This window comes from Microcoleus vaginatus FACHB-2002, from assembly GCF_040004035.1.
Lineage (GTDB): Bacteria > Cyanobacteriota > Cyanobacteriia > Cyanobacteriales > Microcoleaceae > Microcoleus > Microcoleus vaginatus_C.
Window position 1 is genome coordinate 172,434 of the sequence record NZ_JAMPLN010000004.1, and the last position, 56,208, is coordinate 228,641.

At 45.1% G+C, this 56,208-nt stretch carries 60 protein-coding genes, 1 tRNA gene and 1 pseudogene (2 of these 62 running past the window's edge); 43 read left to right on the top strand and 19 right to left on the bottom strand.

What is annotated here, in order from left to right; genetic code table 11:
- The 4 genes from NDI35_RS05135 to serS form a co-directional block, all read left to right on the top strand.
- On the top strand, positions 1-524 hold the final stretch of the coding sequence (locus tag NDI35_RS05135) for a sugar ABC transporter ATP-binding protein (protein ID WP_445311771.1). The gene continues 1,021 nt to the left of window position 1, outside the view; the window shows 524 of its 1,545 coding nt (coding positions 1,022-1,545); the start codon falls outside the window, past its left edge; it ends in the stop codon at positions 522-524.
- Positions 521-1,525: an ABC transporter permease subunit gene (locus NDI35_RS05140; RefSeq protein ID WP_445311772.1), complete on the top strand. Its 1,005-nt coding sequence runs from the start codon at positions 521-523 to the stop codon at positions 1,523-1,525. The genes NDI35_RS05135 and NDI35_RS05140 overlap by 4 nt, the downstream gene beginning before the upstream one ends.
- Positions 1,526-1,570: 45 nt before the next feature.
- Positions 1,571-3,202, top strand: coding sequence for an iron uptake porin (locus tag NDI35_RS05145; protein ID WP_445311773.1), 1,632 nt, complete (start codon positions 1,571-1,573; stop codon positions 3,200-3,202).
- Positions 3,203-3,570: 368 nt separating this feature from the next.
- Entirely contained in the window at positions 3,571-4,851 is a 1,281-nt protein-coding gene (gene serS, locus NDI35_RS05150) for a serine--tRNA ligase (RefSeq protein WP_445311774.1), read from the top strand.
- Positions 4,852-5,054: 203 nt separating this feature from the next.
- Here the strand turns inward: serS and NDI35_RS05155 are convergent, their stop codons facing one another.
- Positions 5,055-6,071, bottom strand: a complete 1,017-nt coding sequence (locus NDI35_RS05155; RefSeq protein WP_445311775.1) for a hypothetical protein — start codon at positions 6,069-6,071, stop codon at positions 5,055-5,057.
- Positions 6,072-6,139: 68 nt separating this feature from the next.
- A complete protein-coding gene (locus NDI35_RS05160) occupies positions 6,140-6,319 on the bottom strand; it encodes a hypothetical protein (protein WP_445311776.1) in 180 nt (59 codons plus the stop codon).
- Between NDI35_RS05160 and NDI35_RS05165 the strand changes: the two genes are divergently transcribed.
- Together NDI35_RS05165 and NDI35_RS05170 are read left to right on the top strand one after the other, a co-directional pair.
- Complete coding sequence (locus tag NDI35_RS05165; protein ID WP_445311777.1) at positions 6,318-8,186, top strand: 3-oxoacyl-[acyl-carrier-protein] synthase III C-terminal domain-containing protein; 1,869 nt, start codon at positions 6,318-6,320, stop codon at positions 8,184-8,186. The genes NDI35_RS05160 and NDI35_RS05165 overlap by 2 nt on opposite strands.
- A complete protein-coding gene (locus tag NDI35_RS05170) occupies positions 8,186-9,112 on the top strand; it encodes a DUF6999 family protein (RefSeq protein WP_445311778.1) in 927 nt (308 codons plus the stop codon). Before NDI35_RS05165 ends, NDI35_RS05170 begins: the two co-directional genes overlap by 1 nt.
- A gap of 123 nt (positions 9,113-9,235) precedes the next feature.
- On the opposite strand, the gene NDI35_RS05175 is transcribed toward NDI35_RS05170, so the two are convergent.
- Positions 9,236-9,373, bottom strand: coding sequence for a hypothetical protein (locus tag NDI35_RS05175; protein ID WP_445311779.1), 138 nt, complete (start codon positions 9,371-9,373; stop codon positions 9,236-9,238).
- Positions 9,374-9,690: 317 nt separating this feature from the next.
- Between NDI35_RS05175 and msrA the strand changes: the two genes are divergently transcribed.
- The 4 genes from msrA to NDI35_RS05195 all read left to right on the top strand — a co-directional run bounded on the left by msrA (position 9,691) and on the right by NDI35_RS05195 (position 11,908).
- Entirely contained in the window at positions 9,691-10,344 is a 654-nt protein-coding gene (gene msrA, locus NDI35_RS05180) for a peptide-methionine (S)-S-oxide reductase MsrA (RefSeq protein WP_190731749.1), read from the top strand.
- Between the two features lie 176 nt (positions 10,345-10,520).
- Entirely contained in the window at positions 10,521-10,826 is a 306-nt protein-coding gene (locus NDI35_RS05185) for a hypothetical protein (RefSeq protein ID WP_445311780.1), read from the top strand.
- 121 nt (positions 10,827-10,947) lie between these two features.
- Entirely contained in the window at positions 10,948-11,289 is a 342-nt protein-coding gene (locus tag NDI35_RS05190; protein WP_445311781.1) for a YtxH domain-containing protein, read from the top strand.
- Between the two features lie 37 nt (positions 11,290-11,326).
- Positions 11,327-11,908 (top strand): DUF948 domain-containing protein, encoded by a 582-nt coding sequence (locus NDI35_RS05195; RefSeq protein WP_445311782.1) that lies wholly within the window; start codon positions 11,327-11,329, stop codon positions 11,906-11,908.
- A 17-nt stretch (positions 11,909-11,925) separates the two neighbouring features.
- Here the strand turns inward: NDI35_RS05195 and NDI35_RS05200 are convergent, their stop codons facing one another.
- Entirely contained in the window at positions 11,926-13,713 is a 1,788-nt protein-coding gene (locus tag NDI35_RS05200; protein WP_445311783.1) for a cellulose-binding protein, read from the bottom strand.
- A 172-nt stretch (positions 13,714-13,885) separates the two neighbouring features.
- On the bottom strand, positions 13,886-14,389 hold the full coding sequence (locus tag NDI35_RS05205) for a helix-turn-helix transcriptional regulator (RefSeq protein WP_445311784.1): 504 nt from the start codon (positions 14,387-14,389) through the stop codon (positions 13,886-13,888).
- A gap of 227 nt (positions 14,390-14,616) precedes the next feature.
- On the opposite strand from NDI35_RS05205, the gene NDI35_RS05210 reads away from it, so the two are divergent.
- The 7 genes from NDI35_RS05210 to NDI35_RS05240 all read left to right on the top strand — a co-directional run bounded on the left by NDI35_RS05210 (position 14,617) and on the right by NDI35_RS05240 (position 19,594).
- Entirely contained in the window at positions 14,617-14,832 is a 216-nt protein-coding gene (locus NDI35_RS05210; RefSeq protein WP_445311785.1) for a hypothetical protein, read from the top strand.
- A gap of 265 nt (positions 14,833-15,097) precedes the next feature.
- Positions 15,098-17,452: a dynamin family protein gene (locus NDI35_RS05215; RefSeq protein ID WP_445311786.1), complete on the top strand. Its 2,355-nt coding sequence runs from the start codon at positions 15,098-15,100 to the stop codon at positions 17,450-17,452.
- Positions 17,453-17,632: 180 nt separating this feature from the next.
- On the top strand, positions 17,633-17,857 hold the full coding sequence (locus tag NDI35_RS05220; RefSeq protein ID WP_190742266.1) for a DUF433 domain-containing protein: 225 nt from the start codon (positions 17,633-17,635) through the stop codon (positions 17,855-17,857).
- A complete protein-coding gene (locus tag NDI35_RS05225; RefSeq protein WP_445311787.1) occupies positions 17,857-18,225 on the top strand; it encodes a DUF5615 family PIN-like protein in 369 nt (122 codons plus the stop codon). Before NDI35_RS05220 ends, NDI35_RS05225 begins: the two co-directional genes overlap by 1 nt.
- 188 nt (positions 18,226-18,413) lie before the next feature.
- Positions 18,414-18,752: a hypothetical protein gene (locus NDI35_RS05230; protein ID WP_445311788.1), complete on the top strand. Its 339-nt coding sequence runs from the start codon at positions 18,414-18,416 to the stop codon at positions 18,750-18,752.
- On the top strand, positions 18,749-19,138 hold the full coding sequence (locus NDI35_RS05235; RefSeq protein ID WP_445311789.1) for a type II toxin-antitoxin system VapC family toxin: 390 nt from the start codon (positions 18,749-18,751) through the stop codon (positions 19,136-19,138). Before NDI35_RS05230 ends, NDI35_RS05235 begins: the two co-directional genes overlap by 4 nt.
- 69 nt (positions 19,139-19,207) lie before the next feature.
- A complete protein-coding gene (locus NDI35_RS05240) occupies positions 19,208-19,594 on the top strand; it encodes a hypothetical protein (protein ID WP_445311790.1) in 387 nt (128 codons plus the stop codon).
- Between the two features lie 100 nt (positions 19,595-19,694).
- On the opposite strand, the gene NDI35_RS05245 is transcribed toward NDI35_RS05240, so the two are convergent.
- Together NDI35_RS05245 and argB are read right to left on the bottom strand one after the other, a co-directional pair.
- Positions 19,695-19,958: a DUF4926 domain-containing protein gene (locus NDI35_RS05245; RefSeq protein ID WP_445311791.1), complete on the bottom strand. Its 264-nt coding sequence runs from the start codon at positions 19,956-19,958 to the stop codon at positions 19,695-19,697.
- Between the two features lie 163 nt (positions 19,959-20,121).
- Positions 20,122-21,033 carry an acetylglutamate kinase gene (argB, locus tag NDI35_RS05250; protein ID WP_190663671.1) on the bottom strand — a complete coding sequence of 304 codons (912 nt, stop codon included), beginning with the start codon at positions 21,031-21,033 and terminating at the stop codon, positions 20,122-20,124.
- A gap of 246 nt (positions 21,034-21,279) precedes the next feature.
- Here argB and NDI35_RS05255 point away from each other — a divergent pair, with 246 nt between their 5' ends.
- Positions 21,280-22,071, top strand: coding sequence for an HAD family hydrolase (locus NDI35_RS05255; RefSeq protein WP_445311792.1), 792 nt, complete (start codon positions 21,280-21,282; stop codon positions 22,069-22,071).
- A 101-nt stretch (positions 22,072-22,172) separates the two neighbouring features.
- Here NDI35_RS05255 and mreD read toward each other — a convergent pair whose 3' ends face one another.
- From mreD to NDI35_RS05270, 3 genes are all read right to left on the bottom strand, one after another.
- A complete protein-coding gene (mreD, locus tag NDI35_RS05260; protein ID WP_445311793.1) occupies positions 22,173-22,742 on the bottom strand; it encodes a rod shape-determining protein MreD in 570 nt (189 codons plus the stop codon).
- Complete coding sequence (gene mreC / locus NDI35_RS05265; RefSeq protein ID WP_445311794.1) at positions 22,739-23,545, bottom strand: rod shape-determining protein MreC; 807 nt, start codon at positions 23,543-23,545, stop codon at positions 22,739-22,741. The genes mreD and mreC overlap by 4 nt, the downstream gene beginning before the upstream one ends.
- An 87-nt stretch (positions 23,546-23,632) precedes the next feature.
- Positions 23,633-24,640 carry a rod shape-determining protein gene (locus NDI35_RS05270; protein WP_006632285.1) on the bottom strand — a complete coding sequence of 336 codons (1,008 nt, stop codon included), beginning with the start codon at positions 24,638-24,640 and terminating at the stop codon, positions 23,633-23,635.
- Positions 24,641-24,970: 330 nt separating this feature from the next.
- Here NDI35_RS05270 and NDI35_RS05275 point away from each other — a divergent pair, with 330 nt between their 5' ends.
- The 9 genes from NDI35_RS05275 (at position 24,971) to NDI35_RS05315 (ending at position 34,436) form a co-directional block, all read left to right on the top strand.
- A complete protein-coding gene (locus tag NDI35_RS05275; protein ID WP_190663675.1) occupies positions 24,971-25,330 on the top strand; it encodes a single-stranded DNA-binding protein in 360 nt (119 codons plus the stop codon).
- A 47-nt stretch (positions 25,331-25,377) separates the two neighbouring features.
- The gene (locus tag NDI35_RS05280) at positions 25,378-25,899 is read left to right on the top strand and encodes a tetratricopeptide repeat protein (RefSeq protein ID WP_445311795.1); all 522 of its coding nucleotides are present in this window, start codon (positions 25,378-25,380) and stop codon (positions 25,897-25,899) included.
- A 180-nt stretch (positions 25,900-26,079) separates the two neighbouring features.
- On the top strand, positions 26,080-27,435 hold the full coding sequence (locus NDI35_RS05285) for a P-loop NTPase fold protein (protein ID WP_445311796.1): 1,356 nt from the start codon (positions 26,080-26,082) through the stop codon (positions 27,433-27,435).
- Positions 27,392-28,867, top strand: coding sequence for a tetratricopeptide repeat protein (locus tag NDI35_RS05290; protein WP_445311797.1), 1,476 nt, complete (start codon positions 27,392-27,394; stop codon positions 28,865-28,867). The genes NDI35_RS05285 and NDI35_RS05290 overlap by 44 nt, the downstream gene beginning before the upstream one ends.
- A gap of 223 nt (positions 28,868-29,090) precedes the next feature.
- On the top strand, positions 29,091-30,395 hold the full coding sequence (locus NDI35_RS05295) for a TldD/PmbA family protein (protein WP_445311798.1): 1,305 nt from the start codon (positions 29,091-29,093) through the stop codon (positions 30,393-30,395).
- A gap of 242 nt (positions 30,396-30,637) precedes the next feature.
- On the top strand, positions 30,638-31,462 hold the full coding sequence (locus tag NDI35_RS05300; protein ID WP_445311799.1) for a DUF3153 domain-containing protein: 825 nt from the start codon (positions 30,638-30,640) through the stop codon (positions 31,460-31,462).
- 200 nt (positions 31,463-31,662) lie between these two features.
- The gene (locus tag NDI35_RS05305; RefSeq protein ID WP_445311800.1) at positions 31,663-32,052 is read left to right on the top strand and encodes a LapA family protein; all 390 of its coding nucleotides are present in this window, start codon (positions 31,663-31,665) and stop codon (positions 32,050-32,052) included.
- 87 nt (positions 32,053-32,139) lie between these two features.
- Positions 32,140-32,955 (top strand): segregation/condensation protein A, encoded by an 816-nt coding sequence (locus NDI35_RS05310; protein ID WP_445311801.1) that lies wholly within the window; start codon positions 32,140-32,142, stop codon positions 32,953-32,955.
- Positions 32,956-33,272: 317 nt separating this feature from the next.
- Complete coding sequence (locus NDI35_RS05315) at positions 33,273-34,436, top strand: nucleotidyltransferase family protein (protein ID WP_445311802.1); 1,164 nt, start codon at positions 33,273-33,275, stop codon at positions 34,434-34,436.
- 246 nt (positions 34,437-34,682) lie between these two features.
- On the opposite strand, the gene speA is transcribed toward NDI35_RS05315, so the two are convergent.
- From speA to NDI35_RS05330, 3 genes are all read right to left on the bottom strand, one after another.
- Positions 34,683-36,692, bottom strand: a complete 2,010-nt coding sequence (gene speA, locus NDI35_RS05320) for a biosynthetic arginine decarboxylase (protein WP_445311803.1) — start codon at positions 36,690-36,692, stop codon at positions 34,683-34,685.
- Between the two features lie 317 nt (positions 36,693-37,009).
- The gene (locus NDI35_RS05325; protein ID WP_445311804.1) at positions 37,010-38,161 is read right to left on the bottom strand and encodes a helix-turn-helix domain-containing protein; all 1,152 of its coding nucleotides are present in this window, start codon (positions 38,159-38,161) and stop codon (positions 37,010-37,012) included.
- Between the two features lie 183 nt (positions 38,162-38,344).
- The gene (locus tag NDI35_RS05330; RefSeq protein ID WP_445311805.1) at positions 38,345-38,935 is read right to left on the bottom strand and encodes a DUF3611 family protein; all 591 of its coding nucleotides are present in this window, start codon (positions 38,933-38,935) and stop codon (positions 38,345-38,347) included.
- Between the two features lie 167 nt (positions 38,936-39,102).
- On the opposite strand from NDI35_RS05330, the gene NDI35_RS05335 reads away from it, so the two are divergent.
- From NDI35_RS05335 to NDI35_RS05345, 3 genes are all read left to right on the top strand, one after another.
- Positions 39,103-39,273: a CAB/ELIP/HLIP family chlorophyll-binding protein gene (locus NDI35_RS05335; protein ID WP_172186391.1), complete on the top strand. Its 171-nt coding sequence runs from the start codon at positions 39,103-39,105 to the stop codon at positions 39,271-39,273.
- Between the two features lie 354 nt (positions 39,274-39,627).
- Complete coding sequence (locus tag NDI35_RS05340; protein WP_006632298.1) at positions 39,628-39,921, top strand: hypothetical protein; 294 nt, start codon at positions 39,628-39,630, stop codon at positions 39,919-39,921.
- A gap of 103 nt (positions 39,922-40,024) precedes the next feature.
- Complete coding sequence (locus NDI35_RS05345; RefSeq protein WP_333330684.1) at positions 40,025-40,453, top strand: heavy metal-responsive transcriptional regulator; 429 nt, start codon at positions 40,025-40,027, stop codon at positions 40,451-40,453.
- A 445-nt stretch (positions 40,454-40,898) separates the two neighbouring features.
- On the opposite strand, the gene NDI35_RS05350 is transcribed toward NDI35_RS05345, so the two are convergent.
- Positions 40,899-41,822 (bottom strand): spermidine synthase, encoded by a 924-nt coding sequence (locus NDI35_RS05350; protein WP_445311806.1) that lies wholly within the window; start codon positions 41,820-41,822, stop codon positions 40,899-40,901.
- A gap of 232 nt (positions 41,823-42,054) precedes the next feature.
- Between NDI35_RS05350 and NDI35_RS05355 the strand changes: the two genes are divergently transcribed.
- From NDI35_RS05355 to NDI35_RS05385, 7 genes are all read left to right on the top strand, one after another.
- Positions 42,055-42,171: a transposase family protein gene (locus NDI35_RS05355; protein ID WP_445311807.1), complete on the top strand. Its 117-nt coding sequence runs from the start codon at positions 42,055-42,057 to the stop codon at positions 42,169-42,171.
- Between the two features lie 67 nt (positions 42,172-42,238).
- On the top strand, positions 42,239-42,484 hold the full coding sequence (locus NDI35_RS05360) for a hypothetical protein (protein WP_445311808.1): 246 nt from the start codon (positions 42,239-42,241) through the stop codon (positions 42,482-42,484).
- Between the two features lie 240 nt (positions 42,485-42,724).
- Complete coding sequence (locus NDI35_RS05365) at positions 42,725-42,991, top strand: DUF6972 family protein (protein ID WP_445311890.1); 267 nt, start codon at positions 42,725-42,727, stop codon at positions 42,989-42,991.
- Positions 42,939-43,208 (top strand): hypothetical protein, encoded by a 270-nt coding sequence (locus NDI35_RS05370; RefSeq protein WP_190663695.1) that lies wholly within the window; start codon positions 42,939-42,941, stop codon positions 43,206-43,208. The genes NDI35_RS05365 and NDI35_RS05370 overlap by 53 nt, the downstream gene beginning before the upstream one ends.
- A 117-nt stretch (positions 43,209-43,325) precedes the next feature.
- Complete coding sequence (locus tag NDI35_RS05375; RefSeq protein WP_445311809.1) at positions 43,326-44,030, top strand: Panacea domain-containing protein; 705 nt, start codon at positions 43,326-43,328, stop codon at positions 44,028-44,030.
- A gap of 168 nt (positions 44,031-44,198) precedes the next feature.
- A complete protein-coding gene (locus NDI35_RS05380) occupies positions 44,199-44,543 on the top strand; it encodes a type II toxin-antitoxin system RelE/ParE family toxin (RefSeq protein WP_445311810.1) in 345 nt (114 codons plus the stop codon).
- Entirely contained in the window at positions 44,515-44,832 is a 318-nt protein-coding gene (locus NDI35_RS05385; protein WP_445311811.1) for a helix-turn-helix domain-containing transcriptional regulator, read from the top strand. Before NDI35_RS05380 ends, NDI35_RS05385 begins: the two co-directional genes overlap by 29 nt.
- A gap of 91 nt (positions 44,833-44,923) precedes the next feature.
- On the opposite strand, the gene NDI35_RS05390 is transcribed toward NDI35_RS05385, so the two are convergent.
- Positions 44,924-45,304: a hypothetical protein gene (locus NDI35_RS05390; RefSeq protein WP_445311812.1), complete on the bottom strand. Its 381-nt coding sequence runs from the start codon at positions 45,302-45,304 to the stop codon at positions 44,924-44,926.
- A 23-nt stretch (positions 45,305-45,327) separates the two neighbouring features.
- On the bottom strand, positions 45,328-45,870 hold the full coding sequence (locus NDI35_RS05395; RefSeq protein ID WP_445311813.1) for a DUF6232 family protein: 543 nt from the start codon (positions 45,868-45,870) through the stop codon (positions 45,328-45,330).
- A 323-nt stretch (positions 45,871-46,193) separates the two neighbouring features.
- Between NDI35_RS05395 and NDI35_RS05400 the strand changes: the two genes are divergently transcribed.
- The 3 genes from NDI35_RS05400 to NDI35_RS05410 all read left to right on the top strand — a co-directional run bounded on the left by NDI35_RS05400 (position 46,194) and on the right by NDI35_RS05410 (position 49,492).
- The gene (locus tag NDI35_RS05400; protein WP_445311814.1) at positions 46,194-47,663 is read left to right on the top strand and encodes a helix-turn-helix domain-containing protein; all 1,470 of its coding nucleotides are present in this window, start codon (positions 46,194-46,196) and stop codon (positions 47,661-47,663) included.
- Positions 47,660-48,445 carry an exodeoxyribonuclease III gene (gene xth, locus NDI35_RS05405; RefSeq protein WP_445311815.1) on the top strand — a complete coding sequence of 262 codons (786 nt, stop codon included), beginning with the start codon at positions 47,660-47,662 and terminating at the stop codon, positions 48,443-48,445. The genes NDI35_RS05400 and xth overlap by 4 nt, the downstream gene beginning before the upstream one ends.
- 171 nt (positions 48,446-48,616) lie before the next feature.
- Positions 48,617-49,492: an SDR family oxidoreductase gene (locus NDI35_RS05410; protein ID WP_445311816.1), complete on the top strand. Its 876-nt coding sequence runs from the start codon at positions 48,617-48,619 to the stop codon at positions 49,490-49,492.
- Positions 49,493-49,658: 166 nt separating this feature from the next.
- Here NDI35_RS05410 and NDI35_RS05415 read toward each other — a convergent pair whose 3' ends face one another.
- Positions 49,659-50,780: an EAL domain-containing protein gene (locus NDI35_RS05415; protein WP_445311817.1), complete on the bottom strand. Its 1,122-nt coding sequence runs from the start codon at positions 50,778-50,780 to the stop codon at positions 49,659-49,661.
- 477 nt (positions 50,781-51,257) lie between these two features.
- Positions 51,258-51,331: transfer RNA gene (locus NDI35_RS05420), tRNA-Pro, on the bottom strand.
- 91 nt (positions 51,332-51,422) lie between these two features.
- Between NDI35_RS05420 and lipA the strand changes: the two are divergent.
- The 3 genes and pseudogenes from lipA to NDI35_RS05435 all read left to right on the top strand — a co-directional run.
- Positions 51,423-52,298, top strand: a pseudogene (gene lipA, locus NDI35_RS05425) (lipoyl synthase); the annotation flags it as partial.
- Positions 52,299-53,104: 806 nt separating this feature from the next.
- Positions 53,105-54,370 carry an RNA polymerase sigma factor SigC gene (sigC, locus tag NDI35_RS05430; RefSeq protein WP_445311818.1) on the top strand — a complete coding sequence of 422 codons (1,266 nt, stop codon included), beginning with the start codon at positions 53,105-53,107 and terminating at the stop codon, positions 54,368-54,370.
- 267 nt (positions 54,371-54,637) lie between these two features.
- Positions 54,638-55,165 (top strand): ferric uptake regulation protein, encoded by a 528-nt coding sequence (locus NDI35_RS05435; RefSeq protein WP_006632310.1) that lies wholly within the window; start codon positions 54,638-54,640, stop codon positions 55,163-55,165.
- Between the two features lie 177 nt (positions 55,166-55,342).
- On the opposite strand, the gene NDI35_RS05440 is transcribed toward NDI35_RS05435, so the two are convergent.
- Positions 55,343-56,208 carry the 3' portion of a peptidoglycan-binding domain-containing protein gene (locus NDI35_RS05440; protein WP_445311819.1) on the bottom strand. Its footprint extends 709 nt past the window's final position, so 866 of the gene's 1,575 nt are visible here — the last part of the coding sequence; its start codon lies off the right edge, out of view; the stop codon is at positions 55,343-55,345.

The following is a 56,208-nucleotide window of genomic DNA, read 5'->3' on the forward strand; positions in this document are numbered from 1 at the left end:
TTGCTTACGTGCCAGAAGATCGCAAGGCTCTTGGACTATTTTTAGAGGCTAGTTCGGGTGAAAATATCACCATGAATGTCCTCGATCGAGAAGCAAAAGCTGGCATTATTAACTCAAATTTTCTGTTGAAAATTGTCAATGATGCTATTAATAATTTGCAGATTCGCCTTGCAAGCCCGAGCATCAGGGCAATGGATCTTTCTGGGGGGAATCAGCAGAAGTTGCTGCTAGCCCGTTGGTTGGCTATCAACCCAAAGGTACTTTTGCTAGATGAACCGACGCGGGGTGTGGACATTGGCGCAAAAAGCGAAATTTATCGAATTATTAGCGATTTGGCAGCCAAAGGTGTAGCTATTTTGATGATTTCCAGCGAACTGCCGGAAATTGTGGGAATGAGCGATCGCGTCTTAGTGATGCGAGCAGGAAGCCTCGTCGGTGAAGTAGGCGGATCGACTGGGGAAAAGATTACGCAAGAAAACATTATGGCTTATGCCACTGGTGCAAAAGAGGTAGTAAAATCATGAGTCAAACGCAAACAAAAACCAGCAGAAATTCAGGGGGCGATCGGCAGAAAGCAAGTAAAGCTCAAGCTTGGAAAAACTTTATCCAAGTTGCCGGTATCCTGCCGATTTTGCTTGCCATCTGTGTAATTTTTTCCCTGGTAACGCCCAACTTTCTTTCATTAGGAAATTTGATCAATGTCATTCGGCAAGCCTCGATCAATATTGTCCTAGCTACCGGCATGACTTTTGTGATTTTGACGGGCGGAATTGACCTTTCAGTAGGGTCAATTTTGGGCGTGACGGCAGTTGTCGGGGTGCTGGTTTCCTTAGTTCCAGGTCTGGGTTGGTTTGCCGTACCGGCTGCGTTAATAGCCGGAGTCTTTTTGGGATTGCTTAACGGCTCGCTAGTTGCCTATTTAGGTTTGCCTCCGTTCATCGTCACCCTCGGTTCTTACACAGCTTTGCGGGGAGTTGCTTATTTAGTAGCTAACGGCACTACCGTTATCAATAGAAATTTGAATTTTGCTTGGGTAGGTAACAATTATCTCGGCCCAATTCCCTGGTTAGTTGTTATCGCTTTCCTCGCAGTTTTAGCGAGTTGGTTTGTCTTGCGGCGGACGGTTCTAGGGAGGCATATTTACGCCGTGGGAGGCAACATTCGGGCAGCACGATTGACAGGTATTAAGGTGAGTCGGGTGCTGTTATTTGTCTATGGCGTGAGCGGGTTGCTTTCTGGTTTAGGTGGAATTATGAGCGCCTCGCGCCTCTACAGTGCGACGGGGATGTTGGGGCAAGGCTACGAATTAGATGCGATCGCTGCTGTAATTTTGGGAGGTACGAGTTTCACAGGTGGAATTGGTACTATTTGGGGTACTTTGCTCGGGGCTTTAATTATTGCCCTGCTCAACAATGGACTAACTCTCATGAATGTGTCTTTCTTCTGGCAGTTAGTTGTGAAAGGTCTGGTGATAATTATCGCAGTGACGATTGACAAAGTTCGCACCGGTTCAAGCGCAGCGTAATATTGCTAATTCGGTTGATCGGTTCCTTATGCGGAGCTTCGTCATATGCAAATCCAGCATTTTCCTCACCTGATTACTGCTTTTATACTGGGAACACCTGGTGTATTTCTACTAACATCATCCCCAAGTTTTGCTGCACCAATTGATAGATTAGTTGCTCCTGAACCGTTAAATACCTTGGCAGAAAAACCCTTCGCGCAGGTGAATTCTGTCTCTCAACTGTCGGATGTAAAACCGACTGACTGGGCGTTTCAGGCGCTGCAATCTCTAGTAGAACGCTACGGCTGCATTGCCGGTTATCCTGACGGCACCTACAGAGGAAACCGTGCTATGACGCGGTACGAATTTGCAGCAGGATTGAATAGCTGTCTCGATCGAGTCAGCGAACTAATTGCCACAGGAACAACCAACCAGATTACTGGGGAAGATTTAGCGATCGTCCAAAAGCTGCAAGCAGAATTTGCCACTGAATTATCGGTGTTGCGGGGTCGAGTCGATGCTCTAGATGCACGCACAGCCGAACTAGAAGCGCATCAGTTCTCGACTACAACTAAGCTGAATGCGGAAATTATCGTGGTGGTAACAGATACCTCCGGTAACAGTGTTGGGGATTCGCGCGATCGCACCAACACTATTGTTGCCAACCGCGGCCGATTAAATTTTGAAACCAGCTTCACCGGTCGCGATATGCTGAGAACCCGTTTGGAATTCGGCAACTTGGGCAGGATTGCCGATGAGACGGGTACAAATATGACGGCCTTGAACTTTGATGGCAATGTCGATAACACAATCACCGTCCCTCACGTATTGTATGTCACCCCGCTGACCTCTAATCTGGCGCTGACCGTCGGCCCCACAGGTGTCGGGTATCCCGATATTACGGATTTACTGACTCCTCCAACGATCGCCAGCGATAGTGAGGGAATTCCCTCGAAGTTCGGACAATACAATCCCCTCTACCGGCGGGGAGGTGGCGGTGCTGCTGTCAACTGGACGATCGTCAAAAACCTCACCCTGACTGTGGGCTATATAGCCGGAAATCCCAATCTCTCGCAGCAAAGTAACGGTTTATTCAACGGTTCCTACAACGCTCTGGTTCAGCTTGCCTACCGGGGCGATCGCGGAGCCATTGGCGTAGCCTATTCTCGTACCTTTGCACCAAGCGGTAAAGCCGACCTCACAGGGGGTACGGGCAGTTTTTTGGCTGCGCGACCTTTTGGGGACAATATTGCTACATCCAGCGATTCTGTAGGCGTACAAGGATTCTACCGCCTTGCTCCCCGGTTGCAAGTTCACGGTTGGGGCGTTTATACTCGCGCCAATGCCGAAAATTCCGGTGTTAGCAGCGTTTCTGATGGTAGAGGTGGCGTGGTTTTGCTAAATGTTGACGGTGACGATCGCGCCGATATTGTGTATGCAGCGATCGGGATAAGTTTCCCAGATGTGGGAGGCGAAGGCAATCTACCGGGGATTTTAGTGGGTTTACCAGGTCGCGTGACGAACAGTAATGTCCGCCGCGAGAGAGATACTTCCTATCACATTGAAGCCTTCTATCGCTTTCAGGTCAACGACAACATTTCCATCACCCCTGCTGCTTGGGCCGTTGTTAATCCTGAGAATGACAGCCGCAACGACACTCAATGGGTTTGGTTGCTCCGCACTGGCTTTAACTTTTAACCGGAAAGATATTTTAGTAACTTGGTCCTAGACGCAAAAACCCAGTTTCTTGACGTAATTGCCTCATTTGAGACGATAATCGCGAGAAACTGGGTTTTTTAGACTGATAGTGCGTCCAGGGCTTCCAGTCCATGCCACACAACAAAAAACCCCTACCATCGCTGGCTGGGGTAGAAAATTATCAGGGTGCATCTACTAATATTTGCAACTATAACATACATTTGTGGGGTGTCACCCTCCATGGGTGACACCCAACGAAGATTTTGAGTCAGAATAAATTATGATTCAATCTGCCAATGATTAACAAAGCTTCTATATCATCTCGTTCTGTCCCAGCCGATCTAAAATTTAAGATTTAGAATAAATCTGTGCTAGACCTCAAATTAATCCGAGAAAACCCGCAAGCCGTGCAGGAAAGCCTCAACCTGCGCGGAGGTAACTATGAAATCGAGCCGATTTTGCAATTAGACAAACAGCAGCGGGAGTTGGAGGGCAAGCGATCGCAACTACAAGCCCGCAGCAACGAAATTGCCAAACTCATCGGTCAAAAAAGAAAATCGGGTTTACCCCTCGAATCTCCCGAAATTCAGGAACTGCAGGCAGAAGGCAACGCAGTCGGCACCGAGTCGAACGAACTGCAAGCACAGGAAAAAGAGCTAAAAGCTCAAATAGAAGCTTTATTGCTACCGCTGCCAAACTTGCCGAGTCCGTCAACGCCGATCGGCAAAAATGAAGAGGAAAACGTCGAAATCCGGCGCTGGGGAGACGAATACATTCCCCAAAATTCCGGTATTTTACCGCACTGGGAAATCGGCGAAAAATTAGGAATTATCAACTTTGAACGGGCAGTAAAAATCGCTCAGCCCCGCTTTGTGAGCTTAATGGGAGCCGGGGCAGCCCTGGAAAGAGCGATTATTCAATTCATGCTCGACCGCCACACAAAAGCCGGTTATGTAGAAGTAATTCCCCCATTTTTAGTTAACACTGAATCCCTCACAGCTACGGGTCAATTACCCAAATTTGCTGAAGAAAGTTTCAAGTGCGACCAAGATGATTTATGGTTAATTCCTACTTCCGAAGTTCCGGTTGTCAATTTGTACAGAGGTGAAATATTAACAGCAGAACAGTTGCCAATTTATCACTGTTCTTACACTCCTTGTTTTCGCCGCGAAGCTGGCAGTTACGGCAAAGATACGCGGGGATTAATTCGATTGCACCAATTTAATAAAGTTGAATTGGTAAAACTCGTGCATCCGAGTACCTCCGAGGCAGAGCACGAAAAGTTAGTGCAGGATGCTGAGGGAGTTTTGCAGGCGCTGAAATTGCCTTATCGGGCGATCGCGCTATGTACCGGCGACTTGGGTTTCGCGGCCGCCAAAACCTACGATTTAGAGGTGTGGCTGCCATCGGCGGGCAAATACCGCGAGATTTCCAGTTGTTCCAACGTCGCAGATTTTCAGGCGCGACGGGCAAATATTCGCTTTAAAGAAGCGGGTAAAAAAGGCACTCAATTCGTTCACGCGCTGAACGGTTCCGGTTTAGCTGTGGGTCGGACAATGGCAGCAATTTTGGAGAATTACCAGCAGCCCGACGGAACTGTAAAAGTGCCGGAAGCCTTACAACCCTATTTGGGACGGGAAGTTTTATAGACAAGATAATTCGGCGATTAACTGGTTGCCCAGGCTCTGCCTGGGAACCGATGTACAGAGGCTCTGCCTCGCTTGCTTGCGAAAATTGCAGGCAGAGCCTGTGGATCTCCGTTACCAGGCTCTGCCTGGTAACGAGTAACGAGTAAAACTATTGTGGTGTAGGCATCCTGCCTGCCCTTGGCTGGCTGTTTACCAGATATCTATTACAGTTTGAGCAGTGCTTCCTTAATGTCCAGGGCTAAAAATCTATCCAATGCTAGATACATCCAATAAACAGATAACTGACTATCACTGCTAGTCTTCTGAAATCCCAAAGCCAGGCACAGTTTTTCGTACATGGGGTGAATCATTAGCGTGTACAAGTCGCAAAGATTGGGAAAATCTGTTTGCATTTCGCCTAAAACTTTTTGTGAGTCTTCGAGAAAAGCAATGCGGTATTCTGACAAATACTGCGGATCGATCATCCAACTGCGGACAAATACTGACTGGCAATTTAGATCTCCTGGTAGCGCCATCTTGAAAGGATCGATATCGGAAATAGAACTTAAATGAAGCCCTTTACTAGCAGCATTAAAAAAATTAACTTCAGATTCGCTAGCTGTGGGATAAAGTAAGTAAAATCCGACTGGATTTAGATTATCTGAGCGGCGCAAAACTCGCATTCCTTTTGAGTATTGACTGGCAAAAAGCCGGAGGATTTTAGCAATTTTGTGGGGAACGGCGTTAGTGTTTCGGTTCATCCAGTTGTAATTGGTGGCTAATAAATTGGCAACGGGAATCGCGTCGCACCGAGGGTTGAAATCATCTAATTGGAGTTGTACAGGCTTTTGAGGTTCGGCGGTATCTAAAATTTCTGAAACTGGTTGAATTTGAATTGCCGTAGCGTTACCATCAAAGTGTTTTGCGATTAATCCGAGTGCTGCTAATTTATCTAACATCATTCCGGCGGCGCGATCGCTCCCGCGATCGGAATCGCAGTAAAATAGTTCGGCGGCTTCCCGGTGAGTGCACTGCACTTCTGTTGCTGGCACTTCCAGTTTCGCCAGCGGTGGTTTGAGACGGGGCTGGCTTTCCTGAAGCTGTTTCACCGATAAGTAAACCCAAAGCCTGATAAAGCATTCAGCCCTAGTGCGAGTTACGCCTACTCGTTTCATCAACAGCGAAACAGCCGTGCGGCGTTGAGAAGGAGAATACCAAGTATCTAGTTTTGCAATATCCATTTCAGTCGGGAAGCTGCGAAGGAACTCTAGTTACATATTGGCTCAATTACATAAAACTTCACCCCGCTTCAGGTAACTTGTTGCCGCTGTTGCTCAACTTGCCTGATTTCCAGCGACTCTACAAGATAGCTGCTTCCTCCTTGCAAGTTCACGGCTTCACAAAGCACCATCAATTTTAGATATTTTCTGGCTTGATTTAACAAAGCAACGAACCCGAGTAAATTAGCAACTTTGGAGGTTGACGCCATGTACAGTGCTTATATCAATCGGATGGGAAAATTTTTGCCGGGAGAACCAATTAATAATGATGAGATGGAAGAATATCTCGGCAAAATTGCCTCGCGCCCTTCGAGAGTCAGGCAGCGAATTCTCAACAGCAACGGCATTCAACAGCGCTACTACGCGATCGACAAACAGCAGCAAACACTATATTCTAACAGCCAAATGGCAGCGTTTGCCGTCCGTGACGCGATTTCTCAGTCAAATCTGGAACCAGGGGCGATCGACTTATTGGCCTGCGCTACCACTTTACCAGACTTATTAGTACCGGGATTTGCCAGCACAGTACACGGGGAACTTTCCGAATTATCTCCCCTAGAAATAGTTTCAACTCAAGGAGTTTGCTGTGCCGGAGTTAGTGCTTTAAATTACGCCACATCTCAAATCGAACTCGGCAAAAAACAAACCGCCATTGCCGTCGCTTCCGAATTTCCCTCGCGCCTGTTCAAAAACACCAAATTTGAAGCAGAGACTTCAGTGCAAGCGGGAAAATCCCTGCCTTTCGATACAGAATTTCTGCGCTGGATGCTTTCCGACGGTGCGGGAGCATTGTTGCTCCAAAACCATCCCAGCGCGACAGGAATTAGCTTAAAAATAGAATGGATTGAACTCGTTTCTCACGCCAATGCTTATCCTGTTTGTATGTATTCAGGATTAGCCAACGAAACATCCACTAAAAGCTGGTTGGATTATTCCTCCTACCTTGATGCAGCCACAGCGGGAGCTTTTGACTTGCGGCAAAATATTCGCTTGCTGGACAATGTAATGAAATTAGGCGTTGAAGGTTGGCTGCGGTTGATTAAAACCGGGAGAGTTTGTCCGCAGGAAATCGACTGGCTGCTGTGCCACTATTCGTCTCACTTTTTCCGGGGGCAAATTGTAGAACTTCTGGAACAAGCAGGCTGCATGATTCCTGAAGAAAAATGGTTTACCAACTTATACACACGGGGAAATACAGGTTGTGCCTCGATTTATTTAATGTTAGAAGAATTGTTCAATTCTGGCAAGTTGCAACCGGGACAGAAAATCTTTTGTTTCGTGCCGGAAAGCGGCCGGTTTACAACGGCATACATGATGTTAACTGCTGTGGAAAATACCCATAAGCCTATGAGTTCTCAAATTTCTAACTTTCATGAGGTTCCCGAAGCTTCGCCTCTCGAAAGCGCTAAACCCGAACACCCCAACTCTCCGCAAGCTTATTTGTTGCGGGAGTTAGCAGGGATTTGGCTGAAGTTCGATCGCGAAATTCGTTCCGTTCCCATTGTCCGCAAATTGTACCGGGGAGAGTTTACAATAGAAGATTATCAAGCTTTGCTGTGCAATCTCCGGCCACAAGTTGTAGAGGGAGCTCGCTGGATTGCTCGCGCTGCTTCTAACATGATTGACTTTCGCCTGCGATCGACTTTTATCGGCCATGCCCAAGACGAACACCGCGACTATCAAATGCTTGAACAAAATTATGTTTCTGTGGGCGGTGAATTGGCAAAAATTGTGGAATATGATAAGAATATTGGCAGCGAAGCACTATCAGCTTTTATCTTCCACCAAGCATCGCGGGAAAATCCGGTTGATTTAATTGGCAGTATGTTTATTATCGAAGGATTGGGAAATCAGTTGGCGGGAAAGTGGGCCAAACAAATTCAAGAAACTCTCGGTTTGCAAGATGAACAAGTATCGTTTTTAGCGTACCACGGATCTAATGACGAGTCGCATTTAGCCAAACTGGAAAATTTGATTAATGCCGAATGGATGACAGATGATATTGCCCGCCGCATTGTCAAAACCGCTCGCGTTACTGCTCGTTTATATTTGCTGCAATTGGAGGAAATTCGCTAATGCAAAAGCTGCAAAAACAAGATACCGAAAATCTCCCAGATGAGCGAAAAATCCCTTACGCTACCAAACCCTACAACCGCCGAGATCCGAATGTTTGGGATGTGCTGTTTTGCGATCGAGCTATTCCCGTAGATTTAGTCGCAAAAGCATACATGATGCGGGATTTGCGAAACTGGACTCGCAATTATTTACTCATTCCCATCAAAGTAATTGCTAACTTGTTGCTGGCGGTAATTATGACAACAAAGCGCCTGTTGCCATTTCAATTTCGCGCTTACACTTTAATGCACAAATCGGCTGCATTTTTCCTAAATAATTTTGTCTCGCCCGAAGCTTGTTATTTAATTGTCCGACACATCTGCATCGGCTCCAACATTATCAACTTCTTGATTGACAACGGCCCCGACACCCAGATAGAAAAGTCAAAGCTTTATCCGCGCACTGTTAGCGATTTAGCTAACAATGCGTTTCTCGAACACGACTTAATTCTCTATAACTTTGTCTGGGATTACAACCAGGCAATGCTGACAAATCCTAACTGGTTGCAAGTCGTGAAAAAACGGGAAATAAATTATGATAGCATTCAACCAGTAGAAGTTGCTATAGATTTTGAAAAACGCAGATGGCTCAACATTCTGGATTTAGAATCGGCGATCGAATTGTTTAAAGTTTTTTATTCTTTGTGTTTGACTAGCGACGAATTTGCGCGAGCAGTGATGTCGCTTCAGTTAGATGAAAACTTCGGACTCTATGTCAGCGAGATTACCGGAAATTGCGACTGGAATCATGTAATTGTCAATCGCCATCCGCTAGCGCCAAATAGTCCGTTTAATGCGGCACGCGACTTGTTTTTGCACGGAATAGTTTCGGAATATCTCTATCGGTATTTGGAACTGCAAAAAGAGATGAGAAATGTTTCAAAGTAAGGTGCTTATGTAAGTGCAACGTAAGCACCTTACGAATATAAGGAGCGCGTCCAATAACTTTTTGCGTAAGTCCTGAAGTTTGAAAGAATGGTTAATTTTTATGTCAAAAATCAATAGGAAAACTCAAGCTGTTGCTAGCTGTGCTTGTTCTACTGCTTTGGGCACAGTCTGATTTACCACAATCCACTTGCCTGTAATTGGGTCGCGGTAAGTAATAAACGGATTAGATTTTAAAGGTTGACTGCAAGGTTTAGCGCCCATTTCTACACACTCCCAATAAATGGTATTGAATAACTACTACAACACCATACCTTTAATAATCGGATATTTTGCCTAAAATCCGCGTGATTTACAACTCAACAATAGGTGATATTTTAGGTGTGTTTTGGTGACATAGAACACTACCTAATGTGATTTAAAACTGCGTTGGCAGTGAGCAGTATCACCAAAAACCTTCCGTAAAAAAAATCGGCCTTCTGGTTTTTACCTTCTACCTTTAAGAGGGCCACTCTTTTCAGTATACATCTGATATTATTAAGTAAGGTAAAGACGTTTATCAGAGATCCCCTCACAAACTTATGGTGCTATTTGGATTTGGCAAAAAGTCGAGCCTGCCCTCTCCCCAAGAGGCCTTGCCGGGGCGGGCAGAGTCGATGTCGGTACCGGCAACTCACTTTGTTAACGGCAATCCGCTCAAACCTCCCTTTCCAAACGGCATGGAGACTGCCTTGTTTGGCCTGGGCTGTTTTTGGGGAGCAGAACGCAAATTTTGGCAACAAAATGGAGTTTTTTCGACGGCTGTTGGCTACGCGGCCGGGATTACTCCGAATCCTACTTACAACGAAGTTTGCAGCGGGATGACGGGACATAATGAAGTAGTTCTGGTTGTGTTCGATCCCAAAGTAATTAGTTACGAAACGCTGCTCAAAGTTTTTTGGGAAAGTCACAATCCTACTCAAGGAATGCGTCAGGGTAATGATTCGGGTACTCAGTACCGATCGGGAATTTACACGTATTCAGCCAGCCAAAAGCAGCTAGCTGAAGCTTCGCGCGATGCTTACCAGCAGGCTTTGACTGCGGCCGGTTACGGCAAGATTACCACTGAAATTATTGATGCTCCTGAGTTTTATTACGCAGAAAGCTATCATCAGCAGTATCTTGCTAAAAACCCGAACGGTTATTGCGGCTTGGGCGGTACTAAGGTTTGTTTGCCTGCTATGTCTCAGGCTTAAAAATGAACCCAGCTTAGGGATAGGAACACATAGTTCAGGACAAAACATTGTTGTGTCCTTAAAACATAGATCAGGACACAACAATGTTGTCTCCCTACAATATATCTGGTAGGTCGTTGCTCCTAGCCCGCCACAAAAAGCGGAATATGTTAGTAATAGTTGAAAATAGGTAATAAATGCTGAATGCTGTTGTAATTATCAATATACTAATATCTGTAGTCTGTTTTTATATCGCTGCGAGGGTGTGGAAAATCAGGCGGACGATCGCACGTTTGGAAATGCGGCTCGCAGCTATGGAACGCACCAGCAGCAAGGTCCTCAGCACCTCGCCGGATTTCCTTGGTAAAAGGCAGCAAGGTACCCGCCAACTGCGACGGCGTTATCAACAACTGGAATTGCAACTGCAACAGGTTCAGCAACTTTTGGGATTGCTAGGTTTGGGACGGATGCTTTGGTCCAGGCGCGCTCGACCTTTGAGGTAAGCTATCCTAAAACTGTCGCCCCTGCTGACTCTCTAGGATTGTCAACAATATTTCTACCTTTGCAAAGGGGTGCGATCGGGCAAACGCCCCTAAAATTGGTGTATGGAGAGAAGTTATAAAAATGTCAACTAAACGTTCAGGATTCTTTATTGGCGGTTTGCTTGTGGGTTCTGCGATCGGGGCCGTGACTGGCTTGCTGATGGCACCGCGACCGGGCAAGGAGACGCGGCAGATATTGAAAAAATCGGCCGATGCTTTGCCGGAGTTGGCGGAAGATTTATCGACTAGCGTGCAGTTGCAGGCCGATCGACTTTCTGAAACTGCAATCCGAAATTGGGACGAAACTTTGATTAGACTCAAAGAGGCGATCGCCGCCGGTTTGGAAGCGACTCAGCGGGAACGCCAAACACTGTCGGAAAGTGAAGCTGAAGTGAGTCCCCCGTCGCGCCCTCCCATCCGCTAAATGACCTGAAATCTTAAACCCCCAATCCCAGATTCAAGTGAGTGATCCCATATTTTGGCTAGGACTTTCGATTTTGCTAGTGGCAGTTAGCCTGACTGCTGTTTTAGTGACTTTAATACCTGCGGTGCAAGCGCTGGCCAGGGCGGCCCGCAGCGTGGAAAAGCTCGCTGACACGCTTTCTCGCGAATTTCCGCCCACTTTGGAGGCGATTCGGTTGACGGGGCTGGAAATTAGCGAGTTGACGGATGATGTCAGCGAGGGAGTACAAAGTGCGGGCGAGGTTGTCAAACAGGTCGATCGAAGTATTGGTAGCGCCAAAAAGCAGGCGCAAAATGTGCAGGTAACTACTCGCAGCGTGGTGACTGGGATTAAGGCTGCTTGGAAAACTTTAACTCGGAAGCCGCCGATTTCTGGGACAAATCGCCGGTCAACAGAGAGATTGTCGCCGAGTCAAAGAAGTGCGCTTTCGCTAAGGGATTCGGGTTTGGAGGATAGGTATTCTGGGGTTTACGGTGCGGGTGCGAGTAATGGGGAATCGCCCCGGTTGAGGAGTAGCGAGGGTTCGGGTTTGCCGGGGGATGCTGAAGATTTTGAGGAAGTGCGATCGAACGATTCTTGATTGCACCCAATTCCTCATTATCCCTCCAGAGCACAGCCATCCCACCAGCAAGGATTCTTATCAATAAAATCCATCAAAGCATCATACTTAGGCGAACCCTTTTGTTCCACATACTCCAAAGCCCCCCAACTTCCCCACTTAGTAAATTTACCCACGTCCACAAAGTGCATGAAAAGAGTGCCTCCAGCTTGTTTCCAACTATTCAGTAATTGGGTGTACATATCATACATTTCTGGACGCCTATTTAATTCCATAAAAAACTTGGTCAGTTTTTCGTTATCCTGAACTCCTTCAATACCTACAATATGTTGACCCCCCTCATAAACAAATAACTTGAGACCTTTTTTTTGAGCCACATCTAAGAAATACTTAAAGTCATTATCCACATCGGACAAACTATCTTTTAATCCCGGCAGTAACCCGCCCTCTTTTAATTGCTTAAAAGCTTTGCCAAACCCGCCATCGGGGTCATTCAACCAAGATTCTACTGTGCTGACACCTTCTTTCCCGCCCAAGTTGCCACTAAAATATCCCGCTATAGCATAGGCATCTATACCGTGTTGATAACAAGGTTTATTGCCCTCAGCTACCCAATAGGGACAATCTAAAGCATAATTTCCTAACTCTCTCCAAGCTCTTTGAGTTCCTAACACGCAGACAACTCGATTCTTTTGATCCCCAAATACGCCTTTCCAGATATCGCACATTTGAGCACTACGCATTCCGTGCCATTGCATAAAAGCATCGCCTTTATCTCCCCACCTCGCTTTACCTTGTTTCAAAGCATAATTCGATTGGGCAAATGACCAATTCCAAACCTCATTAGAATACTCTACATTAACTTTCAGCTTGGGATCTAAACTATCTTTGACCATTTTAGCAAAGTTAGTCATATATTCATCCGTAGCCTGATGTGGCATATTAAACCAGGGTTCTGCTTTGACTTTGTTAGATAAATTCACCATAACTTCTATGGGAACATTTCCTCGGTAAGAATAGGATACACTCTCTGGTTTAGGTCGGTTTGACCAGTCTTTTTGTTCGGAACCATTTGTCCCCATCCAGTCCATAAAACGCAAAACTCTAAATTTTTTAATCTTGTCTATAAACAGCGGATTAAATATTTCACCCCTTTGATAAAGCTGTTCATCTTGAGAGTGAACAACTTTAATATTGCGGATATAGTTCCCTGTTTTCTTGGGATCGGTAGCGGTAATTATAATCATTATGCCTCCGCCTTGTGTGGCGTCTACATTAATGATATCCCTGCCTGGTTTCGACGCAGCCTCATCTTTTTTGGCATCAAAGCTATATTCGATCGCACCTTCACCCTCATAAGTAACAATATATTGCCCTGAAGGATAGCGATTGGGGATTTCCCTAAGTAATAGGGTACTTACCCTAGTATATTTAGGAGCATCTTCGGGCGATGGCAGAGACTTCACCCACCCATTTTCATCAAGATTTAAAAGACTATACTCATCTGTATCCCATTCACCTTTACAGTTTGGTTGTCCGCTGACGCATTGAGTTATCCATTGTCTAGAAGATTTGAAAGCATCTAAAAAGGGTAATTGTGTGGAGTAGTCAGCAATACCATTAAGCCCAACTCCTAAAGAAGAGCTAGAATTTGATGTATTTTGTACATTTGCCCGCACCGCTACTGTGTTATTTACTTGCCGTACTGGTGTGGGAGCAGTATTAGTTGTTAAAGCCCAACATCCGGGAATAAAAATGACAAAAATTAAGAAACCCAGCACAAAGCCCAGAGCTTTTTTGTTCGACCTGATACTTAATCGAGACATAAATTTGACTAATTTGATTGTTTTAGGTAAAATCGAAGCGGGTGCGGTCAGTTTTAATTTTGATATTTTATCAAAAAGTTCGTTCTCAAACTATCAGCTATAAGATTATTAACATTTTTGCCTCTCAGTGGAGGGGCGAGATCCCTTTCTGTCCCCAAGTGCGATCGCCCATCTAACCGTCTTTATCCAAGTCTTCGCTTTTCGTAGTTTCTGAAGTTGAGGGAAATTCTAATCTGATGTTGATGTCTATTGTTAGTGTATTTTGATTTTCAAAACCCATATCAACTATTTTTACTAAAGCATCTATCGGTAAAGAACTACTTAATTTAGCTTTCACAGACGACTGAGTTTTATATCCAGCTTCTTCTAGCCGATCGCAAATATTGCGCCAATTTCCTACAGGTTCGTTAGGTACATCTGCGATTTTTTTAACATATTGGTATAAAGTTTTACATAAATAAACCTCTGCACTTTTGGAACTCTGAAACAGTTGGCGGGCGATTTCGGCGGGACTGCAACCGGAAAGCAATCCTCGGAGGTAAAGTTTTTCTGTTTCTGTTAGTCCCCTGCGCGATCGAGGTGAGATTTGCCGTTTAGCTTCTGCAAAAGCTTGGTACAGCCTTTCTAAGTCCCAGTGTTTGGCGGCTTCGGCAAATAAGTCTTCCTTTGAGGCCATTTTCGGGTGTGGTGAGATGTGGCTAACGATAGCATAACCGAAATTGCTAGCGTTTGTTAGTTGTTTGCTAACAATAGGTAGTCTAGGATTAAATTACCGACTAATTGTCTAGGTGCAAATACTTAGAAAAGCGGAAAAGTGCGATCGCGATATTTCAAATTTTGCCTGTTTAGTTAACTTTTGTTAGTCAAAAAGTTAGTTTTTGTTCCTTAAACAGAGGTATTTCAATGGCTAAAAGTGATGAAATAGCGAAAGCGGCAGGTTCCGCTGCTGCGGGTGCTGCCGCAGGTGCTGGTGTGGTAGCTGCTTCTGGTTTTACGGCAATTGGTGCTGTTGGTGGAGGTGCTGGTATGGGTGCTGCTGCTGGCCCCGTTGGTATAGCCGTAGGTGCATTAGCAGGTTTGGCATTTTACGGGATTAGCAAGGCTCTTTCTGACGACTAAATATTGACTCGCGCCAGGGACTTCAGTTTGCACCATTGTCAATAACGGGCAAGATGCCCGTTCCACAAAGAGTGAATTTCTTGTGGGATGGGCATCCTGCCCGTCCGTTCCACAAAGAGTGAATTTCTTGTGGGATGGGCATCCTGCCCGTCCGTAAAAGGCTTATTGAGAATGGTGCAATATCTCAGTTAAAACCGACTGGAAACGCTCAGGCAATTATCTTTGTGTCTGTTCTCATATTTTATTCAATCAAGATTATTAACTTATGTCTTCTCAAGAATTTCAAGCAGCATACACCAGCATTTACAGTACAGGCACTTTCCTCTTAAAATATCTCAAAGAATTCCGTGACGGACTCCGCATTCAGGGAGATGAAAATCAAGGGCTACAAAGCATTGAAGATGAAATTAACAAAGCTTTAAAGGCTTTGCAAGATCAGAAATATCAAGTAGCCGTCATAGCAGCAATGAAAGCTGGCAAAAGCACCTTCTTAAATTCTATCATCGGTGCTGATGTGCTGGCGAGTGAAACGGCCGCCTGTACTATCTGCCGTACAGATGTCCGACACATTCAACCAGGCGAAACTCCTAAACTTTTAGAGTATCGAGAAGGAGAAAGAAAACCAGTCATTCTTGTTGAGGGTGACGCTGGCGAAATTCAGCAAAAATTCCTGCTACGTACCCGTGAAATCCGAGAAAAAGGCAATCCTGATAACACTACACGTTTTGAGATAGAGCATCCGATTGAAGCAATTAGCCAATTATCTTCTCTCACAGGCTTTACCTTAGTTGATACTCCCGGCCCTAATGAGTGGGAGTCTGCAAACTTCAACATAAATGAACTGAAGCAGACAGCATTAGAAGCACTGCGAACCTGCAATGCAATTCTGTTTATTTTAAACTACGCTTCCTACAAAGATAATGCAGTTGCTGATTTGTTTAAGGATGTTGTTGAAAATCGTAAGGATTTTATAGCTGAGAACACGGGAAAAATTTACTTTATTTTGAATAAAGTTGACCAAAAAACAGAGAGAGACAAAGAAATTGCTGATGTCATTAAAGATTTAGAGCGAGAGTTAGTTGGCTTTGGCTTTTGCAATCCAGTTATTTACCCTGCTAGTTCTCGACAAGGACTTCTAGCGAAACTGATTCAGCAAGGAAAAGCAACTGACAAGGAGATAAAAGATTTTGAGGATTTCTTTAGTGCCAAATATGCTGAGAGAGATGAAAAAGGTAGGAGAGTAATTCCTTTACCTGAAGAGATTGCACCAAGAGCTTTGCAAGATAGCGGTATTCCGAGCATTCAAGAAACAGTCATTCAAAGGATTACGCAAAATTCAGGCTGGAATTTATTGAGTGAGGTGGTGGCAGAACTTGATAAAGCTGCTAAGGCAATTGAGGATACTCAGAATACACAGATTAGGGGTTGGAAAATGGGAATTGAAGCCCTAAAAGAAAAAGTAGAAGACTACAGAAGACGTTCGGAGAATGCGAGGACGAACATTGAATCTGTAAAGAAAACTGTAGAGGAACAGAAGCAAACACTAATCAAAGGATTTAGTCAAGGCATTAACACATTTGCTAATGAGGCTAAAGCTCAGATAGCCAGTGAGATAGATAAAATTGCAAAGTCTCGTTCCGCCAACTCTCCAAAGCCAAAAAAAACTCAACAAAGTCGTCAACTACCACCAGCAACATCTGATAATATAGGCTGGGGACAAAGAGTAGGAGACATGGGAGAAGCCGTATTAGAATTAATCCCTGGCTTTGGTCAAAGCCTAGGGAGAGTCTTTAAGTTAGGTGCATCCTTGTTGGATATACTGGGTGAGTCTATTCCACAAGCTTTCAGTACCTCTGCCTCTGAACAGATTGTTGATAGTGAAGAGTTCGATCCGTGCATTATCCGGTGTAAAACGAAGGCAGAAGCTGGGAAAATTGTTGAAACTATCAATGAGTTTTGTGCGCCACACATTCATAATTGGTGGATAGATACTCAAGATGAGCTTGTTCGAGATGGAACAAATATTCGCAAAGAGTTAGCCAAAATAATTCAAAAAGATATCCAAAAAATCTCAGATGAACTGTCGGCTTATCTGGGCGATGCTTTGCAGGTGAAACTAAACATCAACCCGATTCAATTTCCCAGCTTTGATTTTCCCGGAATTGATGCACGGATTAAAGATGTCCAATTAGCAGTAGTTGTCGGAACTAGCAAGAAAGAAACAGGGAGAAAAAGTCGCTGTTGCAATTCAGATGAAGTCTATCATGCTGATGTTCCTGTAACGGAAAATCGCTCCTTCTTTGAAGTTGATTTACGCCAAACATTAGATTCGATCGACCGCAAAATAGATGAGCAGACAACTAGAAATAAAAAACTGTTAGAGCGAGTCATTGGAAAACAGGTGGAAGCTGATTTCCGAAGTGCAGAACGGCAAATCAATGATTATATCAACAGGTTTCAAAATGACTTCGATCGCGTTTTGAAGGAACGGGAAACGAAAGAAGCAGAAGCGCCGGAAATTCTGGCTCGTCTTGAGAATCAAAAAGCCAAGCTTATTGAGTACCTCAGTCAATTAAGTTCGATTCGGGAATCACTCAATAGTTGGAAGCCAGTTAAGTAAAGTTAGAGAAAGTACGATCGCCCTTTTTTCCCAAAGTGCGATCGGCCTTTTCCCCCTAATAACCAAAAGCGCGATCGCCTTTCCCATGTCAAATCCCAAAGGGCGATCGCCATTCCTTAAGTTAAAATATAACTTGTCAGATTAGATAATATAACTTATCAGATTCAGAAAGGACAAGTTATGCCTGTAAACTGGAGAGAACATATCGTTAGTACCCCCGATGTACTGCGAGGTAAACCAAGAATCAAAGGGACTAGAATTCCCGTTGGTCTGATTTTAGGATATTTAGCATCAAATAACACTGTAGAACAAATCATCGACGAGTTTCCAGATATCACCAAAGAACAGATAGCTGCTTGTCTTGATTATGCTCGCGATTTGTCGGATTTTGAAACAGTTGCCTAATGAGTTTAAGATTGTTCATCGATCAATGCGTTCCTAAGTCTGTTATTCAAATACTTCGTGATACCGATCATGAAGTTTTTGTATTGGGAGATTACATCCCAATTGAATCTCCAGATACTATTGTCATTGCCAAAGCTCAGGAATTAAATGCCATACTTGTTTCTCTGAATGGAGACTTCGCAGATATTGTGACTTATCCGCCAAGTTCATATCAAGGAATCATTTATATTCAACTGAGAAATCACCCTGAAATTATTCCTCAGTTGATGGCAAGGCTAACAGAATACTTATCATTGCACGATAGTGAGGAGCATTATCGAGGTAAATTACTACTGGTAGAAGTTTACAGAATTCGCATTCGAGAGTAAAAATTGATAGCGAGATCCCTTTTCCCCAAACAACAAAAAGAGCGATCGCCCTTTTTTCCCAAAGTGCGATCGGCCTTTTCTTCCAAAAGGGCGATCGCTCTATAATTTCAGCATGGCAACAACTGTCAAATTTAACAGAGCGATCGGTATAATTAAAAAATCAACATCAAATACAGTCAATTAATGCCATGATTGCTAATTTGCCCATCAAGCTGCCTCACTTACCCAACAGCTTGCCCAGCGAAGGTTCTGTCCGCATTGAGTTGGTCAACGGACTCTTAATATTTAGCGCTTCTATTCAAACCCAGGAACGAATTCAAACTTTAACAGCTCAACAACAAGCATCAAATCTCACTCCCGAAGAACAAACAGAATTGGATGGATATCGAGAATTCATTAGCTATCTAAATTTGGTAAATGAAACCATGAAAAATACTTTTCTATATCCTTTGCGAGGCACTGTCAGTGGCTATGATGAGCCGTTTGAACCTGCGGTTTCCTTGGAAGATTGGGAAGTGTTACAATGATTGTACTAGATACTCATATATGGGTTTGGTGGGTTGACGATAACACACGACTGACTCAGAAACATCGGGACTTGATACAACAATATCAATCTCAAGGTTTAGGAATCAGCATCATTTCTTGTTGGGAGGTTGCTAAATTAGTAGAAATGGGAAGACTTACTTTGTCCGTTACAGTTGATGAGTGGTTAAAACAAGCTTTGGCTTATCCCGGAGTGCAGCTACTCGAACTCACCATTCCCATCATTGTCGAGTCAACTAAACTCACAGGTTTTCACCGCGATCCAGCAGATCAAATCATTGTGGCAACTGCGAGGATTTGCGGGTGTCCCTTACTAACTGCTGATGCAAAAATTCTGGCATATCCTGATGTACAGACTCTTCAGTGACCGGTAAAAAATGCCTTCGCCCCGGCCGCAAAGCCTGGTTGCGCTGCTACTTTCAGTGAGGGAAAATACATGAAAATTCGAGAATCAGTTGGTCAAAGTGTCTGGAACCATTCTGAGGGTTGGTGCTGCGAGCCTCTTGACCCCATACCGCCCGGTCATATTGCCCTAGCCGTTGAAGCGATAGATATTAATCTTGTAGACTGGGATATCGAAGAAATTGGCGAAAAAGCAGGTTTTGATATTCAGTACAAATACACGGGAGTGAATGACCCGAAAGATTCATCTTTAGCTTGCGTAAGTCAGTTTGTGGGTATCTATGAAGACTTGTCAAAGCTCGATCGCGATTTGGAAGTTTTGATGGCAGCCGGCATCCCACGTCATTTATTTAAAATACTGACTGACAACGATGACATCGATTTGAAGCCTGTAACGCCATACCTCAAAGCAGTCTCATAATGTCTTGGGCGTAGCGCAATTGTTGCTTTTTCAAAGTGCGATCGCCCTTTCCTTCCCCAAGTGCGATCGCCCTTATCGAACTTCTATTCTCCTCACATTACTAAGCAACTGCAAGTTCATATTGCAGAACTAAAATTTCATCAGCTTTCAACATAGCCATAGCATATTCACTCCCTTGAGTATCAGCAAACTCCACTAAATACTGACATTCCTTTTCCGTATCATACACTTCAATAATAGTTCCCACAAGTCCAACTGGCAAACTAGAAATAGATGCGTATTCTGGTTCCACTAGCGCTAATCGCGTATTTAAAATCGGCTTGAGAATCGCAACAGAATCCAAAACTCTAAAGTGTTTGATCATAGTTTAACAAAAGCTGAAATCCAACAACGGTTAGAATTAGTTCAAGTAATTCCCCAGAAATACCTTCTCAAGGTTTTTAGGGGCAGGTTTAGTTAGGATATACGCAATCGCAGCGAGTTTACCCCTTTCACGCACCCGCCCTCCCCACGCTAGGATTTACCGATTACTTAGGCCTTAAGTTCGCGCTACTAAACTCAGAAGCCACAATCATCGACCCAATCCCCGCATCCGTAAATATTTCTTGCAGCAAAGCATGAGGAATTCGACCGTCAATAATGTGAGCACCATTCACACCCTGAGCCAAACTCCGCACACAACAATTAACTTTCGGAATCATCCCCCCAGAAACAACTCCCGACTCAACCAACTGTCTCGCTTCCTGAATATCTAACTTAGCAATCAGACTCTCTGGCTTGTGATAATCCTCCAAAATTCCCGCCGTATCTGTCATCAAAATCAACTTTTCTGCTCCCAAACCAGCCGCAATTTCCCCAGCCACTGTGTCAGCATTAATATTGTAAGATTGACCTTTTTCATCCGCCGCCACGCTCGACACCACCGGAATATAACCGCTGTTCACCAAAGACTCCAAAATCTGGATTTTCACGCCGCTGACTTCACCAACAAACCCAATTCCTTCCCGGCCATCTGGACGAGCTTGAATCAGATTGGCATCTTTGCCGCACAATCCCACTGCTTTGCCGCCAGCTTGGTTGATTAACGAAACAATTTCCTTATTTACTTTCCCCACCAAAACCATTTCTACAACTTCCATTGTCGCCGCATCAGTCACCCGCAAACCATCTTTAAATTGCGGCTCAATTCCCAATTTTTCCAGCCAAATATTAATTTCCGGCCCGCCGCCGTGAACCACAACCGGACGCATCCCCACGCAAGCTAGCAGCACAATATCCCGAACCACCTTGTCTTTGAGATTGCTATCTTTCATCGCCGCACCGCCATATTTGACCACAATTGTGCGACCGGCAAAGTGTTGAATGTAAGGCAGTGCTTCGGACAGCACCTCTACTCGATTAGTGTCCGAATTCCTAACAAAATCGCTTTGTTTGAGCATGGGTAAATTACAAAAGACTAAAAACTTAATTCTAAACTTTAATGGCTAAAGCACATATTAACAGCCACAAAAATCACTTTTTCCCTTGAATTTATCCACGCGCAGGCTCGATCGCCCTTATTGAACCCCATCCTCAAAAAATTCATAGGTTTTTTTAATAAAAGCATTAAAATTTATGTATTATAACTTATACATTTTTTGCTACAGTCAAGAAATGTATAACTCCCTAGATTTACTTAACGTTTTATGTTAACTGCTGTGGCCCAAGACTCCGAAAACCCTCACTACAAGCTACCATCAGAGGCTGACTCGTCCCCCCGGATGACGGTATTTTGCGATTTAGACGGGCCCATAGTCGATGTGTCCGATCGCTACTACGCCACCTATCAACAGGGATTGGCCGACACTAAAGCAGCTTATGTTACTAGGGGAATCAACCTCAACCTCCAAATCCTCAGCAAACAGCAGTTTTGGCAAATGAAACAAAACCGAGTGCCCGATGCTGAAATAGCCAAAAGTTCCGGCTTGTCGGGAGAAGAAATTCACGTTTTTCTCGGATGCGTGAGTCGGATTGTCAATCAGCCAGACTTGTTGCACTTAGATCGCATCCAGCCGGGAGTGCAATGGGCGATCGGACTTCTGCACTCCCGCGGCGTGCGGCTGATTTTAGTCACCCTGCGGCCGAGAAATCAAGCCGTTCAACTGTTACAAAATTACGGTTTAGCCAGACTGTTTACCAGCATTCGCGGAACTCAGATGGCGGATGCCGCCTATCACAACTATACAGCCTTAAAAACTGAATTGTTGGCTGAAGTTGCAGAAGAATTTGAGTCATCGCTGGGTTCGGCTTGGATGATCGGAGATACAGAAGCAGACATCCTCGCAGGAAAAGCATTGGGAATACCTACAATTGCCGTTACCTGCGGCATTCGCAGCCGCTATCAACTCCAAAAGCACCAGCCTAATTTCATTCTCAGCAACTTGATTATTGCCGTTAATCACTTATTAGGTTCCGGCCAACAAGTAATAGTAGAATGACTACAGTTAACTGTTGACTGTTGACTGTTAACGAATGACTGTTGACTGTTAACTGTTAACGAATGACTGATGACTGTTGACTAATGACTAATGACTAATGACTAAGATTTTTCTACATTCCTGGTCATTTCCCACAAGCGATTGAGCGGGAAATAAATCACCGGAGCCCAAAGACTGCTAAGAATAGCAGAACACAAAGCCACTCGCTGGTGATAGCTCCAAATTTCCAGTAAAGCCCGATCGCCCATAGAAAAAAATTGCAGCCCCATCACCGTTTCCGCTACCACCGCCATCCCAAACACAATTAGCGCGATCGGAATCGGATCTCTCTCAACAATATCTACCGGAATCGACCAGGTTTTTTGCAAAACAACTGTTAAGACTCCTACAACAACTAGACTGACAGCATGGGAGGGATGAGGAGCCGTCATCGCATCTTGAAGAAACCCCAAAACCAAGCCCATGCTAGCAGCTCCCCAAACTGTACGTTTCCGCTTAATACTCCAAGCTACCAACCAAATTAACAGCCAGTTCGGTCCAATTCCGAGCAATTCCATTCCCGGCATCCGAGTGGGCAATATCAGTATGCACAGCATCACAGATAGAAATGTAACTGCGAAGTTGAGAAATTGGCGCGATCGCGGCGAAGACATCCGAGATAAAGCTTTCATTGTTGCTGTGTTCCCTCAGATGGTGCAGAAGATTGACTCGACGAATCCTTTGGTTCGACTTGCTTAGAGTGGGGGTAAACCACCGCCCATTCCAGAGCACTCATCGGTGCTGAGAACTCAACCACAGCTTCTGGAGCCGGAGTTTTATTCATATCCACCGAAACCACTTTTCCCACCGGCAAACCAGGAGGGAACAACTGACTGTAAGAAGAAGTTGAAACCACATCCCCAGGCTTGACATTGGGAACATTCTCAAAAAACTCCATCACAGCCTGATTTCCGCCTTTCCCGCGCATAAAACCCATGTGGCGACTGCGGGTAATTCCCACACCCAATTGACTCGTAGCGTCGCTGACTAACAGCACCAAGCTAGTATTAGGAGTAACGCTGACCACCCTGCCTACTAAACCGCCGGGGCCCATCACCGTAAAATCTGTTTTGATGCCATCGTTACTGCCGCGCCCCAAGGTTACTTGCTGCCACCAGTGGTCGGCGCTGCGACCGACAATAGGAGCTACAATCCCTGCTGGTTTCTTAGCCGAAACGTAACCTAAAAGCTCTTTTAGCTTCTGATTTTGATTTTCTAATTCTAATACCTGCGCTTGCAATTCTTGAGTGCGCGCCGAGATAAGTTCCTCTTGCCCAGAACCGTTGGCGTGAAACGGACGAGTCACCCAATTGTAAACTTCAAATACTGCCGCACCTTGTGTTTGCCGAACTCCCCAAGCGGCAGTTACAGCTAAACCTAAAAGAGCAATTGGCAGTCGCAGATCCCACCACTTTCGGAATGTATTTTTTAGCATAATTTCAGTAATCTAAAATTGTTATCTCAGGATTTTAGATTTGAGATTGCAGCCGTATTTCTAAATCCACAATCCCAAATTTGTTAACTACATATTACGCGACGACTGCCCGCTGAAAACCCGTTCCAACTGTTTGTTTTCCAATACCCTACCAGTTCCCAAAACCACGCAGCACAAAGGATCTGCTGCCACGTGAGTGACAATTCCTGTTTCGTGACTGATCAGAGTATCTAAACCTTTCATCAGCGCGCCACCACCAGCCAGCATAATTCCCCTGTCAATAATATCTGCTGCTAATTCCGGGGGGGTGCGTTCCAAAGTACGCTTGACAGCTTCCACAATTACTGAAAGCGGTTCCGACATACTTTCGCGAATTTCTGGGCCTTTGATAGTAACAGTTCGCGGCAAACCAGACAGTAAGTGCAAGCCCCGCACTTCCATCATTACGTCGTCATCCTCTGGAGTTGGATATGCAGAACCCACCTGAATCTTAATCTCTTCAGCAGTGCGTTCGCCGATGACCAAATTGTGAACTTTTTTCATGTATTGGACGATCGCCTCATTGAGTTCATCGCCGGCTACCCGCACAGACTCACTGATCACCGTACCTTGCAAACTCAATACCGCAACTTCCGTCGTACCTCCGCCTATATCTATAATCATATTGCCAGTCGCCTCAGCAACAGGCAGTCCAGCCCCGATCGCCGCAGCGATGGGTTCATCAATTAACCGTACTTCTCTAGCACCAGCCTGAGTCGCCGCCTCAATGACAGCACGCCTCTCGACTCCGGTGACACCGCTGGGGATGCCAATAATTATCCGCGGCGAAACTAAGCTTCGGCCTTCGTGAACCCTGCGGATAAAAGTCTTGAGCATCAGTTCTGCCGTATCGAAGTCTGCAATTACCCCGTCGCGAAGCGGGCGCAGTGCTATGACATTCCCTGGCGTGCGGCCGAGCATTTTTTTGGCTTCTTCTCCAACAGCCAGCGGTATTTTTAAATCTTGGTCGATCGCCACTACAGAAGGTTCCTGCAGAACAATTCCTTTGCCCGATACATAAACGAGCGTGTTAGCAGTACCGAGGTCGATACCCATATCTCTAGATAACGAAAATCGATTGAGAAGACCCACTGATTCGTACCCCCCCCAAAAACTAAAATACTATTGTGTGCAATAATGTTGTTACAAAAGTGTAACCGAGGTGGATTCTATTACGTTTTTCATCCTGAGTCTAGTCAGAAATGTACATTGTCGAGCTCAGGTTGAGCGCAGACTTGCCAATCATCCACTATCAATATGTTCTGCTAACTGGGTGTACAATCAGGATGAAGCCTCACAAGCGTTGTTCCAAGTTCAGTTTGGAGGCTAATGCGCGTGTGGACTGTTTAACTACATCACCGATCGACCACATTCCCAAAAAAGTTTATGAGTCTTAATGTTGTGACTTTAGTAGGCCGCGTCGGCGGCGACCCGGACGTGAAGTATTTTGAGTCGGGTACAGTTAAGTGTAGTTTGACGCTGGCAGTGAACCGCAGAACCAAGAACAGCGATCAACCAGACTGGTTCAATCTGGAAATCTGGGGCAAAACAGCGCAGATTGCTGCTGACTACGTTCGCAAAGGCTCTCTAATTGGCGTCACAGGCTCTTTGAAGTTCGATCGCTGGCAAGACCGCAATACGGGTTCAAATCGCTCGAAGCCGGTAATTAAGGTAGACCATTTAGACTTGCTGGGTTCCAAACGCGACAACGAGTCGGGTATGTCGCAACACAACAGCGAATTCTAGCGTTTGGGGAATTTGGGAACTAATATTTGTGAATTGGGTGGGTGCTTGTGACTTCAGAAAAGTTAGAAATTGTTCAAACTGAGTACCAAGCTGGGCAAGTAGCTTTTGAGAGTGGCCGGTATGCTCAAGCTGTGCAAAGTTTAGAAACAGCTACCGGTTTAGTCGATCGAAATTCGCGGTTGGGCGGTGAGGTGCAGATGTGGCTAGTGACAGCCTACGAAGCCTCTGGCAACACAGAAAGGGCGATCGAGCTTTGTCGGCAACTCACCCGCCATCCCCGCCAAGAAACCCGCCAACAAGCAAAGCGCTTGCTGTTCATTCTCGAAGCTCCCAAACTCACTATCCCTCCTGAATGGATGGTGAAAATCCCTGATTTGGCAGCTTTAGATGAAAATCAATCAATCAGTTTTCAAGCTAATCCAAAACCTGATATCAAGTACGCTAAACCCAAGCCAATCGTACCAGAGCCTGTAGATTTGAGTCAGGTTAATACGAAAGATAATAGGTTTATCTGGGTGGCGTTAATTGCGATCGGGCTAATTTTAGGCGGCTTATTTCTTAGTTATTAATCATTTTTGGAAGTGGATTCGCGAAAAAACCCTGTTTCTGTGGTCGGTTGGTAGCGATCGCTAGTTCTTGAGTATAGTGCGAGATGTGAGTTAACATAGGAGTTAAAAAGCTCCACATCCCGATCGTCCGCGATCGCTATAAGCTGTGGGTTCCATCTACAATCTACAATCTAGAATCCGATGACTTCACTCCCACCCAACCGCGCCAAAACACTCAAAGAAGCTTACCGCGCTTGCGATGTCAAGCCTCTAACGGGCGATGATATTGCCCGATATTATGTGGATTTGTCCGCAGTACGGAATACAGTGGCGATCGAGGATGTTAGCACGGATTTGGATCTTCAAGAACCGGGAGAATTTAACACAATTTTGTTTACCGGGCATCGGGGATGCGGCAAAAGTACAGAGTTAAAACGCATTCAATCGCGTTGGGAAAATGACTATCGGGTGATTTACATAGAATTCGATCAGGAACTAGATGTTCTTGATGCAGAATATACCGATTTATATTTGCTGTTTATCAACAAAGTAGCTGATGATTTAACTAAATTACGATTGAAGTTTGACCCCAAACTTTTAGATCGTTTTGAATCGTGGTTTAAAGAAGTCACTAAAGAAACAGAAGAAACTGTTCAATCTTCCGTTAGCATCGAAACTGAAGCAAGTGCAGGCGCAGAAATTCCCTTTATTTATAAGTTGACAGCCAAATTGCTCGGTCAAATCAAAGGTTCTAGTCAACAAAAAAAAGTAATTCGGGAAACTCTTCAGCGTAATTTGTCCCGCTTGCAAACAGATATTAATTTGTTATTGAAAGATGCTTTTGAGAAGCTGAGACGAAAATATCCCGACCGCTATCAAAAAGGATTTTTGGTGATTGTTGATAACTTAGACCGGATTCCTCCCAATGTTGCCAATCATTTGTTTTTTGATTACGCTCCTCAACTCCAAGAACTAGACTGTACAATTATCTATACAGTGCCGATTTCGGTAATTTATTCCTATAAAAATGTCAGCAATTTGTTTGGTAATCCCAACATCGTGCCAATGGTGAATATTTATGAATTTAATCGCAGTGAGTGCGATTTAAATTACAATCAGCAAAGATTAGAGGGAGTTGCCAGTTTGATCGAAAAACGGGTTGATGTTAGTGCCGTATTTGACGATCGACAACAGTTGCTAGATTTGGCAAAAGCTAGTGGCGGTCATGTGCGACAATTGATGCAGACGACTCGATCGGCTTTTCGCACAGCCATTACTCGCAAACACAGTAAAGTTTTGGCAGAAGATGTCACTTACGCTTTGAAGCAACAGCAATTTGATTTTGAAAGGTCTACTCCTACGACCGAATATTACACCATATTAGCGCAAGTTTGCCTCAAAAAAGATATTGATAAAGATGAAATCGGACAAACTTTATTATTCAATATTTCCGTTCTGGAATACAACGGCAATAGTCGGTGGAATTATGTCAACCCACTCGTAAAACAAAGCTATGCTTTCCAACAAGCCCTGGCATCAATCCAAGGAAATCCCTGAAATATACCAGCAAAGGATTGTTGAACTCAATCAAGAGTCTTTCGATCAATTGCTGACGTTTGTCGATATTGTTCCCGACGATGCCTTTGATTTGGGATTTATAGACTGTAATTTTGCCAGGGATAGAGATGCGATTATTCAGGCTTTAATTAGTCATCCCGATTGTCAAGAGATGCAGTTTGAAATTTGGGATTTTCCCGATCCTGATATGCGCTTTTTGATGGATGAAATTCTGAAGCTTTTGCCAACAGTCAAGGTTCAACCAGACAAAAAGTTGATTTTCATTGTGCGGGGATTGGAAAATGCGATCGGGATGACGGGGGAATATCCGCCAATGCTGGTAGATTTTAATTGGGTGCGAGATGCTTATCCCGTTAAAGTGCCGCATCCCATGATTTTTTGTTTGCCAGATTATGCGATTACGCGAGTTGCTAATTATGCGCCGGATTTCTGGGCCTGGAATTCGGGGACTTTTGTGTTCAAAACTCCTGTAAATACTAGAGATGATGCGTTTTCTCAAACTCTGGATGCTAGCAAAGGGATTAGCAATTGTGAGTTGCCGGAAAAGCAGGAACGGATCGATTTATTAAAACGGTTATTGATTGAATACACTCCCTCGAATGGGCGCGAGGAAACTCCAGGGGATTTGAAAACTCGCATCAGAGTTTTGAATGAGTTGGGAGTTGCCTATCGCAGCCGGAGTGAATATAAAACTGCAAAATACTATCTGGAACAAGCGTTATATTTGGCGAAAGATGATGAAGAGTTCATATCTTTAAAAGCAAAGACTTTACATGAATTAGGATGGATTCAGGACGATTGGGGAAATCCCAAAGAGGCGATCGCATTTTATCAACAATCTCTCGAACTTAACGAAAAAATTGGCGATGTTCAAGGGAAAGCTGCTACTTTGCACTGTCTAGCAATAATCTATGCCAATCAAGGAGAAGTAGAACAGGCGATCGCACTTTATGAACAATCTCTCGAACTGAAGGAAAAGATTGGGAATGTTCAAGGGAAAGCTGCTACTTTGCACCAACTAGCAGGAATTTATGCCAATCAAGGGGAAATAGCCAAGGCGATCGCATTTTATGAACAATCTCTCGAACTTGAGGAAAAGATTGGGAATGTTGAAGGGAAAGCTGCTACTTTGCACTGTCTAGCAATAATTTATGCCAATCAAGGGGAAGTAGCCAAGGCGATCGCATTTTATGAACAATCTCTGGAACTTAACGAAAAGATTGGCGATGTTCAAGGGAAAGCTTATACTTTCGCAAGGTTAGGACTGTTGTTAGCAGATAAGAAGAGAGATTTTGACACAGCCTTGAATTATTTACAGCAATCATTGGACATTTTCCAGCATTTGCGATCGCCCGACGCGCAGACAGTGAAACGCATTATTTCTAGGATTCAGCAGATGACTGGGGATTGATGGATGCACTCTGACTTAAGAAACCGGGTTTTTCGCAGCTTTTCGGTGGTGTATCGCTGTTTTTGGAAAAAACCCGGTTTCTGACCGCGAATACAACCGAAGAAACCGGGTTTTTCGCAGTTTTTCGGTGGTGTATCGCTGTTTTTGGAAAAAACCCGGTTTCTGGCCACACCCTAAATCGCTAAAATAAAAAAAAGACCCAACCTGAAAGGCTATTATTATTGTGAGCGATTCAACCGTAGAGCAGATTTTGAAATTGGCCTCTCAGCGCGCCGATGCGGCTGAAGTATACTACCTGTCGAGTCAAGACACCCCCATCGAATTTGAAAACAATCGCCTCAAATCCCTGCAAACCAAAGCACTGCAAGGCGTAGCACTCCGGCTGATTTACCAAGGCAAAATCGGTTTTGCTAGTTCCACAGATTTAACGCGGATAGACGATTTAGTAGATGCAGCGATTCAAACAGCCGAAATCGGCGACCCCGCAGAATTTGAACTCGCCTCCAACTTCCACCTAAAAGGCCCGGAAACCACCTACACTCCGCCCACAACTCAAGAATTAGTCGAAAACGGCAAAAACCTGATCGAGCAAGTTCACGCCTACAATCCCGATATTATGGTAGATGTCGGCTTCCACGTCCGCAGCGGCCGCGTGAAAATTGCCACCACGCAAGATTTGTATGCCGAAAGAAGCAGCCAAATAGTCAGCGGCTCGATCGCGGGAAATTTGGTAAAGGGAGAAGATTTTATGCAAGCATACAGTTACGACGTTGCGCGCGATCGTCCCCTAGACACCAATAGCATCCTCGAATCACTACTCGAAAAATACCGCCTCGCCGAACATTCAGCCACCATCACCAGCGGTTCCTACCCAGTATTATTTACCCCCAGAGCCGCTGCTAGCACCCTCGGCGGCTTGTTTGATACCATCCTTTCAGGTCAAGCAGTAGTTCAAAAAGCCTCTCCCCTAGCCGACAAAATCGGCGAAACTTTATTTGACGAACGCTTTACCTTTTTTGAAGACCCGACTTTAGGCCCTTCTGCTTGTCCCTTTGACGACGAAGGTACCCCCACCACCCGCAAAATCTTGATAGACAAAGGTACTGTCACCGGATTTTATTGGGATCGCAGGTGGGCAGCTCGCGCCGGTGTACAATCAACCGGCAACGGTTTTCGTGGCGGATTGTCTCGCCCAGGCCCTGATTTGACTAACTTTTGCATTTCCCCAGGAAATACCGCCACTCAAGACTTGATTGCTAGCATGGACGAAGGTCTAATAGTAGAGCAGGTTTTAGGTGCCGGTCAGTCCAATCAGTTAGCTGGCGAATTTTCTGTCAATTTGGACTTAGGCTATAAAGTAGAAAAAGGCAAAATTGTGGGTCGCGTCAAGAATACAATGGTGGCAGGCAGCATTTTTGAAGCGTTTAAAAATTTGGCAGATTTGAGTAGCGAAGCCGAATGGGTAGGCGGTGCAGCCTATTTGCCGAGTATGCTGTTTCAACAGTTGGGTGTAGCTTCGAGGCAATAAGTTCAGTGCGGTTACTTCCAGGTGACGCTGATACTGTTGCTAGAAAAATCTTAGCACTCACCTCAAAAAAACCTGGTTTCTGCCACAAAGCATCTGTGAAATTGCCCTTCGGTAGCCCATAAACCGGGTTTCTGGTATGAGGTTCGCAAGTCCAGACGTGGAAATAAAAACATAGAAACAGTGCCGGCAATTCAACGCTTTGCTAATTCATGCAAATAGGAAAAAACAGGGAAAAAGGTACAATGAAAGAGCAAAATGTCAAGGATGGAACTCGGAAGAAGAAAAAGCACTTTTTCTTTCTTTTACCTTTGGTTTTTTGCCTTTTTACTCTAGTGACTGGATGCGTTCAGTACGATGTCGGGGTTAACTTTGAGAGTCAAACTCGTGGCGAAATCGTGCAGCACATTAAACTGGGGGAAAGGTTGACGAGCTTCAGTAGCGAAACTGTTGCAGAATGGTTGAAAAGCGTAGAACGCCGGGTGAGGTTGCTGGACGGAAAAACTAAACGGGTTTCCCCCACAGAAGTTCTAGTGAGGATTCCTTTCAATAATGGAGCCGAGTTGCAAGACAAGTTCAACCAATTTTACAATCCGATCGCACCAACCACCAAATCTCGGGTTGGAAGTCGGCTAGAAACCGATTTGCCGAAGTTTGAATCTCACCTTAGTGTCAAGCAGAATAATTTGTTATTGGTGCTGCGAAATCGGTTGAGTCTGGAATTGGATTTGCGCTCTCTTTCACTGCTTTCCTCTAATGGCAGTCTGCTGCTGAGTCCGGGGGGACTTTTGGAGCTAGACTTTAGCTTGAACACGCCTTGGGGCGCCGAAAGTATTGAAACTGTCGCCGGTGCGCTGGTTCCCGAAAGCTATCAGCAAGGAAAACAGTTAGTTTGGAAGCTCAAACCCGGAGAAGTTAACTATTTGGAGGCGATATTCTGGATTCCCAGTCCCGTAGGAATTGGGGCGCTGATTATTGCCTTATTTGTAGCCGCGGGCATTGCTTTGAAATATCAAATATTGCCAGCACTGGGAAGCGGCAAGAAACCCCAAAACATCGGTCAAACCTAAAGAGGATATGTCCTGCAGGGGCGGGTTAACCAATCTCTTCAATCAACTCTCAGAGCTGCAATAAACCCGCCCCTCCCCGGATATTATGGTTAATTGACCCGATTTGATGTTATCAAAAAAACTGGCAGCATCTGCCAAAAGACAGTTGACGATGGGCCAAGAATTTGCTTAACCTAAATTGAGAATTAGGAACAGAGAAAATGCGAGCGCTAAATTTCTTCTTCATCTTTCTGATTTGCTTGGCTCTGGTATTTTTCAGTATCGAAAATACACAGCCAGTCGCGATTCAAGTTATCGAAGGCGTCCAAGTTAAAGCTCCGCTGTGCGTAGAACTAATTGTAGCGACTGGATTAGGGGCAACACTAGCGTGGCTGTTCAGTCTGTGGTCGAGAATGCAGCGAAGCCTCGCGTTGCGCCAAGAGATGCGCCAAGTTCGCGAAAAAGAGCAGCGGATTCAGGAATTAGAACAAAATCTTGAACGCTATAAAGCCGAAGTAGAAAGCCAACAACCTTTGTTAGAAAGTGCAGAACCGATAAGTTTAGAAATAGCAGCCATTGAGGCCAAAGCTGCGGAAATAACCGCCAATTAATTTGATATGCTCTCTCATTTTCCCAGAGGCAAAATCTAAAATCTAAAATCTAGAATCTAAAATCTAAAATCTAAAATCTAAAATCGAATGGCCGTTTCCCGAGACCAAGATGGCTTAGAAACGATTTCCGAGGGGATAGCAATTTTAATTGACCTAGCCGAACGGGGAGAAATTGATCCTTGGGACGTTAAGGTAATTGAAGTGTTCGATCGATGTCTGAGCAAGCTTACGAACGCCTGCGATGCAGATCAGAGTAAGGATTTCTCCGATTTGTCCCACTCCGGCCAAGCGTTTTTGTACGCTTCCATGCTGGTGTTGCTCAAAGCAGAAAGTATCGTCCTCTCAGAACCCCCTGCGAATCCTGACTCGGCCGACGAGCCGACAGTAGAAGACGCAGAGCACTCAGGCGGGCGACACTTGCCACAGCATTTAGAGCGGCAATTGCGCCGTCGCGGTGTAGCTCAACTACCGCAAAAACGCCCGGTGACTCTCCCAGAACTGATTGAGCAGTTGCAGCTAATGAAAGCAGCAATGGAGCAGACAGTTACCCCCCGGCGGCGCCCTACCTCAAAAATGCGATCGCAAGCGGCCCAGGCTATCTTTGAGCTAGCTCACCAAGAAAATTTGGTGGAAACTGCTAGCGAACTGGATCGGTTTCTGGCAGAACGCGGCTCGGAAATTGACGAGGGTTGGCTCGACTTGGAACAACTGCTGGAACTTTGGCATCATAAGGATTTGCACTCCTCTGTCAACCCAGAACACCCGGTATCGACTGGCGAAGTTCACTTGCCAAATCATGACCGCGTAGGTATTTTTTGGGCGTTGTTGCTACTATCGGCTCAGTCTAAAGTAGAGTTGCTTCAAGAGGAGTTTTATCAAGACCTCAAAATCCGCGCGCTTTGAGCTTGCAGGGTATTAGGTTCTCGGGCGAAACTAATAACTATGCCACTGCGTCGGTTAAGATTCTAGGCAGAATATCGCTCTATGGCATTCTGTTGCTGAGTCTGGGATGCGGAGAGCGGGAGTTTGAAGTTATTGCTGGTTCCCGATACCTGGTTTCTTAAATCCAGGTTAATTCCGAATAAATGATTGATAGCCTGGTACGATGTCGCCTATAAACAGGTCAGGATTTTGCTGTGATCGATCGATTTGACGATCGCAACCGCTAGCATCTAATTGTTCAGTTGATATCAGTTAACAGAGGGTTGAGGAAGTTAATAATGAAAGCGATGATTCTGGCGGCCGGTAAAGGCACTCGCGTCCGTCCTATTACTCAGACAATACCCAAACCGATGATTCCCATCCTGCAAAAGCCAGTGATGGAGTTTTTGGTTGAATTGCTCCGCCAGCACGGATTTGACGAAATTATGGTCAATGTTTCCCACCTGGCAGACGTGATTGAAAACTACTTCCGCGACGGTCAAAAGTTTGGCGTACAAATTGGCTATTCTTTTGAGGGGCGAATTGAGGACGGAGAAATGATTGGAGAGGCTATCGGTTCGGCTGGTGGCATGAAACGAATTCAGGACTTCTCGCCGTTTTTTGACGATACTTTTGTGGTGCTGTGCGGCGACGCTTTGATTGACTTGGACTTGACTGCTGCTGTGAAGTGGCATCGGGAAAAAGGGGCGATCGCTACTATTGTTATGAAATCGGTTCCCCGCGAGGAGGTTCCCAGTTACGGAGTGGTCGTAACAGACGAGTCTGGCAAAGTTAAAGCTTTCCAAGAAAAACCTTCTGTAGAGGAAGCTCTGAGTACCGACATTAACACTGGTATTTATATTTTTGAACCGGAAATATTCAAATACATCCCTTCTGGTCAGGAATACGATATCGGTTCGGAGTTATTTCCCAAGCTAGTAGCAGAAGGCGCCCCTTTTTACGGGATTAGCATGGACTTTGAGTGGGTGGATATCGGCAAAGTTCCTGACTATTGGCGGGCAATTCAGAGCGTGCTGCTGGGACAAGTTAAAAATGTTTCGATTCCGGGAATTGAAGTGCGCCCCGGCATTTACGCTGGTTTGAATGTAGCTGTTAACTGGGATAAAGTTGATATTACTGGACCTGTTTACATTGGCGGGATGACGATCATTGAGGATGGAGCAAAAATTGTCGGCCCGACAATGATTGGCCCAAATTGCTGGCTTTGCAGTGGCGCCACTGTGGAAAACAGCGTGATTTTTGAGTATTCCCGTTTGGGCCCGGAGGTGCGGTTGGTTGATAAACTGGTGTTCGGCCGCTACTGCGTTGATAAAACCGGGGCGGCGATCGATTTGCAAGCGGCTGCTCTCGATTGGCTGATTACTGATGCTCGCCAAGTTTTACCGACTCAACACGGAGAAGAGCGGCGGGCGATATCTGAAATTCTCGGTCATGGTGCATAATTGCTAATTGGCAATTGCTAATTACTCAAGGTAAGGTGCGCTAGGCGCACCCTACTTTTACATTTCTGATCTCAGCTTTTAATTCTGGTAATGTGCTTAGGTTGCACCTCACATCTTCCACCATTCTCAAGAACAGGCTTTCCGGCCTGTTCCACAAAGAGTAGATTTTCTTGTGGAACAGGCCGGAAAGCCTGTTCATAAAAGGCTTATTGACAGTGGTGCAACATCTCAGTTGCACCCTACATTTTAAGACTGAAGATAAGTATATTGGCTGAGACTCCGCTCGTAATTTTGCAGCAAAAGTTGAGCCTCGGAAAGAGTAATTTTATTTTGCTGCAAAGCTGCTTCTGTCTGACGGCGGATGCTTTCAACCAAATTTTCTGAATCGTATTGTACGTAGCTGAGGACTTCTTTCATAGTGTCTCCTTTCACAACGTGTTCGATATGATAGCCAGAAGGTGTTAGCTGAATGTGAACTGCATTTGCATCGCCGAATAAGTTGTGAAGGTTGCCCATAATTTCTTGATAAGCACCTCCCAAAAATAGCGCCAAATAGTAAGGTTCTCCAGGTTTGAGAGTATGCAGTTCCAAAACCGACTTTACATCTCGCAAATCGATGAATTGGTCGATTTTGCCGTCGCTGTCGCAGGTAAGATCGGCTAAAATACCGCGTTGAGTTGGTTCTTCGTCGAGTCGGTTAATGGGCATAATTGGGAACAATTGGTTAATTGCCCAACTGTCCGGTACAGACTGAAAAACAGATAAGTTGATGTAATAAATGGACGCCATCACCTTTTCTAAGTCTTCCAAATCGTCAGATACGTATTCATTTTGCCGCGCGATCGCTTGTATTTTATCGCAGCAAGCCCAGTACAACTGTTCGGTTTTCGCCCGTTCCGCAATTCCCAAATAGCCTAAGTTAAATAAACTTACTGCTTCTTCCTTGAATTGGATAGCATCGTGATAAACTTCTTGGTAATTTTCGGGACTGATAGATTGGTAAATTTCGTAGAGATTGCGCGGAATTTGGTGCGCGTTTTCGTCTACGGGTTCTGGTACTTCTCTGGGGACATCGCTAGTACCGAGTACGTCAAAAACTAACACGGATTGGTGAGAAGCGATCGCCCGCCCGCTTTCGCTAATGATAATTGGGACTGGGATTTTGCGCTCGTCGCAGGCATCTTTCACTCCCGCTACTACGTCGTTAGCGTAGTTTTGCATATTGTAGTTTTTGGAAGCGTGAAAGTTTGTTTTAGACCCGTCGTAGTCAACGCCGAGTCCACCGCCTACGTCCAAGTAGTTCATATTAGCTCCCAATTTAGCTAATTCTACATAAATGTGGCTGGCTTCTCGAATGGCGTCTTTGATGACACTAATTGAGGAAATTTGAGAGCCGATGTGGAAGTGCAGTAACTGCAAACAATCGAGCATTCCAGCTTTTTCTAGTTCGCCGACTGCACGGATAATTTCAGGAATTGTCAAGCCAAATTTTGCCCGATCGCCCGTAGAACCTCCCCAGCGGCCAACGCCTTTGGTAGTGAGTTTTGCTCGCACTCCCAAAATCGGTTTAATTCCTAATGCTTTGCTGGCGGCAATTGCGATTTCTACTTCCTCTATTTGCTCCAGCACAATTACGGAAGTTTGCCCTAGCCGCTGCGCCAAAATAGCAGTTTCGATGTATTCGCGGTCTTTGTAACCGTTACAAATTAATAAAGCGCCTGGGTTTTTTAAGGTTGCCAAAGCTATCATTAATTCCGGTTTCGAGCCTGCTTCCAGCCCGAAGTGATGGGGTTGACCGAAACGCACCAAATCTTCAATTAATTGTCGGTGCTGGTTGCATTTAACTGGAAAGACACCGCGATAGACATTTTTGTAATTGTACCGAGCGATCGCTCTGGCGAAACACGAATTTAAGCGCTCGATCCGGTCTTCCAAAATATCAGAAAATCGAATTAGCAGGGGCAAAGCCAAATTTCGCTGTTTCAGGGATTCTACCAGTTCGCACAAGTCGAGAGAACCGCCGCGATCGCCCTTGGGAGATACTGTAACGTGACCGGCTGCATTGATCGAAAAATACGGTTCGCCCCAACCTTGAATTCGGTAGAGTTTCTCACTATCTTCTATTGTCCAAGATGCTTGTGGCAGTTGAGCCTCCGTTACCAAAGCAGTGTCTGGTGCCGCCGAACTCGTGACTGTTGGCGAGTGAGTCGATAGCGGATCGAGATCGGAGAAAGCAGCGGTGGCTGGGGAACTCATCTTATTGGCAACCTCTTTTAGGAGTGGTCAAATAGATAGTTTATCGCACATATCGGGTTTCCTGATGCAGTTGAAAAATCACTTTGGGTAAACGGGCTGGCGATTTTAGATTTTAGATTTTAGATTTTAGATTTTAGATTTTAGAATTGACTCTACAGATGGATGAAGGTGGGGGATTCAACTAAAATCTCAACCGTAATTGCTCTGCTGGACTCCTTTCTTCAAGCAAGTATCCCTATGCAGGTGAACTCGGAAACCGGGTTTCTGAGTTCACCTGCGCCAAGAGAGTTGTCGGACGATCGCTCGCCCGACACACACTAACCAAAAATCACCTCCGGCGGCGCCATGTCAGCCCCCATAATCAATCCCCCGCTCTGAGACTTCTTCAAGCCCGGTTGAGGTGCTTTTTCTGGGGTCTTCTGAGCCGGTGCAACTGAGGCTGGCGGTGTCACCTGCGGTTGAGGTACTGCCTGTGCTCCTGGCACCACGGGTTGCTGTGACAGCCAACCCAAACCCCCTACAGCCCCAGCCATCAAAGCGGTGTAGCCGATGTACAAATGCACCGGACGCATTTGAAAGCCTTCGCCTGAGTCGGAATCGGAAACAGACACATACATACTGGGAATTGGAGTCGGAGCGGGTTTGGGTAAAGCATTCGCCATAGCGCTACCGTCTAGTCCCAAGGCGTCGCCGAGTCTGCGGATAAAACCTCTAACGTAAATATCTTGGGGCAGTTTGTCGATTTCCCCATTTTCGATCGATTCGATGTGGTGCAGCGGCACGAGAGTTTGACTGTGGAGTTGTTGCAGGGATAGGGAGCGAATTTGCCGTCCCTTACGCAATTCTCTACCCAACTCCCGCAGGCACTCTTCTCGCTGTTGAACGGCTAAAGCTGCTTCTTCTTCCTTGGTGAGTTTTTTCGGCTTCTTGGGAAAACCGAACCCTGGGAAGGATTTTCCGGGGACGGTGACAGTTGCAGGTGGAGCCGACTCGACTTTAATTTCGTCTTGGGGCGCTTGTTTGCTGTCTTCAGAAGTGTTAGTGTCTCGATCGGAATTTTCTTCTGTCTCGGACTCGGTTTGGGGGGGCGCTTCCACACTAGCGCTGCGCCAATAGAAGACAGGAGCAGCTACTGGTGGCTCCAATTCTTGAATTTCTGTCACCGTCTCAATGGCCGGACTTACAGCAGTAACACTCTCTTGGACTACTTGCGGTTCAATTTTGTTTTGTTTGGGAAATCTGTCAAATGCGAGCTTGACGGCTTCTCTGCTAACTGCTCTAATTAAAATTTCGGCAGCGGAGGCTGCTTCGCCCAACATTGTTTGCAAGCTAGCTAGAGCGTGGCTATAGGTGTCGCTACAGAGGAGTTCAGTTTCTATTTGACCTAGGACAGAACGAAAACTTTCTTGAGAAATTTCAATAGTTGGGTGATCTGTCACCCCAAAATAAGCCTCGGGTTTCAGTGCCATGATATTCATGTTGTCTTAGTAGAAGGTATCTGAGTACGTTCTTCGACAGGTTGGCAGTGATTCCGGATGTGGGTTGGGGGAGAGTGGGAGAGTGGGGCATCGGGCATCGGGCATTGGGCATCGGGCATCGGGCATCGGGCATCGGGCATTAGGCATTGGGCATTGGTAGCCCCTCACCAATAACTACTGTTTGTGGATGCGATCGAGCAAAAAAAGAGCCCCGAAAATCCCGACAAAATGGGCAACAGTGGCGTGAGTATTGGCGAGTACCACAAATATATCTAGGGGCTGAATAAATCGGCCCACATCAACTGCGGCACCGAACAAGGCTTGCGGCTGAGCTAGAGATTTGGCTAAAAGCGTGCCGCTGATGGCTTCTGCGCCGATCAGCGTCAGGATCATTCCTGACAAGTTACTCATCAGTGCCAGCCGCACCTCTTTGATGGTGTCTGCTTTTTTGGGGCGGACTGCGTTACCGGGCGATCGCAGTTGTCTCGACAAGCGGGTGAAGCGGAAAGAGCGATATAGGCTGTAAGCGAGTACGGCCAGCCCGCAAATGGCAAAAAATACGCCGCCGCCGGTGCCGGCACTGGTTGAACCCGCACCGGCGGTAGCCCTGGGGAGGGCGAAGGGGATGGCAAAGAGCAAAATGATCGCCGCTACCACCCCTAGCACTACCTGTACCCAGAAGCAAACCCAGCCTGTTGTACGAAGGGCAAAGGCTACTCGCTGTACCGCGACAGGAAGCTTATCGTTATCTAACTGATTAGTCATATTTTGAGCGGGTATAATTAATTGGCATTAGTTGGCAGCAGTTTTTTCTCTTGGGGGACGGTTGACGGCGGTTAACCCTCTTTATAATAGAAGTAGCAATGTTTAAGATTTGTAACTAACATTGGATTTCACATTTGAATAGCGTCGATCGCCAGGTACCCAAAGCAATGACACAACTACAACCCACGGTCACTCCCAAACTGGAACAGCCAAAGTTTGGCTTCAACAGCTACGCGGAACGCCTTAACGGTCGAGCCGCGATGATCGGTTTTTCTCTAACTTTAATTATCGAGTATGTCACAGGCCAGGGCTTGCTGTCCTGGTTAGGTCTCAACTAATTTTAGCAATGGCGCGGTCAGCCTTACACTTTGTCTTGACTCTTCCGGCCGCGGGTGTGACTGCTGCTGACCGCGACAATTTCGGGAATTGATTAAAATATTAATTACAAAGAAGCCCAGCGACTTCTCTGTCGAGAGAGATCGGTTCCCGAATGCAATAGCTGGCTTTTGGAGGTATATATGGGGTGGAATTTTGATTTGACAAGCTTGGCAATTTTGCCTCGCTCCCGTACAATTCCCCACAGGCGAGAAGATTAATTTAGGTGAAGCTAGTCTTTGAGCTAGAAATCCCGATCGTTCCGCCAACTCTAAGTTTTAGAGCTTGTAAATAAATATAGAACAGAGTAAAACCAAATGAATGCTTCGTGGACGCGACTTTTGAGGTCAGCTTACCGTAAAGAGCCAATTACCAGCTTTGTTGTGACAGTGGGCGTTGTCGATGCAGCCATCGGCAGCATGGGTGCGAGTGGCTCTTTATTGGCTTTTGGGCTTGGCACGGCTGGGGTGGCGATGGCTCTCCGCTGGTGGCAATTTTACCGCTCTGGAGCCGAACAACCCGCGCCTGCTCCCGAATACTATCTTCCTCCTCAGTCTTCTAGACCTCAGTTGCCCGTGCTTAATGTGTCTAAAAAAAATCCTCCTTATTAAGATTACTGGGCAATGGTGACTGGGCGAGGTGCCGATCGACTCCTTGGATCTGAGGCACTAAAAGATAGGGCAAGAAAGTCTTTCGATCTTGGATGCTTGGTTTATGAATATTTCTGTTGCCGAGAAACTGTACAAAATTGGCTCTGTAGCTGCCTGTAGTGGTTTGTCGGTGAAAACTGTTCGTTATTATGAGGAGATGGGCTTGCTGTCTCCTGCGGTAAAGCGATCGCCCGCTGGTTATCGCTTGTTTGGCGAAACGGTATTCAACAGGTTGGCGTTTATTAAACGCTCTCAGGCTCTGGGTTTGAGCCTTCATGAGATTAAGGATATTTTACAAGTTCGCGATCGGGGAGAGTTGCCTTGCTCTGAAGCGAAGCAGCATCTAACGGCTAAGGTAGAGGAAATTTCCGTGCAAATTGCAGCCTTAGAAACTTTGAAGGGGGAGTTGCTAGGCATTCTCAACTGCTGGCAAGAGCAACCCTCGCAGGCGAGCATTACTAGCACGATTTGTCCGAACATTCAGCGGGATTGAGCAGCGGAAAGATACAAAAAAAGGGAAGGAATTATTGGTTTCCTTCCCTTGATGGTTTTGTGGGTGGTTTGGTTGGTGGTTTTGTCGATCGTGTTGAGCTTTTAACTGTTTTCGCAGAGTTTGCTGTTGCTTTTTGAGTTGCCGAGCCCTGGCTGAGCCGCCTTTACCTTTGGAGTTTCTGCCCTCGCTACGAGGAGACTCCCAACTTTTTAGTCTCATGTTTTTACTTGCTTGCACTACTTCTATAATACACCGCCAGATTTTCACTGTCAAGTATTTTTGAGACAGATGTTTGGTAGTATCAACTGTTGAGTGATTGGGATTTGCTACAGACATAGGGATGGTGCGCCCATAAACACCCTACAGCCCGATCGTGCCCCCATAAGCACCCTACAATTAGAGTTTTTTGTCGGATTCCGTTAACAGCCCTAATTGTGTATATTTATCAGTCCAAATATCCGGCGGGTATTTCAGCATCTGTAAAAATTGGCAGCGTTTCCCAATTTTTCACCCATTCCGGCAATTGGGCTACTTTTTTTAGCTGAAGCGACATTTCTATTAAGGAAAATCCTAAATTGTGGAAATCTTGAATAAGTTCGGCTTTCAAGAAAATTTCATTTTTAGCTAAATCGGGAGCATTAGTGGCAATGACAATGCTGTTGCCGGTTTCTAAATTGCATATATAAACTTGTGCGAACACAGTTTGAATTGTTTTCACCGCTGCGGCATTAAACTCTTGTTTGTGGAACAGGTGCACCACTAGAACACCTGCGCTTGACAAGCGAATTTTGCACAGTTGGTAAAATTCTTGTGTCACCAATTTATAGGGCATATAGCCGCTGCCAAAACCAGCATCCACGAGAATTATATCGTTTTTTACTGTGGAATTTTGTTGGGCTAGATATTCGCGCCCGTCTTGAATGGCTACTTTGAGTCTGTCGTCGAATTGAATGCCAAAAAATTTTTGAGCTACTTCGACTACTTTTTCGTCAATATCTGTACATTCGACTATCGCGTTAGGGAAATAGTGGTGGAAAATTCTGGGGAGGGTGCCGCCACCAAATCCAATTACATAGATTTTTTTTGGGTGAGTTTTCCAGACTAATGCTAGCAGCACGCATCGGGAATAGGGAAAGATTAAATTTAGTGGATTGTTGAGGTCTAGGATGGATTGAGCTACATTTGTGATTAAGGTTTCTCTGTCTGCTAAAAGCAGTAAGAGGACTGAGTTTATTTTTTTTACGGCGATGCAGTTGTCGCCGGAGTTTTGTTGAAATAGGAAGCCGTCTGGCTGTTGCTGAAGCCAATTAATTTGTTGTTGAATAGCTGATAAATTGCTAGTTTGTCGATCGCCTTTATAATCAGTCATACGATTTTAGATTTTAGATTTTAGATTTTAGATTTTAGATTCAGGGTAAACGCATCTTAACTTTAACCCCAAATATGCTACAGTTATATCTGACTAATTTTTCATGTAGTTTATGGTAGCTCATGAGTGTGAGCAAGGGCAAGAGGTTTTAGTAAAGCTGTAACTTCCCAACAAAAACAAACAGATTCATTGCAAAAGAGTGAATGTTTTAAATGCCCGTTGTTTAAAAGATGTGACTACCTTGAACGACCCCAGAATACAAAGAAGTAAAGAACATTTGCTCAAAGATATTATATCTATTGCGATTCTAGCTATCATCAGCGATGCCGACGGATGGGTGGCAATATAAGCCTATGGTAACGCCAAATATAAATGATTAAAAAGCTTTCTATAATTACCGAATGGTCTACTATTTCATGACAGGTTTAGTCTCCTTATTTGCCAGAATTGAACCGCAACAGTTTCAAGAAAGTTTTTTGAGTTTGGTAAATGCGATAATCGGGGAATTAGAACTAAACGTGATTGCCATTGATGGCAAAACAATGAAACAATCTTATGACCGAAATGAGCAGCAAACAGCGCTACATATAGTCACTGCATGGTCTTCATCTCATCAATTAGTGTTAGGCAAAAAAAAAGAGATAAAAAATTTAATGATCTAGATGAGTATGAAGCCGTAGAAGGGCGGCTGAGTGTGTCGGAGTTAGTTTGAATAATTCATGTAGGGGCGATTCCCTACGGGATAGCTGCGCTTCACGCACTTTGTGACAAGTTGGGACGTAAGGGCGATCGCATGATTTAATCATAGTTGTATGCTCAGTAATTAATTAATGAGTGGAATTAATCGCCAAATCACCCTTGACAGCAGGCACATTGCGAAACACTTGCCAGACACGCCACAAATGAGAAGACTGCTTAATAAAGGACGTGCTGCTCATATTTTTAACGATGAGGCTACTATGAATCAGGTAGCTCAAGCCATAATAGAAGATGGAGAATTTACAGGTACGATTCGGGGCTACGATCGTTATGGTATGTTTTTTGCTGAATCAATTGGTTATAGAGTTGACCCGGATGGTAGCCGTCTTTTACTTTACTACGGAGAAATAAAAGTTGATGCAGAAAACCGATACCACGTTACGCCTCGAAGCCGATTTAGTGAAGAATAACTGGGAATTTACAGAGGTATGGATCGATCCAAATCTTTCACCGCCTTATCTGCTTTTGTTACTAAGTGACGCTGAGGGAAATTGTCGGATATACGATCCGGCTGAGGGTTATAAAGTTGTGTTTTCTAGTCAGAGTTATGATGAGGCGCAGTATTGGCTTTTAGAGGATGAGTATGAACCCGTAGAAGGGCGGCTGAGTGTGTCGGAGTTAGTTTGAATAATTCATGTAGGGGCGATCGCGCTTTTTGACAACTTGGGATGTAAGGGCGATCGCTATTAGGTCATTATTCCGCACTGTTTGCTACAATTATTTAAGTCAGCTTTAAAAACTGCCATGACCCAAGCTACCTCAATAACAACTGAATATCAAATAACTGTGAGTTCTCCAGTTTGGCAAACAGTTGAGCAAATTGCCGGAGAATTTAACTTGTCAGTTTCTGAACTATTGGAACAGATAGGCGAAGGTCAACTGAAAGTTGTTGCGGTTCCAAGTAATTCGGAAAAAATCAGTGATCGAGATATTGCAAATGCTTTCATTTGGTTAGCCTCGCAAAATAATGTAGAAATCAATGTCTACAAGCTACAAAAACTCGTGTATTACGCTCAAGCTTGGTATTTAGGAGTTTACGGGACGCCACTATTTGATGCAGATTTTCAAGCGTGGATTCACGGACCAGTTATTCCTGATTTATTAGAAAAGTATCAATGCCAATTTAGTTGGGAACCAATTACAGAGAAAATCGAACAACCGAAACTTCCCCAAAAAATCGGGGAATTTATCAAAGAAGTTGCGGAGGCATATTTTGAGTATGATGATGAAAGTTTGGAACGAATGATTTGCAGGGACATGCCTTGGCTAGAAGCTAGAGGGGATATACCCAGAGACGCATCTTGTCATGCGATTATTTCTCAAGAATGGATGAAAAAATATTATTCGGGCCGTGTCAAAGAAGAAACCTCTGTCTACAATTGTCCCTTCTCAACCACAACCGCCCGCAAGTTTGGGATTTTCCTTCAAGTACCTGCAAACTCAGAATGAAAAATTTTCAATTTGCGATCGGGATCGGTAAGCACTCATTTTCTAAATAATAAACGATGAGGCTACTATGAATCAGGTAGCTCAAGTTATGCTAGGATACTCTTGCGAAAAGTAGTGACATGACACGCGATCGCTCCCATTAAAATCCTGATTGCCTATGTTAAAATTATGGAAGCTCAACCACGAGAAGTACAAAACTACCTGAAAGCCGACGGGACAAGTCCCTTGGAAGGATGGCTTGATTCCCTTCAAGATACTAAAACTGTATCTAAAATCAAGAAGCGACTGAGGCGAGTTGAGCTAGGCAATCTGGGAGATTATCGCTCAGTAGGAGCGGGAGTGTATGAACTTAAAATTGATTATGGCCCAGGCTATCGGGTGTATTTTGGACAAGTCGGGTTAACAGTTGTGTTGCTGCTATGTGGCGGTGATAAAAGCACTCAAGAACAAGATATTAGCCAAGCTAAAAAATACTGGAGAGATTATGAAAGAACTCAAAGTGCCAACAACTAGAAGCTACCACGAATACTTAATTTCTTCTTTAAAAACCCCTGAAAGGGTTGCTAGCTATATCGAGGTTATGTTGGAATTAGAGTCAGAAAAACCAGAACCGGAATTACTGCGAGCAGGACTTAAAGATGTGGTGGATGCTTATTTACAGATGAATAAGTTATCGACAGAAGCTAAACTTATATATGAGAAGCTCGATCGAAGGTTGTCAGAGAGTGGGGGCGAGGAAATTTATGCTTTGATAACTCTACTAGATAAATTGGGGTTGCAGTTGGCTGTCGCACTAAAATAGGTTAATTAATAAAATAGTTAGGGCGATCGCACTTTGGGACAAGTTGGGAAAGGAAGGGCGATCGCTTTTTTCACAAGTTAGCTCTTAAGGCTTACTCACCTTCTTCCAGTAAACTTTGAAGCATTGGAGTTAAAATGTTTACGACTGGATTCTTTGTAAGTTCCATTAGTGCTGCTACTCCACCAGCTTTCAAAGCTTTAAGTACCTTTTTCTTCACATTGGGCTTTTTTTTAATTTCTTCCATAGCTTTTGTAGCAACTGCGTGTTTCTCGACATAAGTTTTTGTTGAGTAAGTCTGAGATAACTGATCTAAAAGCTCCTGGATTTCTTTGGCGGCATCGGCAAGAGTTTGCCTTTGTTCCGGTGAGTAATTGTTAATAGTCCCACCTATTTGCTCAGCCTCTACTTTTTCACTGTAGCCAACACCTATTGATGCCTGACTTTGGTCGATATTTATTTTACGTTCTGACATATAATCTCCGTATTAAGAATTAACTATTGTTCTCTGTTATCTATTTTGCCACCTATTTGTCCAGATTGCAGTTGCTCAGCATAGCCAACACCTATTGTGGCATGATTTTGGTTAATATTAATTACCTTGATATCTTCTGTGTCACTCTCCATAAATTCGCATAACTGTGAAATCACATCTCTGACGCCTGATTTATCGGCTGTGACAAATATCACATTGTCTCCCGAATTTACGTATAATTCAAGTCCTATTCGCTTAGGCTGCATCAAGTTCTCCATAACTCCAGCAACTCCTAATAAAAGGATTAGTAATCCAAATCCTGCTTGTTGACCGCTCTGTGAATAAAGTAAAAAAGTCCCAGAAATAAGTAATATCAAAATCACTATAGTAGGTACTTTATTAGGCGTTTTTACATACGCAAATCCAAATCCAGTAACATTGCGAAACTGATAAACATAAGAACCAAATTTAATTACTTTTTTGGTAACGAGTATAGGTTCGGGTTTGTCTATTACAAGAACTTTATTATTTTGCCGCTGTATGTTGTTTCCCGTACTTATACTCATACTTTTTCTCCTGCCTAATGTATTTAATGGTGTTATATCTGGCAGGTCAGATATACTGACTGAAGTTAATATTTTTCAAACTTTACCTGCGTAGCGCACCACTATAGTTTGAGTAAAAGTAATTATCGAGTAACGGTTTAGTTATTATCATTTTGCCCGATTTTATAAATTTTGTCTAGTAAAATAAAGTAGGATTTAGTTGGTAGTTATTAATTTTTATTACCGTGAATCAGTAGCAAATAGTATAATTTAGTTGCTAAAGTATCAAACGGTAGGATAGAGTAGGATAGCAATCAGCCAAACTAAACCCCCCCACTCCACCTATGGAAGTTCAGGAAGTCTTAAAAATCGCTGACGACATCGTATTCGCTAAGACAGGAAAACACCTCGATCATCTACAGGAAGCTATATTGCGTGGCACTTGGCAACGCCAGAAATACCCAGAAATTGCCAAAACTTGCTACCGTAGCGAAGCTCATGTTAAGAAGGTGGCATCAAAATTATGGAAAGTTTTATCAGAAAAATTAGGCGAAGATATCAATCAATCGAACTTTCGATACACAATGGAAAGACTGCAATTATCCATAGTTGAATCAAACTTTGGAAACTATTATGCACAAATTGATAATTTCAGTGTTTGTGAGAACAAGTCGCATCCCTCAGAAATCTCAAATACAGAAAAACCTAATCAGCCCATTTATAACCAAACTAAATCAAAAGTTCGTCAAGACTTAGGCGACGCACCAGAACCCAACCTATTCTATAACCGCACATCCGAGCTCACCACCCTCGAAAACTGGATTTTGAGCCGCACCCGCCTCATCACCATCTTAGGCTTATCCGGTATTGGCAAAACCGCCCTTACACTCCAACTAATCCCACAAATTCAACACGAATTCGACTACATCATCTGGCGAAGTCTCCGCAACGCGCCACCCCTCGCATCACTCCAAACCGACTTAATTAAATTCCTCTCGCAGCAGCAAGAAACTAACCCCCCCAACCCCCCCTTATCAAGGGGGGGCGAAGAGATTCAACCTCTTTCTCCCAGGCGCGGCGAAGAGATTCAACCTCTTTCTCCCCCCCTTAGCAAGGGGGGGTTGGGGGGGTTAATAGAATATTTACGATCGCACCGCTGTCTCATCATCCTCGATGATATCCAAACCATTTTCAGCAGCCAACAACTCGCAGGAAATTACCAACCTGGATATGAAAATTACGGCGCATTCTTCAAACAACTAACAGAATCATCCCACAACAGTTGCTTAATCCTCCTGAGTTGGGAAAAACCCAGAGAAATAGCCGCATTAGAAGGCGAAAACCGCCCCTGCAAATCTCTGCAACTCAACGGTTTAGGCCCGGAAGCACAAGAAATATTCAGAGAAAAAGGTTTAGCAGAACCGGAGAAATGGTCAGAACTAATCGACCTTTACCGAGGCAATCCCTTATGGTTAAATATAGTTGCCACATTAATTCAAGACTTATTCGGCGGTAGCGTTTCCGAATTCCTCTCCTATGATACCCTATTCTTAGGTGACTTAGAATCACTCCTGCACCAGCATTTCGCTCGCCTAACCGCATCCGAACAACAGGCGATCGCATGGCTAGCCAATACCCCCGAACCAGCCGACATCTCAAAAATACCAGAAAACCTGCAATTATCACCGTCAGAACTCTTGAAAGTCATGCAATCTTTAGGACGACGGTCATTAGTTGAAACAGTCAAACAAAACGGGCGATCGCACTTTACGATCGCGCCAGTAATCAGAGAGTATATAACAAACAAAAAATGAAAATCGCCACCTGGAACGTCAACTCAATCCGCACCCGCATAGAACACGTTACTAGCTGGTTGCAAACAAACTCCCCAGACGTTCTCTGCCTCCAAGAAACCAAAGTTACAGACAAAGACTTCCCCCTAGAACCCTTCATCAACCTCGGCTACAACTGCTACATTTCGGGTCAAAAATCCTACAACGGCGTCGCCATTCTCAGCAGATCGCCCCTAACGCAAATCAGCACCGGATTTGCCCCCCTTCTTGGCGACGAAACCACAGGTATTTTTGACGAACAAAAACGCCTAATAGCCGGGGTTATAGACGATATTTGTATTATTTGCGTATACGTTCCCAACGGTTCCGAAGTCGGCAGCGAGAAATATGAGTACAAGCTAAAGTGGCTCAAACTGCTGCAAGAATACCTCAAAATAGCACTAGATAAATCCCCCAAGTTGTGCATTTGCGGCGACTTCAACATCGTCCCGGACGATCGAGATATCCACAATCCCAAAGCCAATGCTAACTCCGTCGGCTTGTCTGTCGCCGAGCGCCTCGCACTAACAGAAATAATAGAATTAGGATTAAACGACCCCTTTCGCAAATTCACCACAGAAGGAGGTCATTATAGCTGGTGGGACTACCGCGCTGCGGCATTTCCCCGCAACAACGGCTGGAGAATCGACCACCATTATCTCAGCCCTCCCCTCTACGAACAAGCAAAAAACTGTACAATAGATATTGCTCCTAGAAAATTAATCAAACCCAGCGATCACGCCCCCGTAATTGTCGAAATTTGATTTATAAGTTATAAGGTTAATAACAATTGACATCTGGCCCCATTCTCAATAAACCTTGGATGGGCGGGCAGGATGCCCACCCCACAAGAAAATTCAATCTTTGGGGAACAGGCATCTTGCCTACTATTGAGAAATGTCCAATATGTAAGTAACAACCAACAACTAAAAATCATGTTCTTAGTAACCGGAGCAACAGGCGCACTAGGCCGCCGAATTGTACGAGAAATCAGACAGCAAGAAAAGCCTGTCCGCGCATTCGTTCGCCTCGCATCTCGCTACTCAGAACTAGAAAACCGAGGCGCCGAGATTTTTATCGGCGACTTAAAACAAGACAAAGATATTAAAAAAGCCTGCCAAGGAGTGCAATACATTATCAGCAGCCACGGCACCGGCGGCGACGTTCAAGCAGTACACTACCGCGCTAACATAGAATTAATCGACTGCGCCAAAGAAGCGGGAGTGCAGCACTTTGTCTTTCTTTCGGTACTGGGAGTCGATCGGGGATACGAAGATTCCGCAGTATTCAAAGCCAAGCGAGAAGTTGAAAAATACCTGCAAAACAGCGGCTTGAATTATACAATCTTGCGGCCTGCAGGTTTTGCTTCCAGCTTGTTACCCCTAGCAGAAAGATTTCGAGAAACCGGACTTTACCTGCTGATTGGCGACGGCAAAAACCGCACATCTGTTGTCAGTACCGACGACTTAGCAAAGATTGCTGCAGACTCGCCAACAGTCGAAGGCGCCCGCAACCAAATTCTGCGAGTCGGTGGCCCGGATGTGCTGACAAGAGATGACATTCCCCGCATTTTTGCACGCTTATTCAAGCGCGAACCGATGGTAATCAACCCGCCGCTGATGGTGTTTGACGGTTTGAGAAATGCCTTGGGTTTATTGAATCCTCAAGCTCAAAAAGACTTAGGAACTTTGCGGGTATTGCTGGGTAACGAGTATTTCTCCACTCCCGAAGAAGTGCAAAACTTAGAATCAACCTACGGCATGAAAATGGAATCATTAGAAAGCTTTCTGCGGCGCAATTTGAGCGTTTAAAATGCTAGTTATTTTCGTTACCAGGCATAGCCTGGTAATGAATATCCGGAGGCTCTGCCTCCAAACTATTGTCTCATTTTAATGGAGGCAGAGCCTCCCCATATGCGTCCCCAGGCTCTGCATGGAAACGACCAAAATGTAGCGCCAAATCGCAACTGGAAAGCATTTAAGCAGAAAGAGGTAGTGGTTCAGCACCAATATAGCTCGTAACTGCGATCGGCGGAGAAGTCGGCTTCGCAATCAAATAACCTTGAACAAAAGTTGCTCCCCGTTCCCGCACCCACTCAAACTCCTCCAAAGTTTCCACACCTTCAGCAACAGTTTTAATATCTAATTGAGCGGCAATTTCTAACATCTTTTCCGTAATGAGTGCCTTATAATAATCTTGATGGACATTGCGAATCAATTGCATATCCAACTTAATAAAATCGGGACGCAGTTGGTGCATCAAATTTAAATTAGAAGAACCGCTGCCAAAATCGTCCAGGGCAATTAAAAATCCCGCCTCTCGGTAAAACCTCAGAATCTTAATCAAGTGATCGATATCAGGAGGGTGCTGAGATTCCGCTACTTCAAAAACAATATTGCTGTGAGGAATTCCCGCTTCATCAATAGCCTGTACAGTTCTTCGCAGACACGTAGCGGGATCGTAAACTGAAGTCGGAGAAAAATTAATAAAAAGTAGTTCTTTAATATCGTAAACATGGGCTTCGCGGATAGCGCGAGTCCGGGCTAAAACATCTAATTGAAAAATTAGGCCTGCTGATTCTGCTTGGGAAAAAATCCGACCGGGATAAATTAACTTTCCTTGCTCGTCAATTCCTCGGAGCAGCGCTTCGTGGGCAAAAATTTTAGAAGTATCTGAGGTATAAACAATGGGCTGAAAATGTGTAGTAATGCGTTCTTCGGACAATAAATCTAACAGCCACTCAGAGTTACTCAAATTAATAAAAGAGTCTAAGGAAGTGCTGCGATAAAAATCGCTAAGTTTGGGCTGTTCAACTTCGCGCATCCACAAAACTTTTGTCTCTTTCAACTCTTGAGTTGTCAGCACCGATGATGCTAGAGCGTTAAAATTTTCTCTCGCTATTCCCTCAAGGATAACGTACAAACACTTGCTCTCTTCTAAAAGCTTGAATTCAAGTTTAGCCTTAGCGAGTGCAGAAATAACCTTGGTCAGCGTATGATATACGGGAAACCACAGGTATAGACCTCCGCTGCCCTCTATTTTTGCGGGTACTGTTTCGCAGCGAGAGCATGAGCCGAAGGCTTTGCCACTTATTTGCATTGGAATATCCTCCGGTTTTGGGTTAATTTAAGACACGCTAACAATTAACTTTTATTATAAGCTCATTCACCTATTAATTCATCTATCTCAAGATATAAATCGTGATGAACTTGTATTTAAGAATTCTTGCAGTATTTATACTGAGCTCCGGTTTTAAACCTTGGTCAAAGTTTTCAGCATTGAGCAAGTAGGTGTGATTAAACACAGTCCCAAATCCTCACAGAGGGAGAAGGCAAAGACTTGTTGGCTACTCTCTACTGCTGCTGTGATTCTTTACGCCTTCTTCTCTAATTCCCTTTGTCAAAACAGTCGCTACAGTTAATTTTTTAGCCAAGGCGAATTAACAAGCCCGTGAAGCGCAGCTATCCCCTAGGGAATCGCCCGATCGACTAATTTATGCGTACTAAAAATATACACACCCGGACGATCGCCAAAAACACACTCACTGGCTGGGTCATATCCAATTTAATTTTATAATCGGGATGACAGGATTTGAACCTGCGACCCCCTCGTCCCGAACGAGGTGCGCTACCAAGCTGCGCTACATCCCGAAATTAGTCACTATATTTTCAGCTTATCACATTCAAGTTAAAATTTAGCAACCTCGTATATAATGATTTGTAAAATACTACTCAGGCGGAGACAGACGTGACAGTTAAGCCCCAGTGGTTGCGAGTTAAAGCCCCCCAGTGGGAGCGCGTCGGCAACGTCAAAGAAATTTTGCGGGATTTATCCCTGAATACGGTTTGCGAGGAGGCGTCGTGTCCGAACATCGGCGAATGCTTCAACGCAGGTACTGCGACATTTTTGATTATGGGCCCGGCTTGTACCCGCGCTTGTCCTTACTGCGACATCGATTTTGAGAAAAAGCCCCAACCTTTAGATCCCACAGAACCCCAAAGATTGGCGCAAGCGGTGCAGCGGCTCAAACTCAACCACGTCGTGATTACCTCTGTCAACCGGGACGATTTGCCGGATGGGGGCGCGTCTCAGTTTGTTGAGTGCATTCAAGCAGTGCGATCGGCGATGCCGGACACAACTATAGAAGTTTTGATTCCCGACTTGTGCGGCAACTGGCAAGCCTTAGAAATTATTCTCGCAGCCCGGCCAGAGGTACTCAACCACAATACCGAAACCGTAAAGCGACTTTACCGCAAGGTGCGGCCGCAAGGAAAGTACGATCGCACCTTGGAACTATTGCAGCGAAGCCGCGAACTCGCACCTGGGGTTTACACCAAATCCGGCATCATGGTAGGGCTCGGAGAAACAGACGCCGAAATTCGGGAGGCGATGCAGGACTTACGGGCTGTCGGCTGCGATATTTTAACAGTTGGACAGTACCTGCAACCGACTCAAAAGCATTTAAACGTAGAAAACTTTGTGCCTCCAGAACAGTTTGATGCTTGGAGAAAGTTTGGCGAATCTTTGGGATTCTTGCAAGTTGTCGCTTCTCCCTTAACTCGCAGTTCCTATCACGCCGAACAGGTGAGGGAACTGATGAAACTTTACCCACGCTAGCAATTTTAATTTGAGTTGACTCGCGCCCGTTAGCGAAGCCCTCGAAGAGGATCGCACCATTCTCACTAAAACCAGATCAACCGGGTAACAGCGAGGAAAAACTTGCGCTTGATATGCAGGCCCAGGGCAAAAAATCCGGTTTCAGATGCTGGTGTTCTGGGCGTCATCTTAAGCCGGAAGCAGCAGCCAACAGCAAAACAATTATCGGTCGATCGTCGCCTCAAAGTCGCGACTTACGCAAAAGAGATCCAGAAACCGGGTTTCTTCCTCAAACTTCTAGGTTTTAATCCAGAAATTTGAGAAAGAAACCCGGTTTTTGCGTCAGCCAATAACTCGCTACTGCGGACTCTAGCAACTCTGAAACCCATATTCTGTAATGGATTAAACTTCTGCGCTCACTGCAGCGTATTTAATCAAGAGCGCCGAGTTATATAAAGTTTTATTAAAAAAATGGCTAATTTTCCGAAGTGATCGGGAACCAGCTTATTGGTGATGAAGATTAACTTAACTTCTGACTAACGTCACTTGTTTCTAGCCAGTCACTATCTATACTAGCTACATAAACAAAGAAGTACAACACACTTTTCGGGCCTTCAACCTGTTACATCAGAAAGTTCTTAGCGTTTTCCAGAATCTTGGTAAAACAAGTGGGGCAGCAAAAGTGCGATCGAACAACAGCAGAAAAGTCAGAAAAGTTACTAAAGAAACACAAAGCGGTGATGCTTCGTCTTAACCAAATGGGCATCTTAATTATAAATAACCGCTAAGCGTAGCATCTTTTCACCGGAGCCACTGAGAAAATCACTATGCCAGCCACCTCTTTTTACGCTGAAGCTGAATTCGACGAACAACTGCGAGTCAATCCCTTGCAAGGTGATGTGTTGGATGAAGATGCTGAAGAAGCTGGAGACGAACTGCTCGACCAAGACCCAGCAGAGACAGAAGATGCAGACCCAGCAGCCAAATTGCAAAAAAATGCCAGCCGTCGCACTACAGATTTAGTGCGCCTGTACCTCCAAGAAATAGGTCGGGTTCGTCTCTTGGGTAGAGACGAAGAAGTCTCGGAAGCTCAAAAAGTTCAGCGCTATATCAAATTGCTGGAATTACGCAACACCGTCGCCTCCCAGGAAGAAGGGCTAATTGGGCGCTTCGTGCATTTAATAGAAGTGCGCGATCGGTTATCCGCACAGTTGGGACATAAACCTTCCCTGGAACGCTGGGCATTAACCGCCGGTGTCGGTGACGTGCCAGAACTCAAGCGAATTATGTCCGAAGGCAAGCGCCAGTGGGCCGAGTTAGCCGAGATGACGGTCGAGACGATCGAAAGAGTTCAAGCTGAAGGCGTCGAAGCTAAAGACCACATGATTAAGGCGAACCTGCGCCTCGTGGTTTCGGTGGCGAAAAAATATCAAAATCGCGGTTTAGAATTGCTCGACTTAATACAAGAAGGTACTCTGGGACTGGAGCGAGCTGTAGAAAAGTTTGACCCGACGCGGGGCTATCGGTTTAGCACCTATGCCTACTGGTGGATTCGGCAGGGAATTACGCGGGCTATCGCCACTCAAAGCCGCACTATTCGCCTCCCCGTCCACATCACCGAAAAACTTAACAAAATCAAAAAAGCCCAGCGCAAAATTTCTCAAGAAAAAGGTCGGACAGCTACGATCGAAGATATCGCTGTCGAGTTGGACATGACGGCGCCCCAAGTCCGAGAAGTTTTGCTGCGAGTCCCCCGTTCTGTTTCTTTGGAAACTAAAGTGGGCAACGAAAAAGATACAGAGTTGGGCGACTTGCTCGAAACCGACAGCATCTCCCCAGAAGAAATGCTGATGCGAGAAGCTCTGCACCGCGACTTGCAGCAACTCCTGGCAGATTTGACCAGCCGCGAGCGAGATGTAATTCTGATGCGCTTTGGTTTGGGTGACGGACACCCCTATTCGCTGGCAGAAATCGGTCGTGCCCTCGACTTGTCCCGCGAGCGGGTCCGCCAAATTGAAGCCAAAGCTTTGCAAAAACTCCGCCAACCTAAGCGTCGCAACCGCGTCCGCGACTATCTGGAGTCTCTGACTTAAATTTGGCCGGTCAGTCAGCGCGATTAATCAGGGAGCAAGGCATTTGGCACTTGTGCAGAAGGCATGAGGCATTCGGCAGAAGTAACAATATTTACTTCTAAACCACTTCTCTGTCCTCTGCAGCAAGTCATAAAGCTTGTTAAAAGTCAAAAAATATCAAAAACCAAATTTTTTCCTCAATCTTTTTTCAATAAGCTGCGATATTTGCAAAATATCTCGATCGTTGTGTATTATTGTCAATAGGCAGACTTTCTTGAGAGGGTCACTATGGCACTTTATACCGCGTCCTCATTCAAATCCGAGCTCAATGACAAAGGCTGGCGGATGACTCCCCAACGGGAAACCATCTTGCACGTGTTTCAGAACCTCCCCAAAGGAAATCACCTGAGTGCGGAGGATTTGTACACTTTGTTAAAAAATCGCGGAGAAAACATTAGCTTGTCCACCATTTACCGAACTTTAAAGTTAATGGCAAGGATGAGCCTCCTCCGCGAACTCGAACTAGCAGAAGGTCACAAACACTATGAAATAAACCAGCCTTACCCGCATCACCACCACCACCTAGTCTGCGTTCAGTGCAACAGAACGATCGAATTTAACAACGATTCGATTTTGAAAATTGGCATGAAGCAAGCTGAAAAGTCTGGGTTGCACCTGCTAGACTGCCAGCTAACCATTCATACGGTGTGCCACGAAGCTTTGCGGATGGGATGGCCGTCTTTGGTTTCCAGCAATTGGTCTTGTCCGAGGTCGATCGCCCAAAACGGCAGCAGCGCCCCGGATTCAATCGAGTGACAGTACACTATTTTCGCATTTCAAGTACGGCTTGTTACAAGTTTTAACAAAAATCTGTAGCCCAAGTGCGATCACTGTTACGCAGAAACCGGGTTTCTTAAGAAAAATACATCATTTCAGGAATGAGTCGGAAACCAGAAACCCGATTTCTTTGATGTAGCGTCCGCAAGCGTGGGGCTAAAAAGTTTGGCTCAACAAATCGTCGCTGCTGACTCCGTAACTGCGCTGAGCTCGATCGAGGGCGTCTCTCGTCGGGGTATCAAAAACTCCGCTGATCGAGCCTGTGTAAAAGCCGAGGTCTTGCAGCCGCCTTTGTAATTGCTGAATGCTTGATCGACAGTTGAAACTGCTGCTAATTGGAACAGCACGAACAGCTACCCGGCCAGCTAATCCGTTTTGGAGCGCAGCCAAAGTCGCCGGAGTGGCAATACCCGTCGCCGGTGACAAATTGCGTTCCTGCTGAAACGACAGCACCGCAAACTCGGTCTCGCCTCCAAATACTCCGTTCACCGGGCCGGGGTTTTTGCCCAGACTTCTGAGGGAAGACTGAAGTTGTCGGACAGCCGGCCCAGTATCGCCCCGTCGCAGACCAGCGGCAATTTGCGGCACAGGCGCTGCAGCCTGCCTGTTGCCTTGCCGCAAAGCCGATCGAGTGCTGCGATCGACTCTTCCAGTCCCGAACATCCCGCTATCTCTCTGAAAACGGATCAAAGCTGCTTGAGTTGGTCGATCGAACCAACCGTGAATCTGGCTCCTGTAATAACCCAATTCTTGCAGCCGCCGCTGGACAAATTCTACTTCTCGGCCTCTGTCGCCCAACTCCAGAAAATCTCCGGCATTACTCTGTTGGTCATCTTCCTCAGTCCATGAGGTAATTTCAGCTTGCCTCATCTGGGCGTCGATAGCAGTCAAAGTAGCAGTATCAGCGCAGCCGTCAGAAACCAGATTGTAATCTTGCTGAAAACGAGTCACAGCGTAGAGAGTGCGTTCGCGAAACTTGCCGTCAACGCCGCCTTCAAAATAACCCAAAGCTTTTAATTGCC

What these genes read in the sequence shown, in the direction of transcription:
- NDI35_RS05255 (WP_445311792.1), top strand. Translation starts at nt 21,280, where the DNA reads ATGTTAACTGCTGTGGCCCAAGACTCCGAAAACCCTCACTACAAGCTA.
- NDI35_RS05370 (WP_190663695.1), top strand. Translation starts at nt 42,939, where the DNA reads ATGCAGAAAACCGATACCACGTTACGCCTCGAAGCCGATTTAGTGAAG.
- NDI35_RS05310 (WP_445311801.1), top strand. Translation starts at nt 32,140, where the DNA reads ATGGCCGTTTCCCGAGACCAAGATGGCTTAGAAACGATTTCCGAGGGG.
- NDI35_RS05285 (WP_445311796.1), top strand. Translation starts at nt 26,080, where the DNA reads ATGACTTCACTCCCACCCAACCGCGCCAAAACACTCAAAGAAGCTTAC.
- NDI35_RS05210 (WP_445311785.1), top strand. Translation starts at nt 14,617, where the DNA reads ATGGCTAAAAGTGATGAAATAGCGAAAGCGGCAGGTTCCGCTGCTGCG.
- NDI35_RS05205 (WP_445311784.1), bottom strand. Translation starts at nt 14,389, where the DNA reads ATGGCCTCAAAGGAAGACTTATTTGCCGAAGCCGCCAAACACTGGGAC.
- NDI35_RS05235 (WP_445311789.1), top strand. Translation starts at nt 18,749, where the DNA reads ATGATTGTACTAGATACTCATATATGGGTTTGGTGGGTTGACGATAAC.
- NDI35_RS05215 (WP_445311786.1), top strand. Translation starts at nt 15,098, where the DNA reads ATGTCTTCTCAAGAATTTCAAGCAGCATACACCAGCATTTACAGTACA.
- NDI35_RS05330 (WP_445311805.1), bottom strand. Translation starts at nt 38,935, where the DNA reads ATGACTAATCAGTTAGATAACGATAAGCTTCCTGTCGCGGTACAGCGA.
- NDI35_RS05380 (WP_445311810.1), top strand. Translation starts at nt 44,199, where the DNA reads ATGGAAGCTCAACCACGAGAAGTACAAAACTACCTGAAAGCCGACGGG.
- NDI35_RS05385 (WP_445311811.1), top strand. Translation starts at nt 44,515, where the DNA reads ATGAAAGAACTCAAAGTGCCAACAACTAGAAGCTACCACGAATACTTA.
- NDI35_RS05290 (WP_445311797.1), top strand. Translation starts at nt 27,392, where the DNA reads ATGCTTTCCAACAAGCCCTGGCATCAATCCAAGGAAATCCCTGAAATA.
- mreC (WP_445311794.1), bottom strand. Translation starts at nt 23,545, where the DNA reads ATGCTAAAAAATACATTCCGAAAGTGGTGGGATCTGCGACTGCCAATT.
- NDI35_RS05410 (WP_445311816.1), top strand. Translation starts at nt 48,617, where the DNA reads ATGTTCTTAGTAACCGGAGCAACAGGCGCACTAGGCCGCCGAATTGTA.
- NDI35_RS05275 (WP_190663675.1), top strand. Translation starts at nt 24,971, where the DNA reads ATGAGTCTTAATGTTGTGACTTTAGTAGGCCGCGTCGGCGGCGACCCG.
- speA (WP_445311803.1), bottom strand. Translation starts at nt 36,692, where the DNA reads ATGAGTTCCCCAGCCACCGCTGCTTTCTCCGATCTCGATCCGCTATCG.
- xth (WP_445311815.1), top strand. Translation starts at nt 47,660, where the DNA reads ATGAAAATCGCCACCTGGAACGTCAACTCAATCCGCACCCGCATAGAA.
- NDI35_RS05300 (WP_445311799.1), top strand. Translation starts at nt 30,638, where the DNA reads ATGAAAGAGCAAAATGTCAAGGATGGAACTCGGAAGAAGAAAAAGCAC.
- NDI35_RS05220 (WP_190742266.1), top strand. Translation starts at nt 17,633, where the DNA reads ATGCCTGTAAACTGGAGAGAACATATCGTTAGTACCCCCGATGTACTG.
- NDI35_RS05185 (WP_445311780.1), top strand. Translation starts at nt 10,521, where the DNA reads ATGCTGAATGCTGTTGTAATTATCAATATACTAATATCTGTAGTCTGT.
- NDI35_RS05170 (WP_445311778.1), top strand. Translation starts at nt 8,186, where the DNA reads ATGCAAAAGCTGCAAAAACAAGATACCGAAAATCTCCCAGATGAGCGA.
- NDI35_RS05365 (WP_445311890.1), top strand. Translation starts at nt 42,725, where the DNA reads ATGAGAAGACTGCTTAATAAAGGACGTGCTGCTCATATTTTTAACGAT.
- NDI35_RS05140 (WP_445311772.1), top strand. Translation starts at nt 521, where the DNA reads ATGAGTCAAACGCAAACAAAAACCAGCAGAAATTCAGGGGGCGATCGG.
- NDI35_RS05375 (WP_445311809.1), top strand. Translation starts at nt 43,326, where the DNA reads ATGACCCAAGCTACCTCAATAACAACTGAATATCAAATAACTGTGAGT.
- NDI35_RS05230 (WP_445311788.1), top strand. Translation starts at nt 18,414, where the DNA reads ATGATTGCTAATTTGCCCATCAAGCTGCCTCACTTACCCAACAGCTTG.
- NDI35_RS05335 (WP_172186391.1), top strand. Translation starts at nt 39,103, where the DNA reads ATGACACAACTACAACCCACGGTCACTCCCAAACTGGAACAGCCAAAG.
- NDI35_RS05415 (WP_445311817.1), bottom strand. Translation starts at nt 50,780, where the DNA reads ATGCAAATAAGTGGCAAAGCCTTCGGCTCATGCTCTCGCTGCGAAACA.
- NDI35_RS05165 (WP_445311777.1), top strand. Translation starts at nt 6,318, where the DNA reads ATGTACAGTGCTTATATCAATCGGATGGGAAAATTTTTGCCGGGAGAA.
- NDI35_RS05315 (WP_445311802.1), top strand. Translation starts at nt 33,273, where the DNA reads ATGAAAGCGATGATTCTGGCGGCCGGTAAAGGCACTCGCGTCCGTCCT.
- NDI35_RS05435 (WP_006632310.1), top strand. Translation starts at nt 54,638, where the DNA reads ATGGCACTTTATACCGCGTCCTCATTCAAATCCGAGCTCAATGACAAA.
- NDI35_RS05345 (WP_333330684.1), top strand. Translation starts at nt 40,025, where the DNA reads ATGAATATTTCTGTTGCCGAGAAACTGTACAAAATTGGCTCTGTAGCT.
- NDI35_RS05245 (WP_445311791.1), bottom strand. Translation starts at nt 19,958, where the DNA reads ATGATCAAACACTTTAGAGTTTTGGATTCTGTTGCGATTCTCAAGCCG.
- NDI35_RS05200 (WP_445311783.1), bottom strand. Translation starts at nt 13,713, where the DNA reads ATGTCTCGATTAAGTATCAGGTCGAACAAAAAAGCTCTGGGCTTTGTG.
- NDI35_RS05270 (WP_006632285.1), bottom strand. Translation starts at nt 24,640, where the DNA reads ATGGGTATCGACCTCGGTACTGCTAACACGCTCGTTTATGTATCGGGC.
- NDI35_RS05145 (WP_445311773.1), top strand. Translation starts at nt 1,571, where the DNA reads ATGCAAATCCAGCATTTTCCTCACCTGATTACTGCTTTTATACTGGGA.
- NDI35_RS05360 (WP_445311808.1), top strand. Translation starts at nt 42,239, where the DNA reads ATGACAGGTTTAGTCTCCTTATTTGCCAGAATTGAACCGCAACAGTTT.
- mreD (WP_445311793.1), bottom strand. Translation starts at nt 22,742, where the DNA reads ATGAAAGCTTTATCTCGGATGTCTTCGCCGCGATCGCGCCAATTTCTC.
- sigC (WP_445311818.1), top strand. Translation starts at nt 53,105, where the DNA reads ATGCCAGCCACCTCTTTTTACGCTGAAGCTGAATTCGACGAACAACTG.
- NDI35_RS05305 (WP_445311800.1), top strand. Translation starts at nt 31,663, where the DNA reads ATGCGAGCGCTAAATTTCTTCTTCATCTTTCTGATTTGCTTGGCTCTG.
- NDI35_RS05155 (WP_445311775.1), bottom strand. Translation starts at nt 6,071, where the DNA reads ATGGATATTGCAAAACTAGATACTTGGTATTCTCCTTCTCAACGCCGC.
- NDI35_RS05160 (WP_445311776.1), bottom strand. Translation starts at nt 6,319, where the DNA reads ATGGCGTCAACCTCCAAAGTTGCTAATTTACTCGGGTTCGTTGCTTTG.
- NDI35_RS05240 (WP_445311790.1), top strand. Translation starts at nt 19,208, where the DNA reads ATGAAAATTCGAGAATCAGTTGGTCAAAGTGTCTGGAACCATTCTGAG.
- msrA (WP_190731749.1), top strand. Translation starts at nt 9,691, where the DNA reads ATGGTGCTATTTGGATTTGGCAAAAAGTCGAGCCTGCCCTCTCCCCAA.
- NDI35_RS05395 (WP_445311813.1), bottom strand. Translation starts at nt 45,870, where the DNA reads ATGAGTATAAGTACGGGAAACAACATACAGCGGCAAAATAATAAAGTT.
- NDI35_RS05340 (WP_006632298.1), top strand. Translation starts at nt 39,628, where the DNA reads ATGAATGCTTCGTGGACGCGACTTTTGAGGTCAGCTTACCGTAAAGAG.
- NDI35_RS05190 (WP_445311781.1), top strand. Translation starts at nt 10,948, where the DNA reads ATGTCAACTAAACGTTCAGGATTCTTTATTGGCGGTTTGCTTGTGGGT.
- NDI35_RS05400 (WP_445311814.1), top strand. Translation starts at nt 46,194, where the DNA reads ATGGAAGTTCAGGAAGTCTTAAAAATCGCTGACGACATCGTATTCGCT.
- NDI35_RS05325 (WP_445311804.1), bottom strand. Translation starts at nt 38,161, where the DNA reads ATGGCACTGAAACCCGAGGCTTATTTTGGGGTGACAGATCACCCAACT.
- NDI35_RS05390 (WP_445311812.1), bottom strand. Translation starts at nt 45,304, where the DNA reads ATGTCAGAACGTAAAATAAATATCGACCAAAGTCAGGCATCAATAGGT.
- argB (WP_190663671.1), bottom strand. Translation starts at nt 21,033, where the DNA reads ATGCTCAAACAAAGCGATTTTGTTAGGAATTCGGACACTAATCGAGTA.
- NDI35_RS05350 (WP_445311806.1), bottom strand. Translation starts at nt 41,822, where the DNA reads ATGACTGATTATAAAGGCGATCGACAAACTAGCAATTTATCAGCTATT.
- NDI35_RS05225 (WP_445311787.1), top strand. Translation starts at nt 17,857, where the DNA reads ATGAGTTTAAGATTGTTCATCGATCAATGCGTTCCTAAGTCTGTTATT.
- NDI35_RS05175 (WP_445311779.1), bottom strand. Translation starts at nt 9,373, where the DNA reads ATGGGCGCTAAACCTTGCAGTCAACCTTTAAAATCTAATCCGTTTATT.